Annotated in this window: 48 protein-coding genes and 4 pseudogenes (1 of these 52 cut by a window edge); 25 read left to right on the top strand and 27 right to left on the bottom strand. The window is 71.9% G+C overall.

Annotated elements, in window-relative coordinates; translation table 11 throughout:
- From ACF053_RS00685 to ACF053_RS00670, 4 genes are all read left to right on the top strand, one after another.
- A protein-coding gene (locus ACF053_RS00685; protein WP_391951759.1) for a hypothetical protein crosses the window boundary here: on the top strand, nt 1-1599 show its 3' portion. 300 nt of this gene lie to the left of the window's left edge; 1599 of the gene's 1899 nt are visible here — the last part of the coding sequence; the start codon falls outside the window, past its left edge; it ends in the stop codon at nt 1597-1599.
- Nucleotides 1600-1665: 66 nt separating this feature from the next.
- Complete coding sequence (locus ACF053_RS00680; protein ID WP_391951758.1) at nt 1666-2313, top strand: class I SAM-dependent methyltransferase; 648 nt, start codon at nt 1666-1668, stop codon at nt 2311-2313.
- A 59-nt stretch (nt 2314-2372) separates the two neighbouring features.
- Nucleotides 2373-2954, top strand: coding sequence for a nucleoside 2-deoxyribosyltransferase (locus tag ACF053_RS00675; protein WP_391951757.1), 582 nt, complete (start codon nt 2373-2375; stop codon nt 2952-2954).
- A 240-nt stretch (nt 2955-3194) separates the two neighbouring features.
- Nucleotides 3195-4058 (top strand): LLM class flavin-dependent oxidoreductase, encoded by an 864-nt coding sequence (locus tag ACF053_RS00670; RefSeq protein WP_391951756.1) that lies wholly within the window; start codon nt 3195-3197, stop codon nt 4056-4058.
- A 283-nt stretch (nt 4059-4341) separates the two neighbouring features.
- Here the strand turns inward: ACF053_RS00670 and ACF053_RS00665 are convergent, their stop codons facing one another.
- Both ACF053_RS00665 and ACF053_RS00660 read right to left on the bottom strand, forming a co-directional pair.
- Nucleotides 4342-6273 (bottom strand): rhamnogalacturonan lyase, encoded by a 1932-nt coding sequence (locus ACF053_RS00665; RefSeq protein WP_391951755.1) that lies wholly within the window; start codon nt 6271-6273, stop codon nt 4342-4344.
- 549 nt (nt 6274-6822) lie between these two features.
- Complete coding sequence (locus ACF053_RS00660; RefSeq protein ID WP_391951754.1) at nt 6823-7533, bottom strand: TetR/AcrR family transcriptional regulator; 711 nt, start codon at nt 7531-7533, stop codon at nt 6823-6825.
- A gap of 95 nt (nt 7534-7628) precedes the next feature.
- Between ACF053_RS00660 and ACF053_RS00655 the strand changes: the two are divergent.
- Nucleotides 7629-8560 (top strand): annotated as a pseudogene (locus ACF053_RS00655) (alpha/beta fold hydrolase).
- Nucleotides 8561-9004: 444 nt separating this feature from the next.
- Here the strand turns inward: ACF053_RS00655 and ACF053_RS00650 are convergent.
- Nucleotides 9005-9631: a TetR/AcrR family transcriptional regulator gene (locus tag ACF053_RS00650; RefSeq protein ID WP_391951753.1), complete on the bottom strand. Its 627-nt coding sequence runs from the start codon at nt 9629-9631 to the stop codon at nt 9005-9007.
- Nucleotides 9632-9731: 100 nt separating this feature from the next.
- Between ACF053_RS00650 and ACF053_RS00645 the strand changes: the two genes are divergently transcribed.
- Nucleotides 9732-10778 (top strand): aldo/keto reductase, encoded by a 1047-nt coding sequence (locus ACF053_RS00645; RefSeq protein WP_391951752.1) that lies wholly within the window; start codon nt 9732-9734, stop codon nt 10776-10778.
- Nucleotides 10779-11373: 595 nt separating this feature from the next.
- A complete protein-coding gene (locus ACF053_RS00640; RefSeq protein ID WP_391951751.1) occupies nt 11374-11937 on the top strand; it encodes a dihydrofolate reductase family protein in 564 nt (187 codons plus the stop codon).
- Between the two features lie 98 nt (nt 11938-12035).
- Here ACF053_RS00640 and ACF053_RS00635 read toward each other — a convergent pair whose 3' ends face one another.
- Nucleotides 12036-14525 (bottom strand): SCO7613 C-terminal domain-containing membrane protein, encoded by a 2490-nt coding sequence (locus ACF053_RS00635; protein WP_391951750.1) that lies wholly within the window; start codon nt 14523-14525, stop codon nt 12036-12038.
- A gap of 400 nt (nt 14526-14925) precedes the next feature.
- On the opposite strand from ACF053_RS00635, the gene ACF053_RS00630 reads away from it, so the two are divergent.
- The gene (locus ACF053_RS00630) at nt 14926-15567 is read left to right on the top strand and encodes an esterase/lipase family protein (protein ID WP_449336527.1); all 642 of its coding nucleotides are present in this window, start codon (nt 14926-14928) and stop codon (nt 15565-15567) included.
- A gap of 175 nt (nt 15568-15742) precedes the next feature.
- Here ACF053_RS00630 and ACF053_RS00625 read toward each other — a convergent pair whose 3' ends face one another.
- Nucleotides 15743-17122 (bottom strand): condensation domain-containing protein, encoded by a 1380-nt coding sequence (locus ACF053_RS00625; RefSeq protein ID WP_391951748.1) that lies wholly within the window; start codon nt 17120-17122, stop codon nt 15743-15745.
- Between the two features lie 420 nt (nt 17123-17542).
- Here ACF053_RS00625 and ACF053_RS00620 point away from each other — a divergent pair, with 420 nt between their 5' ends.
- Complete coding sequence (locus tag ACF053_RS00620) at nt 17543-18322, top strand: class I SAM-dependent methyltransferase (RefSeq protein WP_391951747.1); 780 nt, start codon at nt 17543-17545, stop codon at nt 18320-18322.
- Nucleotides 18323-18423: 101 nt separating this feature from the next.
- Nucleotides 18424-18653: pseudogene (locus ACF053_RS00615) on the top strand (hypothetical protein); the annotation flags it as partial.
- A 93-nt stretch (nt 18654-18746) separates the two neighbouring features.
- Here ACF053_RS00615 and ACF053_RS00610 read toward each other — a convergent pair.
- Both ACF053_RS00610 and ACF053_RS00605 read right to left on the bottom strand, forming a co-directional pair.
- Entirely contained in the window at nt 18747-19097 is a 351-nt protein-coding gene (locus ACF053_RS00610; RefSeq protein ID WP_391951746.1) for a hypothetical protein, read from the bottom strand.
- Nucleotides 19098-19413: 316 nt separating this feature from the next.
- Nucleotides 19414-21435, bottom strand: a complete 2022-nt coding sequence (locus tag ACF053_RS00605) for an ATP-binding cassette domain-containing protein (protein ID WP_391951745.1) — start codon at nt 21433-21435, stop codon at nt 19414-19416.
- 743 nt (nt 21436-22178) lie between these two features.
- On the opposite strand from ACF053_RS00605, the gene ACF053_RS00600 reads away from it, so the two are divergent.
- Nucleotides 22179-22502 (top strand): hypothetical protein, encoded by a 324-nt coding sequence (locus ACF053_RS00600; protein WP_391951744.1) that lies wholly within the window; start codon nt 22179-22181, stop codon nt 22500-22502.
- A 431-nt stretch (nt 22503-22933) separates the two neighbouring features.
- The gene (locus tag ACF053_RS00595) at nt 22934-23713 is read left to right on the top strand and encodes an SDR family NAD(P)-dependent oxidoreductase (protein WP_391951743.1); all 780 of its coding nucleotides are present in this window, start codon (nt 22934-22936) and stop codon (nt 23711-23713) included.
- A 120-nt stretch (nt 23714-23833) separates the two neighbouring features.
- Here the strand turns inward: ACF053_RS00595 and ACF053_RS00590 are convergent, their stop codons facing one another.
- On the bottom strand, nt 23834-24463 hold the full coding sequence (locus ACF053_RS00590; protein WP_391951742.1) for a class I SAM-dependent methyltransferase: 630 nt from the start codon (nt 24461-24463) through the stop codon (nt 23834-23836).
- A 55-nt stretch (nt 24464-24518) separates the two neighbouring features.
- Nucleotides 24519-27383, bottom strand: a complete 2865-nt coding sequence (locus ACF053_RS00585) for a beta-L-arabinofuranosidase domain-containing protein (RefSeq protein ID WP_391951741.1) — start codon at nt 27381-27383, stop codon at nt 24519-24521.
- A gap of 499 nt (nt 27384-27882) precedes the next feature.
- Here ACF053_RS00585 and ACF053_RS00580 point away from each other — a divergent pair, with 499 nt between their 5' ends.
- Complete coding sequence (locus ACF053_RS00580; RefSeq protein ID WP_391952604.1) at nt 27883-28806, top strand: arabinan endo-1,5-alpha-L-arabinosidase; 924 nt, start codon at nt 27883-27885, stop codon at nt 28804-28806.
- A gap of 252 nt (nt 28807-29058) precedes the next feature.
- Here ACF053_RS00580 and ACF053_RS00575 read toward each other — a convergent pair whose 3' ends face one another.
- A complete protein-coding gene (locus tag ACF053_RS00575; protein ID WP_391951740.1) occupies nt 29059-29274 on the bottom strand; it encodes a helix-turn-helix domain-containing protein in 216 nt (71 codons plus the stop codon).
- A 240-nt stretch (nt 29275-29514) separates the two neighbouring features.
- Here ACF053_RS00575 and ACF053_RS00570 point away from each other — a divergent pair, with 240 nt between their 5' ends.
- The 4 genes from ACF053_RS00570 to ACF053_RS00555 all read left to right on the top strand — a co-directional run bounded on the left by ACF053_RS00570 (nt 29515) and on the right by ACF053_RS00555 (nt 33855).
- Nucleotides 29515-30471, top strand: coding sequence for a quinone oxidoreductase family protein (locus tag ACF053_RS00570; protein ID WP_391951739.1), 957 nt, complete (start codon nt 29515-29517; stop codon nt 30469-30471).
- Nucleotides 30472-30662: 191 nt separating this feature from the next.
- Entirely contained in the window at nt 30663-31334 is a 672-nt protein-coding gene (locus tag ACF053_RS00565) for a hypothetical protein (RefSeq protein ID WP_391951738.1), read from the top strand.
- Between the two features lie 195 nt (nt 31335-31529).
- Nucleotides 31530-32381, top strand: coding sequence for an NmrA family NAD(P)-binding protein (locus ACF053_RS00560; protein WP_391951737.1), 852 nt, complete (start codon nt 31530-31532; stop codon nt 32379-32381).
- A 379-nt stretch (nt 32382-32760) separates the two neighbouring features.
- Complete coding sequence (locus ACF053_RS00555; RefSeq protein WP_391951736.1) at nt 32761-33855, top strand: carboxylate-amine ligase; 1095 nt, start codon at nt 32761-32763, stop codon at nt 33853-33855.
- A 112-nt stretch (nt 33856-33967) separates the two neighbouring features.
- Here ACF053_RS00555 and ACF053_RS00550 read toward each other — a convergent pair whose 3' ends face one another.
- The 9 genes from ACF053_RS00550 to ACF053_RS00510 form a co-directional block, all read right to left on the bottom strand.
- Nucleotides 33968-34897, bottom strand: coding sequence for a methyltransferase domain-containing protein (locus ACF053_RS00550; protein ID WP_391951735.1), 930 nt, complete (start codon nt 34895-34897; stop codon nt 33968-33970).
- 51 nt (nt 34898-34948) lie between these two features.
- Nucleotides 34949-35908, bottom strand: a complete 960-nt coding sequence (locus tag ACF053_RS00545; protein WP_391951734.1) for an ornithine carbamoyltransferase — start codon at nt 35906-35908, stop codon at nt 34949-34951.
- A gap of 28 nt (nt 35909-35936) precedes the next feature.
- Nucleotides 35937-36977: an ornithine cyclodeaminase gene (locus ACF053_RS00540; protein ID WP_391951733.1), complete on the bottom strand. Its 1041-nt coding sequence runs from the start codon at nt 36975-36977 to the stop codon at nt 35937-35939.
- Nucleotides 36978-37096: 119 nt separating this feature from the next.
- Nucleotides 37097-38023 carry a diiron oxygenase gene (locus ACF053_RS00535; protein WP_391951732.1) on the bottom strand — a complete coding sequence of 309 codons (927 nt, stop codon included), beginning with the start codon at nt 38021-38023 and terminating at the stop codon, nt 37097-37099.
- Nucleotides 38020-38994: a pyridoxal-phosphate dependent enzyme gene (locus tag ACF053_RS00530; RefSeq protein WP_391951731.1), complete on the bottom strand. Its 975-nt coding sequence runs from the start codon at nt 38992-38994 to the stop codon at nt 38020-38022. The genes ACF053_RS00535 and ACF053_RS00530 overlap by 4 nt, the downstream gene beginning before the upstream one ends.
- 597 nt (nt 38995-39591) lie before the next feature.
- A complete protein-coding gene (locus ACF053_RS00525) occupies nt 39592-40266 on the bottom strand; it encodes a pentapeptide repeat-containing protein (protein WP_391951730.1) in 675 nt (224 codons plus the stop codon).
- A gap of 380 nt (nt 40267-40646) precedes the next feature.
- Nucleotides 40647-40925: a GlsB/YeaQ/YmgE family stress response membrane protein gene (locus ACF053_RS00520; RefSeq protein ID WP_391951729.1), complete on the bottom strand. Its 279-nt coding sequence runs from the start codon at nt 40923-40925 to the stop codon at nt 40647-40649.
- An 895-nt stretch (nt 40926-41820) separates the two neighbouring features.
- Nucleotides 41821-42033, bottom strand: a complete 213-nt coding sequence (locus ACF053_RS00515) for a hypothetical protein (RefSeq protein WP_391951728.1) — start codon at nt 42031-42033, stop codon at nt 41821-41823.
- Nucleotides 42034-42750: 717 nt separating this feature from the next.
- Nucleotides 42751-43227, bottom strand: a complete 477-nt coding sequence (locus ACF053_RS00510) for a hypothetical protein (RefSeq protein ID WP_391951727.1) — start codon at nt 43225-43227, stop codon at nt 42751-42753.
- 273 nt (nt 43228-43500) lie between these two features.
- On the opposite strand from ACF053_RS00510, the gene ACF053_RS00505 reads away from it, so the two are divergent.
- From ACF053_RS00505 to ACF053_RS00495, 3 genes are all read left to right on the top strand, one after another.
- Nucleotides 43501-44313, top strand: a complete 813-nt coding sequence (locus ACF053_RS00505) for a phytanoyl-CoA dioxygenase family protein (protein ID WP_391951726.1) — start codon at nt 43501-43503, stop codon at nt 44311-44313.
- Between the two features lie 230 nt (nt 44314-44543).
- Entirely contained in the window at nt 44544-45737 is a 1194-nt protein-coding gene (locus ACF053_RS00500; protein ID WP_391951725.1) for a PP2C family protein-serine/threonine phosphatase, read from the top strand.
- Nucleotides 45738-45856: 119 nt separating this feature from the next.
- Nucleotides 45857-46141, top strand: a complete 285-nt coding sequence (locus ACF053_RS00495) for a DUF3027 domain-containing protein (RefSeq protein ID WP_391951724.1) — start codon at nt 45857-45859, stop codon at nt 46139-46141.
- 6 nt (nt 46142-46147) lie between these two features.
- Here ACF053_RS00495 and ACF053_RS00490 read toward each other — a convergent pair whose 3' ends face one another.
- On the bottom strand, nt 46148-47281 hold the full coding sequence (locus tag ACF053_RS00490) for an IS630 family transposase (RefSeq protein WP_391951723.1): 1134 nt from the start codon (nt 47279-47281) through the stop codon (nt 46148-46150).
- Between the two features lie 188 nt (nt 47282-47469).
- Nucleotides 47470-48039, bottom strand: coding sequence for a peptidylprolyl isomerase (locus ACF053_RS00485; protein ID WP_391951722.1), 570 nt, complete (start codon nt 48037-48039; stop codon nt 47470-47472).
- Between the two features lie 472 nt (nt 48040-48511).
- On the opposite strand from ACF053_RS00485, the gene ACF053_RS00480 reads away from it, so the two are divergent.
- On the top strand, nt 48512-49063 hold the full coding sequence (locus tag ACF053_RS00480) for an EF-hand domain-containing protein (RefSeq protein ID WP_391951721.1): 552 nt from the start codon (nt 48512-48514) through the stop codon (nt 49061-49063).
- A gap of 161 nt (nt 49064-49224) precedes the next feature.
- Here ACF053_RS00480 and ACF053_RS00475 read toward each other — a convergent pair whose 3' ends face one another.
- Entirely contained in the window at nt 49225-49707 is a 483-nt protein-coding gene (locus ACF053_RS00475; protein WP_391951720.1) for an EF-hand domain-containing protein, read from the bottom strand.
- Nucleotides 49708-50091: 384 nt separating this feature from the next.
- On the opposite strand from ACF053_RS00475, the gene ACF053_RS00470 reads away from it, so the two are divergent.
- Nucleotides 50092-50448 carry an HIT domain-containing protein gene (locus ACF053_RS00470; protein WP_391951719.1) on the top strand — a complete coding sequence of 119 codons (357 nt, stop codon included), beginning with the start codon at nt 50092-50094 and terminating at the stop codon, nt 50446-50448.
- Between the two features lie 156 nt (nt 50449-50604).
- Here the strand turns inward: ACF053_RS00470 and ACF053_RS00465 are convergent, their stop codons facing one another.
- Nucleotides 50605-50955, bottom strand: coding sequence for a hypothetical protein (locus tag ACF053_RS00465; RefSeq protein WP_391951718.1), 351 nt, complete (start codon nt 50953-50955; stop codon nt 50605-50607).
- A 51-nt stretch (nt 50956-51006) separates the two neighbouring features.
- A pseudogene (locus ACF053_RS00460) lies at nt 51007-51204 on the bottom strand (IS630 family transposase); the annotation flags it as partial.
- 139 nt (nt 51205-51343) lie between these two features.
- On the opposite strand from ACF053_RS00460, the gene ACF053_RS00455 reads away from it, so the two are divergent.
- On the top strand, nt 51344-52225 hold the full coding sequence (locus tag ACF053_RS00455; RefSeq protein ID WP_391951717.1) for an IS5 family transposase: 882 nt from the start codon (nt 51344-51346) through the stop codon (nt 52223-52225).
- Between the two features lie 35 nt (nt 52226-52260).
- Here ACF053_RS00455 and ACF053_RS00450 read toward each other — a convergent pair whose 3' ends face one another.
- Both ACF053_RS00450 and ACF053_RS00445 read right to left on the bottom strand, forming a co-directional pair.
- On the bottom strand, nt 52261-52779 hold the full coding sequence (locus ACF053_RS00450; RefSeq protein WP_391951716.1) for a hypothetical protein: 519 nt from the start codon (nt 52777-52779) through the stop codon (nt 52261-52263).
- Between the two features lie 52 nt (nt 52780-52831).
- Nucleotides 52832-53470, bottom strand: a complete 639-nt coding sequence (locus ACF053_RS00445; protein WP_391951715.1) for a hypothetical protein — start codon at nt 53468-53470, stop codon at nt 52832-52834.
- A 93-nt stretch (nt 53471-53563) separates the two neighbouring features.
- On the opposite strand from ACF053_RS00445, the pseudogene ACF053_RS00440 reads away from it, so the two are divergent.
- Nucleotides 53564-53891 (top strand): annotated as a pseudogene (locus ACF053_RS00440) (transposase family protein); the annotation flags it as partial.
- Here ACF053_RS00440 and ACF053_RS00435 read toward each other — a convergent pair.
- Nucleotides 53882-54478 carry a pyridoxamine 5'-phosphate oxidase family protein gene (locus tag ACF053_RS00435; protein WP_391951714.1) on the bottom strand — a complete coding sequence of 199 codons (597 nt, stop codon included), beginning with the start codon at nt 54476-54478 and terminating at the stop codon, nt 53882-53884. The pseudogene ACF053_RS00440 and the gene ACF053_RS00435 overlap by 10 nt on opposite strands.
- A gap of 365 nt (nt 54479-54843) precedes the next feature.
- Here ACF053_RS00435 and ACF053_RS00430 point away from each other — a divergent pair.
- On the top strand, nt 54844-56402 hold a 1559-nt coding region (locus ACF053_RS00430), incomplete at its 3' end, for a protein kinase domain-containing protein (protein ID WP_391951713.1).

Here is a 56402-nt window from a genome sequence, read left to right as displayed (position 1 = left end):
CGCACCTGGCTCACCGAGGAGGACATGGGCGATCCGCGCACCTTCCGCGACCGGCACCCCGGCACCGTGCTGCTGCTCGGGGCGTACGACCGGCTCACCCTGGACGCCGTGCGCGACCTCCTGCTGTCCACCTACCGGGGACCCGAGCACGCCCTGACCCTGCTCAGCGGGCGGGACGGCGACTCCGTCGCCTGGAACGTCGCCAAGCAGTACGCCACCGCCGCCCCGGAGGTCGACGCCGTCGGGCTGTTCACCGACACCGACCGGCCTCCCCGGCAGCCCGGTGTCCGGGTCTTCGACGACCGCGACTTCGACCGGCCGGCCGCCGACATCCAGGGCGAGATCCTCGACACCGCCTGGCGGCGCGTCGTCTTCCAGGGCCACGGCAAGGACGACAGCCTCAACCTGGGCGAGTACACCATCTGCGGCCTCAGCCGGGCGGCCCAGGCCAGGCCCGGCCTCCTCGGACCGCGCTGCTCCTACGGACTGCCCTGCTACAAGCCGGAGGACAAGCTGGTCCCGCTGAACCGGGTGGGCGCGGTGGAGGTGGTGCTCAGCGCCTGCAACAGCGGTCCGCTCGCCGACCTCGCGCTGTACGACCCCAAGTACCAGCTGCTGCTCAACGCCCTGGACGGCCCCGCCCGGCTGGTGGCGTCCGCGGTCTCCGTCCACGACTCCGACAGGCCCGAGAACACCGCCTGGATGCGGGCCGCCCTCGACGGCGCCGACACCGTGGACGTCCTCAACGCGAGCCTCGCCGGCTCGCACCCGTACCCGGCGTTCATGCGCTTCGGCCTCCCGGCCGCACCGGCACGGCCGCTGCCCGGCCCGGTCCCCTCCGACCACCGGCCCGACCCCCTGCTGCTCACGGTGGGGGAGCGGCTCAACGCCCTGCTCGGCTCCGAGCTGCTCACCGGGCGCCACCCGCTGCGCCCCCGGCTCACCAAGCTGGCCCGCAAGGTCGACCTGTGGGTGGCCCGCCCCACCCACCTCGCCGACCAGTCCGCCGAGGAGATCCACGGCTCGCTGACCGCGGACCTCCAGTCGCTCGACCACGCGATCGCCGAGCAGGTGGCGGCCGATCCCGAGAACGAGATCATGAACTATCCCGCGCACTTCGGCGATCGCAGCCGGCTCGACCCGCAGGTGCGCGACGTGACCTGCCACTGCGGGCGCCCCGCCCAGGAGTTCGCCCGGCGCGGACTGCTCCCGCAGATCCTCGACACGCTCTGCGTGGTCTGCATGCGGTGCGGTGACGTCACCTTCCGGGTGCCCGGCGCCCCCGTCCTGCTCGCCCACGCGGACGACGAGGCCGCACAGGGCGGTGAACTGGTCGTACGCGCCGAACTCACCGCGCCCCGGACGGGGCCCGTCCGACTGGGCCTGTTCGTGCCCACCTATCTGCGCGAGGACACCACGGTGGAACCCGCCACGGTGAAGGTACGGGCGAAGGCGGAGCAGCCCCAGGACGTGACGTTCCGGGTCGCCTTCCGGCCCGAGACGGCGCCGCAGGCCTACTACTTCACCGTCTTCGCCGTGCAGGACCTCGCCGTCTCCACGGCCCGGCGCCACTTCGGCGTCGTACCGGCCGGGGCGTGATCCGCGCCCCGCCCGGCCCGTCTCCCCTTGTCCACACACCACCGCACCACGCGAAGGAGTGCTGTCATGGAGAACGCCACGAAGTCCGAGGCCGGCGCCGGCCCCGGGACGAAGCCCGCCATCGAGCTCGTCGAGCAGGGCGGCGAGGTGACGCTGAGCATCGGCGGCGAACAGGCGATGCAGGCCTGGGAGCGCGACCTGATGTGGGCCAGCGCCGACATGCTCTGCGAGTACGGCCGGGACTTCTACGAGGTCGGTCTCGGCCTCGGGTTGTCGGCCCTCCGCATCGCCACCAACCCCGCCACCCGCAGCCACCGCGTCCTGGAGCTGTTCGACGAGGTGGAGGAGCTGTTCCGGGAACGCCACCCGGAGCTTCCCGACACGCTGAGCATCGAGCGCGGCGACTTCTTCCAGCGCATCTTCGAGCTCCCCTCGCAGAGCGTCGACGGCATCTTCTTCGACCCGGCGCTGGACATGGAGGTCTGGAAGGACGAGGCGCTGTGGCAGCGGACCATGCCCGAGGTGGTCCGGGTCCTGCGGCCCGGCGGGGCGTTCATCCCCTTCTTCAGCACGAAGCCCGAGCTGCGGTGGCAGTACCTGCCGCACTTCCGGGACATCCGGGTCGTGCGGCACCCGTACACGGCCTACGACACGACGGAGTACACCCACGGAACCAGTGGCGACGCCTACATCCAGTGCTTCGTGAAGAGCTGAACCGGATCCTCCCCGCAACCGACCGCCCCAGACAGCCGACGACGCCCCGGAGGCCCGCAATGACCGCCGAACCGACCACGACCCCCCTTCCGAGCGCAGCCGCTTCCCTCCCGGCCCCGACTCCACCGTCCACCGCGGCGGAGCCGCCGGACCTGGTCGGGGTGGACTCGCTGTTCCTGGCCGGACCGTTCATCCAGCTCCTGGACCCGCTCACCGGCCGGATGTCCTCGGACGCGCAGGCGCCCTTCACCGTGCTCATCGACCACTTCGAGGCGCAGGGCCTCGCCGTCCACAACGCCCACCGCAGGGAGGCGTGGGGCGCGGAGTTGATGCGCCCGGAGGTCTGTACGCGGATCGACCAGGACGAGATCCGCAAGGCGGACGTGTTCGTGGCGATGCCGGGCCACCCGGCGTCGCCGGGCACCCACATCGAGGTCGGGTGGGCCAGCGCGTTCGACAAGCCGATCGTGCTGCTGCTGGAGAAGGGCCGGGAGTACACCTTCCTGGTCCAGGGGCTGCACACCGTCGCCACGGTGGAATACGTGGAGTACACGGACATCGCCGAGGTCCTGCCCGCCGTGGACGCAGCACTGCGCCGGGCGGTGGCCCGGCACCGCGAAGCCGCGGGCCGGGTGGGCTGACCCACCGCCACCCGCGGGCTCGGGGCCCGCGGGTGGCACCACGGGCACGCCGCGGTCCCCGTGACCGACCGGGCGGCCTCCCGGCGGGCCGGGCCGGCTGAACGGCGGTCCGTCGTCGCGGCCCCCCTGCCCTGCCCCGGCCCCGGGCCCCGGGTGGCGGCCTGCCGTGGTGCCCTGTCGTGGAGCCGCCTGGCGGGGAAACCGATTGTCCCCGCGCGGCCGGCTGTGCATCCTGCTGGGATGCGCTTCTCCGTCAACATCCCCAACTTCGGTGACTTCGCCGACCCCCGTAACGTCGCGACGGCGGCGGCCGCCGCCGAACAGGCGGGCTGGGACGGCCTCTTCGTCTGGGACCACGTACTGCACCGGCGACACCAAGGGCGCCCCTTCGCGGACCCCTGGATGCTGTTGACCGCCGCCGCGCTGGCGACGTCGCGGATCCGACTGGGCACCCTGCTGACGCCGGTCCCCCGCTACCGTCCGCAGCAACTCGCCCGCCAGGTGGCCACCCTGGACCGTCTCAGCGGCGGCAGGGTGGTCTTCGCCGCCGGGCTGGGCGGTCCGATCGAGGACGAGTACCACAGCTTCGGGGACGCCGCCGAGCCACGCCTCCTGGCGGAGCGGCTGGACGAGGGACTGGAGTTGTTGAGCCGCTTCTGGTCGGGGGAGCCGGTGGACCACCACGGCCGGCACTACGAGGTCCGGGACGTGACGCTGCTGCCTGCCACCGTGCAGCGGCCCCGTCCGCCGGTGTGGATCGGCGGGTTCTGGCCGCGTCGCGCGCCCATGCGGCGGGCAGCGCGGTGGGACGGCGCGGTCCCGCTCTTCGAGACGGCCCGGCACGGCCACGTACCGGACGTGGCGGAGGTGAGGGATCTGGTCGGCCATGTGCGCCGGCACCGTACGGCAGGGGACGAGCGCCCCTTCGAGTTCGTGCTCGGCGGTGCCACGCCCCCGGACGCGGCCAGGGCGAAGGACGTGATCGGTCCGCTGCACGACGCCGGCGCCACCTGGTGGGACGAGCGGCAGGTCCAGACCGGTCCCGACCTGGACCGCCTGCCTCCCGTACTGCGCCGCATCGAGGCGGGACCGCCGGTGCTCTGATCAGCCGTGCGCAGGTGTGCCCGGCTCGCCGGTGGGGTCGTTCTTCCGCGCACGGCCGTCTCCGCGTCCGGGGAGCGCCGCCCCCCGCCCCGCCTCCACGCTGCGGTGGAGGGCCGTGGGGCCCTGGCTGCCGGAGCCGACGCGGGATCCGGCCGGATCGAGCACGGCGGGGGCGGGGGCCGGGTGCGCCGTCGCCTCGCCGGCGGTCGTCCTCGCCTCCACAGCCCCTCCGGCACCTGGCATCGCCCCCGCCTCATGAGGCGGGGGCCCGTCCGTGCCCGGCCTACTTCGTCCCGAGGTAGTAGCCGACCTGCGGCGGCTGGTTGTAGCCGGTGTTCTGCCAGGCCACGCCCGTGCGGTACACCGGGTCGTGCATCAGCGTCGGCAGCCGGTACTCCGTGGGGTGCGGGGTGCTGTAGAGCCGCAGCGCCGTGGAGTCGGCGTTCCGCCAGAGCATCTCCTCGCGCCAGTCGCCGAGCAGATCGGCGGAGAGCGCCGGGCTGCCCTTGGTCCAGTTGTTGGACTTGGCGTCCTGGTCGGACCAGATGCGGGTGAGCTCGCTGTCGCCGTCGTACTTCAGGACCTGGCCGTAGCCGGACTTCGCCGAGCCCGACCAGCGGTGATCGAGCAGTTCGCGGTTCGCGTCGCCGTCCCACCAGATCGCGGAGTTGTACGAGGGGCCACCGCCGAACGCCGGAACGCTGTCGCTGATCTTCGTGCCGGCCGCCGTGTAGAGCCCGCCGCCGCTGGACCAGCACTCGGCGCCCGCGTACTTCCTGGTCAGGTCCGCGCAGATGCCGCGGCCGACGTCCGTGCCGGTCTTCTTCCCCCACAGGACCCGGCCGGTCTTCGCGTCGTGCATCTCGAAGCCGTACGCGGAGTCCTTGTGCTCGTGCACGTTGAAGGCCTCCAGGCCGGGGCGCGCCGGGTCCAGGTCGCCGACGTGCACGGCGTCACCGTGACCCAGCTTCGTGGTCCACAGACCCGAGCCGTCGTCGTCGACGGCCATCGCGCCGTACACGATCTCGTCCCTGCCGTCACCGTCGATGTCGGCGACCGCGAGGTTGTGGTTGCCCTGCTGGTCGTAGCCCTTGCCGCGGTTCTTCGAGCTGTTGCTGTCGAACGTCCAGCGCCGGGTCAGGTCCGAGCCGTTCCAGTCGTACGCGGCGAGTGCGGTACGCGCGTAGATGCCGCGGGTGAACACCATGCTCGGCTTGGTGCCGTCGAGGTAGGCGGTGGCGGAGAGCAGCCTGCCCTCGCGGTTGCCCCACGTGTCGCCCCAGTCGGCGACGGAGCCGCGGGCGGGCTCGAAGGGCACGGAGTCCATCACCTTGCCGGTCGCGCCGTTGAAGACGGAGAGGTACTCGGCTCCGCTGAGGACCGCGCAGTTCTTCCCGAGGTGCGAAGCGTTCCGGTCGCCGATGACGGTGCCCGCCGCGTCCTTCGATCCGTCGGAGGTGCGGACGGCCATCTCGGCCTTGCCGTCGCGGTCGTAGTCGAACACCTGGAACGAGTCGTAGTGGGAGCCGCTGCGGACGTTGGTGCCGAGATCGACCCGCCAGAGCCGCTTGCCGCTCAGCTCGTAGGCGTCGTAGACCGTCGGCCCGGTGCAGGTGCCGGAGTTGGCGACGTCCGTGGCGTTGGAGGGCGCCCACTTGACGACCAGTTCGTACTGGCCGTCACCGTCCAGGTCGCCCGTCGAGGTGTCGTTGGCGGAGTAGGTGTAGGCGACGCCGTCGCGGGTGGTGCCGCCGGCGGGCTTCTGCAGGGGGATGTCGAGGCGCCCCGACCCCCACACGCCGGCCTTTCCGCCGGGCCGTTCCGTGCCGTTGACGACGGCGCGGATCTCGTACGTCGACGCAGCGCCGCCGCCGCTGTCCAGGTGGTTGGTCTTCCGGGTCTCCTCGATGAGCTTGCCGCCCCGGTAGAGCTTGAAGGAGACGCCCTCCGGGTCGTCGCCGAGCATCCGCCAGGTGACGAGCGTCCCGCCGTTCGCGGGGACCGCGACCAGGCCGCGGTCGAGGCGCTCCGCGACCCGGGCGGACGCCAGGGCCTGCGTCGCCTTGTTGGCGGGTGCGGGCAGCACGTCGGCGGCGTCCGCGAACCGGTCCAGGACCAGGGAACCGCCGGTGCCGACGAGGACGGCGGCGAGGGCCACCGCGAGCAGCCGGCCTCTGCGGCGGCGGCGGTGCGTTGCGGGAGGGGCAAGGGACATCGGAACCTCACAAGCAGGGGTAGTGACACCTGCTCGTCGCCGCAGCCGCCCAAAAGGTTGCCGGTTCAACAGTCAGGGTCGGACCGGAGGACCCCCGGCTTCAGCCGAGACCGGTCACCCACCCCGGACCGGCCCGGAGAGGGGGTTCGAACCTCCGGAAGACCCGCGCTCGGGCAGGGGCCCGGGCCAGCCGCCCCCGGACACCGCGGAGCCGGCCGCTCACCCTGCTCACCCCCGGCGTCCGGCCGGGGGCGCGGGTGGGCACGGTCGCCGCGACCGCCGCGGGCCGGAGCCGCTGGCGGCGGCCCGGCGTGCCGGGCGGCTGGCTGTGCAGGGGGCGTGGGCGGGCGCGCCGCCGTGGCCGAGACCCGCACACCCGAGGTGGCGACCGGGCGAGAAGGGCGACTCGCTGCCGCGCGGGTCACCGTCCGGACGGCGTGGACTCCGTGAACCTCCGTCATGACCCGTCGGGGCGATGGCGTACGGCCCGCGGCGAAGCCGTCCGGCGGTGGAGTCCGGAGCGCCGTCGCGTACGCGTGACCGAGCGCCTCAGTGGGCGACGAGCCCGGTGAGTACCCGCCGCATCGTCCGCTCGAACACGGCCTGCGGCTCGGCTTCCGCGTCCGCTTCGACGCGATCGGCCATGGCGGCCGCGAGGTGCGGGTGCTCTCCTCGGCCGGCCGACTGCCGCAGAAAGGCGGCCTGCGCCGTCCGACGGTTCGCCTGTCCGCGGCTCGACTGGATCTCCGAGCGGGCGAACTGGGCGACGAGGGCGTTCATCAGGGCGACGACCTCCATCTTGGCCGGGCCCGGCAGGGGCGTGGGCGCCATCGCCTTCAGCGCGTACTCCAGGTACTCCACCCCCCGCGGGCCCAGCCGGAGTGGTTCCGGCGGGACGTCGACCAGCCAGGGGTGCCGCAGGTGGACCGCCTTGGTGCGTGACGCGAGGGCGAGCAGGTCCTCGACGGGCTCGCCACCCAAGGGGACGTCCAGGTCGACCTCGCCCGCCACCGCGTCCGTCATGAGGTCGAGGAGGTCCTCGCGGCTGGAGACGTAGCGGTAGAGGGACGACTGGCCCGTGCCCAGCGCCGTCGCCACGCGACGCATGGACGCCGCTGCCAGGCCGCTCCGGTCCGCGAGTCCGACGGCGGCAGCGGTCAGTTCCGCACGGCTGTGCACGGCGGTGGGGCCGCGGGTGCCGCGTTCGGGGCGCTCCCAGACGGTCACGTGTTCCTCGGCCACGTCGTCCACCTCTCCCATCGGTTCCGCGGCTGCGTCGCACCGGACCTGGTCGTCCTCGTGGTGCCTCCCCTACACTAAATTGCGAACAGCGATCGCAGTTCAGGGAGGTCCCCATGTCCTCGTCATCGGTCGGCCCGTGGAGCCCGGTCCGCTGGGCCGGGAACGGCACGGTCAGGCTCGCGTACGACCGGTGGACCGAGCCGGATGACGGTGATCCGCTTCTGCTCGTCATGGGGCTGGGCGCGAACCGCCGCTGGTTCCCCGACGGGCTGTGCCGGATGCTGGCGGCACGCGGCTTCGCGGTCGCCCGGTACGACCAGCGCGACGGCGGCGAGTCGACGCACCTCCCGTCCATCGTCACCCGTGACCCCGTCTCCGCGCTCTTCGCTCGGCGCGGGGAGGCGTACACCGCCGAGGACATGGCGGACGACGCCGCCGCGGTCATGGACGCCCTGGGGTGGTCGTCGGCGCACCTGCTGGGGGTCTCCCTGGTGCCGTCGCCCAGCGCGTCGCGCTGCGGCACCCGGAGCGCGTTCGGACGCTCACGACCGTGGCTGCCGTCCCCGGGGACGCCTCGGGCCTGCGGGCCGTGCGGTACATCCGACTGCGGACCCTGGCGAAGTTCGCCGGTCTGAGGTTCCCTGACACCCCGGAAGGGAGCATCGCGGCCGGCGTCGCCGTCTCCCGTCTCCTCAGCTCGCCGAACCGACCCTTCGACGAGGCGGCGGCCCGGGAGGACGCCGTGCGCAACATCGACGGCGGCGTGCGCGACCGGCAGACGCAGAGCCGTCAGATCGGCGCCCGGTGGCACGGCGGGAAGATCGACGCCATATCGCGGCCCACCCTCGTCCTCCACGGGGCGGACGACCCCCTCGTCAAGCCCGCGGCTGGCGGGGCCATCGCCTCCCGGATCCCCGGCGCGCGCCTGGTCCTCCTGTCCGGGGTCGGCCACGAGATCCCCGCGAGCGCGTGGGAAACGGTCACCAGCGAGGTCCGCGGACTGGCCGACGGCGCTCGTGGCGAAGTGGGGCCGGCGTCGGGCTGACGGACGGAGGCAGGAAGGCCGGCGACTCCGATCCGCCACCGTCCGGCGCCGTCGGTCGGGGTGGCTCGGTGGCCCGCCGCGCAACGGCGACAAGGCTCGCGGGCCCGCCGCCAGGGCCGGCCGGCCCCCTCGGGTGAAGAGGGGGGCCGGCCGGCCCCCTCTTCACCCGGCCGGGGGGTGCACGCGCGGGGGTCGGGGTGCCGAAGACCCCGGCCCGGGCCGGTCGTCCCCGCCCCCTCGGCGCGGTCGGCGGATTCGCGACCCCCCCCGGCAGCCGTCTCGATGGCCGAGGCTCCACGCGGCGCAGCCCGTAGTCCTTCGACGTCGCGGCCGACCCCGGAGGTGTGCCTCCCCCCCCCCACCTCCGGCACCTCGGCCCCTTCCTCCGGGCCGTCCGCCATCCGTGCGGGCCGGCACCTGACCCTCCGGGGCGTGCGTCGTGGGCTATGCGGGCTCCGCTCCGTCCCGCACGTACGCGCCGGCGCGCGCCGCGGTGGCGGCGGCTTCGGCGGCACGGTCCGCAGCGGCTTCGTCGAGTCGGCCACCGCTGATCAGCAGCCGGTAGTAGAGGGGGGCGGAGACGGCGCGGACCACCTCGTGGGCGTCGGTGCCCTCCGGTGCCTCGCCCCGGTCGACGGCCTGTCGGACGCACGGGGCCCACTCCCTGACGCGGATGTCGTAGAAGCGGTGCAGGGCCGCGGCCGTCTTCGCGTCGCTGGTGGCGGCGGCGATCAGCGCCGTGAACAGCGGTCCTTGCCGCGCGTCCGTCAGGGTCCGCTGCACCAGCCGGGCGTTGGCCTTGAGGTCGCCGAGCAGCGAGCCGCTCTCGGTACGCGGCGCGGACTGCTCGGCCATGTCGGACAGGAGGTCCGCCACGAGCCCCGCCGCCGTTCCCCAGCGGCGGTACACGGTCGTCTTGCCCACGCCGGCACGGCGGGCGACGTCGGCCAGGTCCAATCCGCTGAAGCCCTGTTCGGTCAGGGCGTCTTCCGCCGCCCGCAGCACCGCTTCCCGTACGCGGGCCGTGCGGCCTCCGGGTCGTACGCGGCCCGGCTCGGCTTCGTCAGGCATAACGGCACTCCAGTTCCATTAATCGTTGGATCCTGCTACCTTGGAGACGGTTAAAGAAACTTTAGACCCGTTAACTCGTCCCTCGGTGGAAGGGGTCCCCATGGAACACAGGCGGTTGGGCGCATCCGGGCTCATGGTGCCGGCGCTGAGCTTCGGAGCCGGCACCTTCGGCGGGCGAGGTCCGCTCTTCAGCGAGTGGGGCACGACCGACTCGCAGGAGGCGCGCCGTCTGGTGGACATCTGCCTGGACGCCGGAATCACCATGTTCGACACCGCCGACGTCTACTCCGCCGGTGCTTCCGAGGAGGTCCTCGGGAAGGCGGTCAAGGGCCGACGGGAGCAGGTGATCCTCTCGACCAAGACCGGCCTGCCCCTGGGGGACAGGCCGGGCGACGCGGGCTCCTCCCGCAGCTGCCTCATCACCGCGTGCGAGGCCGCCCTGCGCAGGCTGGGCACCGACTACCTCGACCTGTTCCAGCTCCACGCCTTCGACGCCGGAACACCCGTCGAAGAGGTGCTGGCCACCCTCGACACCCTCGTACAGGCGGGAAAGGTGCGGTACGTCGGCGTCTCGAACTTCTCCGGCTGGCAGGTGATGAAGTCCCTCGCGGCCGCGGAGAAGCACGGCCGTCCCCGCTATGTGTCCCACCAGGTGTACTACTCGCTCATCGGCCGCGACTACGAGTGGGAGCTCATGCCGCTCGCCCGCGACCAGGGCCTGGGCGCGATCGTGTGGAGCCCGCTCGGCTGGGGCCGCCTCACCGGGAAGATCCGCCGCGGCGCACCGCTCCCACCCGGAAGCCGACTGCACCGCACCGCCGACTACGGTCCGCCCGTCGCCGACGACCACCTCTACCGGGTGGTCGACGCGCTGGAAGAGGTCGCAGAGGAGACGGGCAAGGCCGTGCCGCAGATCGCCATCAACTGGCTTCTCCAGCGGCCGACCGTGTCCTCGGTCATCATCGGCGCCCGCGACGAGCAGCAGCTGCGCCAGAACCTCGGTGCCGTCGGCTGGTCCCTCGCCCCCGAACACCTGGCGAAACTCGAGGCGGCGAGCCATCGGACGGCGCCGTACCCGTACTACCCCTACGAGCGGCAGGAAGGATTCGCCCGCCTGAACCCGCCGGTGTTCGCCACGCCCCGCTGAGGGTCCCTCCTCGGCAGTGCCCGACCGGCCGGGCGCACCGAGCCGTGCCGGACGGACCTCCCCAGCCGCCTCGCGGAACGTGGCGGTCCGACCGCCGGCGTCCACGGCTGCAGCGCCCCGGGCAGGGGACGGAATCGGCGGCCCCGGCCGCGGCGGGCAGCCGGGGACGCGCAGGCAGTCTGGGACGCGGCGGGGGCAACGGCGGCCCCGGCCGCGTTCGCCGCGCGGGCCGCCCGCACGGCGGCACGGCCTCGACGGCTGTGCAGCGACGGAGCGGCGGCCCGCCGGGCCGGCCGACACCGCGGTACCACCCGGCGGCGGGCTACTGCCCGGCACCGGGACACCGCCCGCCGCAGCACCTGGTCTGTGGGCGGAGCCGCTCACCATGCCGCGGACGCGCACGCGCCCACGCGCGCGGTCGCACCGGGTGCGCGGCGACTCCACCTTGCCGGACGCATCAGCACGCCACCGGGGAACACCGGGGCGGCCGGGCCCAGGAGGAACCGCCTCGGCCCAGGGGACCCCCGCGAGCCGCGACGAGTCGGAGGTGCCCGGCGGTCGTAGGGTCGAACCCCGTCCCCGAGGAGGGCTTCCGATGCGCAGCGTGACCTATTCGATGGGCGTCTCACTCGACGGTTACATCGTCGGGCCGGACGGCGAGTTCGACTGGACGGCGCCCGACGAGGAGGTCTTCCGCTTCTGGATCGACGAGATCCGGGAGGTCGGCGTCCACCTGCTGGGACGAAGGCTGTACGAGACGATGCTGTACTGGGAGACCGCCGACCAGGACCCATCGCTCGACGACTCCATGCTCGAGTGGGCCGCGCTCTGGAACCCGCTCCCGAAGGTGGTGTTCTCCACCACGCTCGCGGAGGTACAGGGCAATGCCCGCCTTGCCTCCGGCGACCTGGCGGGGGAGATCGAGCGGTTGCGCGCGGAGCCCGGCGGGGGCGACATCGCGATCGGCGGCGCGACGCTCGCCGCCGAGGCGGCCGCTTCGGGTCTGATCGACGAGTACCGGGTCGTGGTCCACCCGGTGCTGGTCGGCGGTGGCACTCCGTTCTTTCCCCGACACGAGCACCGGGTGGATCTCGAACTCGTCGAGACGCGCGCCTTCGGCTCGGGAGTCGTCCTCCTCCGCTACCGCGTGGCGCGCTAGCGGGCACCGATCCGGAGCGCGTGCCGTCGTCCGCGCCGCCTCCCCGGCCCGTCCGCCCGGGGGCGGGAGACCATGAGCCGGCCGCGCGGACGCTCCGCCTACCGGAACCGCCCGAACACCTCACGCACTCGCCGCGCGTCGCGCAGCCGCTGCTCGTAGGTGGCGCCCAGGGCGAGCAGCAGCAGTCCGGCGAGCGCGGGAGCCACCCACCGGGGGAGGACACCGACGACCTGGGCGATGTACGGGGCGAGTTCGTGCAGCGCCACCAGGGCGAGCACGCTCCCGCCGAGGACCAGCGGTGCCTGGAGCCGGTGCCGGGCGCCCACCAGGGTCACGGCCAGCGCCGCCGTGCCGAGCACCAGGGGGCGCAGCCAGTGCCGGTCCTCCCACGCGGCGAGCAGGCTCGGCAGCAGGGTGACCGTCAGTCCGGCACCGTACGCCGCCCAGGACGACAGCGCCGGGTCACGGCGACGGCGCAGGAACCCGACGACGAGCGCGGCCGCGGTCACCGGCAGGGTGTACGCCTCCGCTGTGGTGACCTCCCAGGCCGCCAGGCGCACCCAAGCGGCCAGCAGGAACAGCACGGCGGCCACGTATCCACCCGATCGCCGTTCCGCGCGCAGCGCGGTTCCCGCCGCGATGACCGCACCGAGCGAGAGCACCAGGGCCAGCGTCGGCGGATCGGTCACGGCGAGGACGACAGCGAGCACCATCGCGACCGTCCCGGTGACCTCGACGGGAACGGCAGCGGACGTGCCGCCGAGACGTGCCGCGATCACCGCCCCGGCGCCGGGCACGACGAGGACCAGCAGGGCGGTGTGCTGCGGCTGCCAGCCGGCGGACGCGCCGATCGCGCACGCCAGGGCCGTGGCGTACCCGAGCGAGGCGGGCGCCGCGAACGGGCCGAGTCCCCGGCGCACACCCGCCGCGCCGAACAGGGCCGTGAGCGCCACGAGCACACCGATCGTCGCGGGTTCGGAGGCCAGCGACAGGAGCGCGAGGTGGAGCGAGGTGATCAGGGCCAGCACCACGGCCGTGAGGTGCGACGGTGAGGGGCCGGCCGCCTCGACGGAGGCGCGGCGGGCCCACTCCGCGCAGCCCAGCGCGGCCACGATCACGACCCCCTGCGTCACCAGCCCCGCCGGGTGGGGGAGGTCGAGCACCGCGGGGAGCACGAACGCCGTCGCCCACCCCAGGACGAGGGCGCCCGTCGTGGCCACCGGGCGCCAGGTCGCTCCGCGCCCGGTCAGGGCCTGTACACCAGCCACCACGAGGAGAACGAGCGGCACGGTGGCCGCGTACGGAGGCCAGGGCACCTCGGCGAACACGGCGGCCCGCGTGCCCCCGGGCGCGTCGGACCAGATCCGGCCCACCCAGGCCGCCGGACCGATGAGGGTGCCGGCCACCAGGGGAACCGCCCACAGCACCGCGAGGCCCTGGACGGTCAGCGAAGCCCACGCCAGTCCTCGGCGCACGGGCTCGGGCAGGCGCGTCGGTGGGACCGTCGTCAAGGCGAGCGCGCCGGCCAGACATCCCGGCACCGTCCACTCCCCGGGTACCGAGGCCCGCAGCACCCCGCCCACCCCCGCGACCAGGCACAGACCGCCGGCCAGGGCCGAGCCGATGGCGATCTCCCGCTCCGGGACGAACCGGGCCGCGACCAGGGCGATCGTCGCGGCGAGGGCCAGCAGGGCCGCCGCCCGTGCGGCGGAGCCCGGGCCCGAGGCGCTCCAGCAGAGCCACCCGGCGGCGAGAACACCCGAGGCACCCATGCCGCACGCGCCGACGACGGCGAGGATCCGCACCGACAGGCGTGTCGTCCGCAGTGCGACAGCGGTGTCGGCGGCGGCGGTCACCAGCAGCACGGCCGTCAGCGTGTGCGGGCCCGCGCCGGTGGCCAGCGCCCAGAGTAGCGGGGGGAGTTGCGCGGTCGCCGCGGCGAGAGGAGCGGGGAGCCGGAGCACGAGGCGGGCCCCTCCTCCCGCGGCGCCCTTGCGCGCCGCGGCCTCCCGGGCGGGCGACGCCAGCGCGCTCACCCCCACGCCGTATGCGACCCACGTCCCGGCCAGGACCGCCGACGCGGCGGCCGCGTACCGCAGACCGTCCGTGCCGGTGAGCAGGGCCTCGTGCAGCGCGTAGGCGTCGAGAACGGTCAGCGCCATCCCGAGGCCCGCCACCGCCTCGGCGGTCGAGCCGAGTCCGCGCCGCAGCAGTGTCACGGGCACGCCCAGCGCCGCCACCGTCACCGCGCCGAGCACCAGCGCCCGCCCGGCGATCCCCATCTGTCCCCAGCTGACCAGGGTGAAGGCGATCGCGGCGATCGTCAGCAGGATCCCGCCGAGGAGCAGCAGCACGTTCTGCACCTTCGGTGCCGGGGTCTCCGGCCGGCGGGCGGCGCTACCGGCACCGGCGGGCCACACCGAGGGTGTGGCCCCGCGGTCCCGGGCGGGCTGCCGGGCGGAAGCCGCACTCAGCGTGTGGACCAGCCACTCGCGGCGCCGCAGCAGGACGGCACGGCGGGCGTCGAGGTGCCACAGCTCGGCGTCGAGGAGTCGTAGCTCCTCGGCCGGGGGTGGAAGCGTCGTCATGCCTCGGAGTGTCTCCCCGTCACCCGCGTCGGACATGAGTGTGCGTACTCAGCTTCTCGCTGACGCGCCCCATGGGTACGCCCGGCCTTCCACGTCCCTCCAGCCGGAGTCGTTCCGCCGCACCCCGAGCCGCGCGGCGGCCCGATCACGCCTCAGGAGGTGTCGGCCGCGACGAGACCTGCCCGGGCGGGGGCGCGACGGTGCCCCTCCCGGACGACGTACCGCGTGAGGGCCCGAGCGACCCCTCCATGTGCCGAGCCGACACGTCTCTGCGGTGAAACCCCGCCACCGGACGGGTGAGCGTACGGGTGCGGCTCCGTCGCTCCGGCCGTCGGCACGGTAGGAACCGCGCGTGACCAGGAACCTGTCGCGGAGTGTGTTCACGCTCCTCCTCGCGCTCATGCCCCTCCTTCCCAGCCCCGCGTCCGCATCGGCGGTCGGCGGCCGACAGCAGGCCGCCGGCCCCCACCCGATCGTCTTCGTCCACGGGTGGAACTCCGACGGCTCCACCTGGCGGACCATGGCCGACCGCTTCCGCGCGGACGGCTGGCCGGCCGGCCGCCTCCACCCGTGGACCTACGACGCCACACAGTCCAACACCACCACCGCCGGACAACTGGCCGACGAGATCGCGCGCGTCCTGCGCACCACGGGCGCCACCAAGGTGGACGTGGTCACCCACTCCATGGGCGCCCTGTCCTCCCGCTACTACCTGAAGAACCTCGGCGGCGCTTCCCAGGTCGACGCGTGGGCCTCCCTGGCCGGACCCAACCACGGCACGGAAACCGCACGCTGGTGCGGCGGCGCCCCCTGCGTCGAGATGCGCCCGGGATCCGCCTTCCTCACCCGCCTCAACTCCGGTGACGAGACCCCCGGCTCCGCCCGCTACGCCACCTGGGGCTCCCCCTGCGACAGCGTCATCAACCCCGCGAGCAGCGTCGCCCTCAACGGAGCCGTCAACACCACCACCGCCTGCCTCGACCACAGCGGGCTGCGCACCGACCGCACGGTCTACGCCCAGGTCAAGGCGCACCTCCGGTAGCCCCGCGCCCTCCGGCAGGCCCGACCCCCAGGGCAGGGCCTGCCGCCCCTCCCTCGCCCCCGGCAGCCGCCTCCCGCCCCCGGTCACCCCCGGCGGTCGGTCGCAGCGGAGGGGGATGGCGAGCTGACGCCTACGGCCCGCCCGGCGGGGGGAGCGGCCCGTCGAGAACCACAGGTCACTGGGAGACCGTGGCGACGGTGCGGGTGAGGGTGCGCAGCAGCGCCTCGTGGGTGACGCGGGCCTGCGGGGTGTCGACGTGGATGCTGTTGACGTGGAGACCGTCCTCGGCCCGGTGGAACCAGTGGAGGATGCCGTTGCACCCGGACACCCACACGTGCATGCGGGCCCGCTGCCCGGCGTGGTGCGCGGCGCCGGGCATGCGCCGGAAGTCGATGTAGGAGTAGAAGTTCACCGCGTGCGGCCAGTAGTGCAGCCTGGCGTACTCGGCCGGGGCCAGCAGGCGCCAGGCCTGTACGAAGTGCACCCCGGCCTGGGCGCGCATACGTGCGAAGGCGGTCCCGGCGGCGGTCAGGGTGTCGGCGAACCCCTCGACCCTCCCCACGGCGAACTCGATGGGGAGGGTGTTGACAAACCACCCCATGGACTGCTCGTAGACGCCCCTGCCGCGCTCGTTGACCGGTACGAGACCCCGGTACACCGCAGGTCCTCCCTCCTCCCGCACCGCGGTGGCCAGCGCGGCGAGCAGCCCCGTCGACAGCCGCCCACCGCGGGCCCTGCACGCCGCCTCGAACGCCTCGACGCCCTGCGCGTCCAGGAGCCGCTCGGTGGTGGTGACCGGCGCGTACAGGCGGTCGGGCACGGTGCCGAGATCGAGGGGGAAGCGGGGGAACAGGCCGCCGTTGCGCTCGGTGAAGTCCCGCCAGTACTCCAGTCGCGGGTCGTCGGCGTGCAGGTCCTGGTTCCCGCGGCGCTGGCTCCGGCTGAACTCCAGGTAACTGCCCGCCTCCACCGGCGTGAGGGCCCCGCCGGCCGTGAGCGCCCGGTAGGCACCGGTGATGTCGTCGAGGGCGATGGCCGTGGACAACCCGTCGGTGACCAGGTGGTCACACGAGAACCACACCGTGGCCGAGTCGTCCCGGACCACCGCGCCCATGGCGATCAGCGGCCAGGAGAGGGTCTCGACCTCCTGGAACGCCTGGTGCAGGTGGGCGCCGACCTGCGCCGACGTCTCCAGGTGGTCCGCCTCGACGTGCTTGAGGGCGACCTCGCCGGGGGAGAGGACCTCGCAGGACAGGTCCCCGTCGAGCGGCTCGTAGAACGCGCGGAGCACCTCGTGGCGGCGGATCAGATGCAGCAGGGCGTCTCCGATGGCGTCCAGGTCCACCGGCTCGGTGATCTCGAACGTCGCGGCGACATAGGAGCGGACCGGCTCGTTCACGTTCCGCGCGTGCTGGGCGACGGTGAAGTGCTTCGCCTGGTTGTAGCCCGCCATCCGCCGCACGGCCGGCGACCCCTCACCGGACACCGGCACCAGATGCCACCGGTGCGCCTTCCCGGGCCGGATCTCCGTGTCCTCGACCGAGACCTGCAGCATGCCGTCCTCCCGCCATCCACCACCGAACGCCCCCTGTCAACGCCGCCGCACGGTGAACGGAAACGGGTGCGCTGCGAGGCGCTCCGCGCCGACGCCGGGGAGACGGCGCCGTCCGGCGGGGCGGTGGAGGCGTTCGCCCTCGTAGCGGACAGCCGGGGCGTCCCTCAGCCGTAGGACCGTGTCGCGCGCCCGGTCCGGCACCCGGGTGGGTTCGTGGCGACCCGGCGCGCAGCGGACGCGCTCGATGCGCAGGCCGGGTGGAAGGCGCCGTCGCGCGGGGGCTGCCCGCACGACGGGGCCACCGGCTTCCTCCCACTGCACCAGCACCGACGTCGACGGCCCGAAGACACGGGCTCGCGGCGCCGACGGACGTGGCGCAGGCCGGTAGCAGCGCGGCATGGTCACCGTTAGGGTGACCGCGTGGAAGAGGACGAACGGCTGTCGCACCGCTCGTCGTTCGGCACGGCGGCGGCCGCCTACGCCGAACACCGCCCGGACTACGCGCGGACCGCGGTGCGCTGGGCGCTCGAACCGGCGCCCGGCCCGCGGGTGCTCGACCTCGGCGCCGGAACCGGCAAGCTGACCGCCACGCTGATCGCGCTGGGTGCCGACGTCACCGCGGTCGAGCCCGACCCGGCGATGCTCACCGAGCTGCGCCGCGCACTGCCCGCTGCCCGCGCCCTGCCGGGCAGCGCCGAGGCGATACCGCTGCCGGACGCATCGGTCGATGCCGTGCTGGCCGGCAACGCCCTGCACTGGTTCGACATGGCCGTCGCAGGACCCGAGATCGCCCGGGTTCTCGCACCCGGCGGCATCCTGGCCGGCCTGTGGAACGTCATGGACGACCGGATCGACTGGGTTGCCGGACTCGCGCGGGTCGGCGGCTGCGCGGCCATCGGCCCGCGTGACACGCCCACCGGCTGGCGCGCCGAGACGGCGGACGCACACCTTCCCGAGACCGGCGTGGCCGCGCGCTTCGGCTCGCCGGAGCGCGCCGAGTTCCCGCACGGGCAGCGCCGCACCGCCGACTCCCTCGTCGCGACCATCGCGACGCGCGCCGGGATGCTGGTCATGCCGGAACGGGAACGCGAGGCCACGCTCGGCCGGATCCGCGCGTACCTCGCGAGCCGACCGGAGACCGCCGACGGCGAGTTCACCCTCCCGATGCTGACCGCCGTACTGCGCGTGCGGCGACTGTGAGAGCCGTTCGACTCACCGCGGCCGCCCCGCCGCCTCACCGCGCTTCCGTCTCGGCGGCCCTCGCGCCGCCGGAGGTGCCTTCTGTTCACCCGACCAGCTTTCGCGGAGACGGCGTGCACTGGAAGACCGGCCCCCCTGAACTACGCCAACGGCCGTCCTTTCGCCTGGGTCGACGACGAACAGCGAGCTGGACCAGGCGTACGTGACTCCCCACCATCGCGGGGCCGGGCTTCTGCCCCACGTCGACCCGCGCGTCGGTCTGCACGAGGACGACTTCCGCGCGCTCGCTGACTTCGCTCGGTCCATCAGCACTTCACCAGCCAACGGCTGAGCACGCGCCAGGCCCTTCGGGCAGCCCCGCCCGAACCCGCGATCACCACGGGACAGGCCTTGGGCGCCGGGTTCCGGCGACGTCGCCGAGCGGTCAGCCGCCGTGGAGGCCCCACTCGTCGAGACCGCTGTAGACGTGGGCCTCCAGGCAGCGCGGAGCGTCAAGTCCGTCGGCCTCGCCACGGTAGGGGGCGACGAGCGAGTCCTTGCCCCGCCACCAGGTGTCGGTCAGGCGTTGCACTTCGGGTACCGGCTCGTACCCGCCGAGGTCCAGCGACTCGGCTGCCTTGCCCCTGATCCCGGTGACGGCGGTGGCCCAGCGTCCGGCATGGGCGGCGAGCGCCAAGGATTCCACCCAGCCGTCCGTGCTGGCGTGCAGGGGTGTCCAGCGGTGGGCATCGATCCCGAATGCGCCGTCGGGGCCCATGGCGAAGCGGTAGGCCATGGACACCCGGCGGGCCCCGGCCGGGAACCACCAGCCCTCCGCGGCCGAGCCCTCGGGACGGTCCGCGTCCAGAGTGCGCGGACCCCCCTCGTGGAACGTACGTGGCCGGCGGCAGGGCGAGGCCGCCCCAGCGGTCCTGGAATTCCGCGGCTCGATCCATCTCCGCAGCGGGGATCCCGTGTCCGATCCTGCGTCACGGCGCCGCCGGACGTCGCGGCACCTGCCGGGCGCGGCTCGACCGAGGCGCGGACGGTGCCGACGTGGCCCGGAAGCTGGAGTGCGACCAGGGAGGTCCGTGGCTCCAGCACGCACGGTGTCATGACAGCGTCCGCCCCTCACCCACGGCGTCGGTCGGCTTGCTCGGCGCCGCCTCCGCCGGGGTGTGCTGCGTGGGCAGCGAAGGGTCGAGGAACTGGCGGGCCTGCAGTTCGTACATCTCCCGGAACACACCGACGCCGGTGCTCGGGTCCATGAGGTCGGTGAAGGTGCCGTGCTCGACGACCCGGCCCTCGTCCAGGACGTAGATGAGGTCCGCGGCCCGGACGCTGTGGAGGCGGTGGGTGATCAGGATCGTGGTCTGACCGGAACCGGCCAGCTGGTGGATCTGGTCGAAGACCCGCTGCTCGGCGGCGGGATCGAGCGCGCTGGTGGGCTCGTCCACGATCAGGACGGCACCGTCGCGGCGCCGGGCGCGAGCAAGGCCGAGCTTCTGCCACTGGCCGCCGGAGATCTCCTGGCCGCCCTTGTACCCCCGGGTGAGCAGGCTGTCCAGGCCCCGGGGGAGGCCCTCCACGACCTCGTCGGCGCCCGCGTAGGCCGCCGCCGCCTCGATGCTCCGGTCGTCCATCGCGGCGCTGCTGCGGCCGATGCCGATGTTCACCCGGGCGGTGAAGGGCCAGCGGAAGAAGTCCTGCGCGACCATCGCGACGCGCTCGAAGACCTGTGCCCGGTCGGCCTCCGCGGTGCTCACCCCGCCCCACAGCACCCGGCCGGAGTCCGGGAGCCGGGCCCCGCTCAGCAGCCGCACCACGGTCGACTTGCCCGAGCCGTTCCTCCCGACCAGGGCCACCGTCCTGCCCCGGGGGATGGCCAGGTCGACCTCGAACAGGGACGGCTTGTCGGCACCCGGGTAGGTGAAGGTCACCTTCTCGAACCTGATCTCCTCCGCGTCCGCAGGCACGTCCAGCCCGCCGGTGGGGATGGCGCGCCGGGCGGCTTCCTCGCACAGCTTCTCCAGGTCCGCGACGAACAGGGCTTCCTCCTGGACGTCGGTGACGCGCAGGACGAGGTCGGTGATGCTCGCCGCCCCGGTACGGATCGCCAGTACCGCCGTGCCGGCGACGGCGAGGCCCATCTGCCCGTGCCACAACAGCAGCCCGAGGGCGCCGTAGGTGGCGACGGTCGCGGCGCCGCGCGCAGAGTCCGCGATCACATTGGTGCGGGCGCCGGTCCACGCGAGCCTGGTCTGCTCCCGCTCGCTGGTCTCGGCCATCTGCCGGAAGTGCCGCAGCAGGAACGGTGCCGCGTCGTGGACGCGGATCTCCGCCGCGGCCTGCTGGTTGATCAGGAGCTGGCTGATCAGCTTGGCCGCCCGTACGTGCTGGACGAAGCGGTGCCAGCTGATGTACCGGTGCCGGGCCATGGTCAGCGAACCCCACGCGCTCGGCAGGGCCATGAGCGCCAGGAGCGGCAGCAGGACCGGGTGCAGGACGGTGAGCACGCCGGCCGCGGCGATCAACGAGATGGCGGAGGTGACCACGGCGATGCAGTAGCCGACCATCCGTCGGGCCGAGTCCGCGCCCCACTGGGCGGAGTCCATGAGCTTGTGGAAGGCGTCGTCCTCGATCGCCTCCAGCTCCACCCGCGCCACCAGGCCGAGGTACCGCTCGGTCGCCACACGCTGTGCCTTCGGTTCGAGGATGCCCGTGGCGGCGGCCGAGGCCGACCCGCACGCCGATCCGACGACCGCGAGGACCGCGACCAGCAGGAGGGACGGCAGCGCCGCACGCAACCGGCTCGTGATGTCCCCGGAGGCGAGGAGCTCGACGAGGAGGGCGTTGACCGCGATCAGGGACACGGCCTGTGTGATGCCGCGGACGACCTCGCTCACGGCGACCGCCGTGAACGCCCGCGGGTCGGCCTCGCGTGCCAGCCGGACAGCCACCGCCACCTGCTTCGGCAACGAACCGGCCATCGAGCGCAATCCCAGCTTCAGCCAGGCACCGTCGTGGGCGCCCCACCCGTGGTCGTAGGTGAGCTCACCCCCGAACAGCAGCTGCTCGGATGCCGACGGACCTTCCGCGGCGGCCGCCAGCGGATCACTCGCGCCGCTCGTCATGCCCCCCACCTCCTGTCCGGAAGCACTGCGGCGAGGGTGCCGACGACGCTCCGGGGCCTCGCCGTGGCCGCCGCGGGCCGGGCGGGCACAGGCTGAGGAGCGGCAGGAAGAGGAGCCTGCAGAGGGGGTGGTGGGTACATGGTGGCCTCCGGAAGGGGGGCGGGCGGTGAGCGGTTGCCCAGCTCAACGACGCTGCTCCGCGTGTCGAACACACGTCTTTCGGTCGTGGCGGACACCCCGTTGCAAGGCGAATGCGCGTTCGTGCCGGATACACCGACCCTTGCCGGACCGGGTCGGGGCTCAGACGGAGAGTGGCCGAAACGCCGACGATCGGCGCAGGACGGGGCGCGCATGACCGCCCCGTGGTTCGCAGCGGCGACCACCTGCGCGGGGCCCTTGCTCCTCTGGGGTCGGAGGGGAAGCGGTCGGGTGGCCAGGGCTCAACCGCGCCGTGCTGCGGGACAAGGGCGACGAGCGCCTTCTCCCGTACGGCATGAATGCCTGCATGCGGGCTGAAGCGGTGGTCCGTTGGCCGGTCGCGGCGCGACTTGGCGGCACACGGGCGGATGGGTGGCACTGCGCGTCCTGCCGGGGCCCCGCCGACTGCGCTGGCCGCCGGGGCGCGCGGAGGGGCACCTGTCCCGCCTCCGGCAGCCGCCGTGCGGCGATCCGCCGGGGAGCGCCGGACGGTGTGCGGCGGTGCTGGGGAAGACTCCTTCCGTGCCGATGAGAGGAGGTGCACGGTGGACGCACGGGATGTGCTCGACTCCGCCGCCGGCGGATGGTGGTACCCGGTCGTGGTCATCGCGCTGGTGATCGCCGGCGCTGTGTGGAAGGCGGTGTTCCGCTTCGACCCCGATCGGCCGGGAGAGACCGTTCTTCCGCCGTGGCTGCTCACCAGCGGCGCCGTCATGGCCGCGCTGCCCTTCGTCGTCAGGTATCTCGCGGACGGCGAGACGGGCGGGGGCACCTTCGGTCTGAGTGTGGTCGTGGTGCTGGCGGCGATGAGCCTCGCCACCACGCTCAGGCAGCAGGCTGCGGCGTCCCGTCGCCCGCCGCGGCCTTGAGGGGCCTCGACGTGCCCCCGTGCCCGCACGGTTGCGTCGGCACGGCCACCGGCGGGACGGTGACGTTCGGTTGCGACGGCGCCTCGACCGCCCTCGGTACGGTGGCCCTCCGCCTTCGCCCCCCGACGGCGCGGCCGTGGGCCACGGCGGCTTCCGCTGCCGGATGACGGGGGCCGGGCGGCCCGGGGTCGGTGGGTGTCTCGTCGGTCAGTCGGGCTCGTGGCTCGCGGCGCCTGGCCGCGGCCGCAGGGTTGACCGATCGTGTCCTGTCGGGCAGGGCCCGGCTCCGGCAGGGTGGGAGCGTCCGCGAAGCGATCGACGGGAGCCGGTCACGGCATGACGCACGCGGCACGGCATGGCGTCCGCGCGACGGCATGGCGCCCGCGGCACGGCATCCCTGGTCATCCTGCGTCACGAGGGAAGAGGCGATCATGGGGGAGCTGGACGGCAAGACCGCGCTGGTGACGGGCGGTTCGCGTGGGATCGGGCGCGCGGTGGCCCTGCGGCTCGCCGCCGGGGGAGCGCTGGTCGCGGTCCACTACGGCGGCAACGAAGAGGCTGCCGCGCGGACCGTGGCGCGGATCGTCGAAGCCGGCGGCCGGGCGTTCGCGGTGCAGGCCCGGTTCGGCGAGAGCGGCGCGGTGGACCGGCTGTTCGCGCAGCTCACCGCCGAACTGGCCGACCACGGCGCGGACGGCCTGGACATCCTGGTCAACAACGCCGGCATCCACTCGGCCGGTTCGATCGCACACCTCACCGAGCAGGAGTTCGCGCGGCTGCTGGCGGTCAACGTGAGCACGCCGGTCTTCGTCATCCAACGGGCACTGCCGATGCTGCGTGACGGCGGACGGATCGTCAACATGGGTTCGGCGGCCACCCGGATCGCGGAACCCGGCCAGATCGGGTACACCGTCACCAAGGCGGCGCTGGCGGCTCTCGGACCGTCGCTCGCCAACGAGCTGGGCCGGCGCGGGATCACCGTCAACACGGTCGAACCCGGGGTGGTGCTGACCGACATGATCGCCCCCTACGCCGCGGTGCCCGAGGCGGTGGCCGGGCTCGAGTCGATCACCGCGCTCGGACGGATCGGCGAGCCGGAGGACGTCGCCGACGTGGTGGGCTTCCTGGCGGGCCCGCAGGGGCGCTGGGTGACCGGCCAGACCATCGACGTCTCCGGCGGTACCTACCTCGGACCGATCACGGCCGGGTGATCAGCCCGGGGTACGTACGGGCCGACGTACGCACGGGGGTGTCGCCGTCGGCCGCGCCCCTCGGTGAAGCCCGGCGTGCACCCTCCCGCACCGGCCGTCCACCGTCCGCGGGAGCACGCTTCAGGAGCGGCGGGCCATCAGGTGGGTGTCGAGGAAGCCGCGTTCGGAGGCCGGGTCGTGGAGCAACCGGGCGAACGTGACGAGCCCGGCCCCGGCGAGCAGCTCGGCGAACCGGTCCGCCGGCCAGCTGTAGGCGGGCGCCACCTTGTGGTCGAAGCGGACCGGATCCGGTCCTCCGGTCCCGAAGAACGAGACCAGGAGCAGGCCGCCCGGTGCCAGGACACGCGCCTGCTCGGCGAGCAGCGCGGGCAGTTCCCCGGGCGGGGTGTGGATCATCGAGTAGTGGGCCAGCACACCGCCGAGCGCGCCGTCCTCGACCGGCAGGGCCTCCATCCGCGCCTCGTCGAACCGCAGCGCCGGATGGGCCCGCCGGGCGTGGTCCACCATGCCGGGGGAGAGGTCGAGCCCGAAGGCGTCCAGCCCCAGGTCGTGCAGCATGGCCGTCAGGTGGCCGGGACCGCACCCGACGTCGGCCGCCCGCGGGTTCCCCGTCCCGCGCACCAACTCCGCGAAGGTGCCGATCATGGCCCGCGCGAAGGGCTGCGTCTCCAGCCGATCAGCGAACATCGACGCGTACAGCTCGACGATCCCGTCGTAGGCGGCCCTGGTCTCGTCCTGGTGTCCCACCACGGGTAGAAGCTAACACCCGCGTCCTTTCGCGGCCGCCCCGGCCCCGTGCCGTGCGTCACCCGGCCACGTAGGAAGCCCTCTCGGCCGTCGTCACCACCCTCCGGCCGTCGGCCGGGCCGAGCAGCCCCGCCGTCACCCAGGCGCCGACCGTCGTCCGCACGTGCCCCACCAGGGCCGACTTGGTCGCGAAGGGAGCGGCGGCCCAGATCTCGTCGACGAGTGTGGTGCCGTCGGCCTTGGCCGGGTTGGCGACGCCGGACTCGCTGCCCCCGAAGGCGATCCGCGGCTCGACGCGCCGGAAGTAGGCGTGGGACGGGTCCTCCGTCCCCTCGAAGAAGGGCGCGAACTCGACGCCGTCGAGAATGTGGTGGAGCGGCTTGCCGTCCACGGGTGTGAAGCTGGGTGCCAGGTCGGAGAGCGCCGTGTTGCGGTGGAGCGCGAGACGGAGGAAGTCCGTCCTGGAGTCGCGGGCCACCAGGTTGACCGGGCCGTGGAACAGGGTCTGGACGGTCGGGTCGTCCGGTGCCTTCTCCACGCGCAGCGAGAAGGGGACGGACACCCGCACGGTGTCGCCGTCGCGCCAGGCGCGGGAGACCGTGAAGTAGCTACCGGGAACGGGTGTCCCCTTCGCCGCCCTGCCGTTGACGGTCACGCGGAACCCGCTCCGGGCCCAGGCGGGCACCCGCAGCAGCAGGTCGAACGTGGCGGGCCGGCGGCCCCGTACGGTGATCGTGGAACCCTGTTCCCTCGGGTAGTCCGTCGTCTGGGTGACGGTGACGCCCTTCTCCGCCCAGGTGAGTGTCGTCGGGCTGTAGAGGTTGACGTACAGCGCGCCGCCGTCGGGCCGTGCGAAGTACACCGAGTCCTGGTACTTGGTGTGGCTCTCCATTCCGGTGCCCTCGCAGCACGTCGTCCCTGCCTTGGGCGTGTAGTCGCGCACGTGCCCGGGCCGCAGTCCGACGAAGTAGGTGACGAGCGGCTTCTCCGCGTCCGGCCGGTCCTGCTTGGAGCCGAGGACCTGGTTGAGCAGGGCCCGCTCGTAGTAGTCCATGTACGCCGGGTCCTGCTCGTGGAGGAACAGCGACCGGCTCAGTTTGAGCATGTTGTACGCACAGCAGGTCTCGGCGTTGGTGTCGCCGAGCGTCGCGGCGATGAGCCCGCGGCCCTTCCAGAACTCCGCGGTGCTCGTTCCGCCGATGCCGTACGTCCGCGTCGGGACGACCATGCCCCAGAAGTTCTTCGCCGCGGCCAGGTACCGCTCCTCGCCGGTCTCGTCGTACAGCCGGACCGCCCCGGTGAGGACGGGGATGTGCTGGTTGGCGTGCAGGCCGTCCAGGACGTCCTCGTCCGCCGCGCAGGCGTCGATGAGCCGGTCGAGGTCGAACATCCGGGCCAGCGCCAGGTGCCGGGGCTCGCCGGTGACCGCGTACAGATCGCAGATCGCCTCGACGATGCCGCCGAACTCCCCGCTGGAGAAGATGTTCCACATGCGCTGCCGGGTGGCGGCGGGCAGCCTGGACAGCCGCGAGTACATCCAGTCGCACAGGCCGTCCGCGAGGTCGAGCGCCCGGGCGTCCCCCGTGTGGAGGTGCGCGTCGAGCAGCCCGCGCAGGATCTTGTGGGCGGTGTAGTACGGCGCCCACACCACGGTGTAGTCACCGGCGGTCATGGACTCCAGGGTGATGAACTGGGTCTCCGGGTACGCCGCGAGGAAACCGGGATGGCTGGGCCCTCCCCAGGTGCGGCGCAGGGTGGCGTGCCGGCCGTGGCCCGACGCGTCCGCGAAGGTGGAACCGCTCGTCTCGTCGAAGCGGTACGAGGCCAGGTCGCCGGTGCCCGCGGAGGACCGGTCGGCCGGTACGTCCCGCAGTTCGGCGACCTCGGCGGCCGACAGGGCCCGTGACCAGATGTCGACCTGGTCGAACGCGCCGGCGAACACGGGGTCGGCGGGGTGGTGCGACCGGCCGAGCCAGTGGTGGGCGAGGGTGCCGAGCGCCGTCGGGTCGAGGGTCATCGCGGTGTTCCGGCCGACGGCGGCGCCGTCGACGTAGAGCGTCGCGGTGCTGCCGGTGAGCGTGACCGCGAGGTGGCTCCACCGGTCCAGCGGCAGCGGCGCGGTGCCGTCGACGCCCTGCTCGCCCGCGGGGCCGCTGGTGGTGAGGGCGAAGCGGGGGCGGCCGTTCGCGTTGCGGACGGCCAGGTAGAGGTAGCGGGTGGTGTCGTTGCCGAACTCGAAGACGCGGGCCCAGTCGGCGTCGTGCGTGGGCTTCACCCACGCGGAGAGGGTCAGGGACGGGGAGGCCCCGAGGAGACCGCCGGGCAGCTCGACGTACTGGTGGGAGCCCCGGACGTTCTCGGCTGCCGTACCGAACCTGCCCGGGACGCTCAGCACGGCCGGGTCGTGGCGCAGTGCCTCGCGGACCTCGGCCAGGGCTCCGACCATGGTGCGGATCCGGTCGGCGTAGACCGCCTCGCCGGTGCCGGCGTACGCCTGCGAGAGCATGGTGAGGAAGTGGCCCGTGTAGTGGCCGCGGAGGTTTCCGTTCGCCTCGCCGTCGAGACCTTCCCACCCGCCGGGAGCGACCGCACCGCGGGTGGAGAGCCCGGCGTTGGCGCGGAAGACCTGCAGCAGCCGGTCGACGTCGTACCCACGGCCGTGGTCGAGGATCAGATCGCGCTTGGCCGCGAGGACACCGCTTCCGTTCAGCGTCACGTTCGTGAGGGGGAAGGGCCTGACCGTCCACGCGGACGGAGCGGGCAGCGCGGCACCGGCGCCACCGCCGCCGGTGCCGAACGAGGGGCGGGGGCCCGTGCCGGACGCGGCGGACGCCGGACTCCCGGGCAGGGACGGCACGAGTGGTGCGGCCGCGGCGAGCGTGGCGCTCCGGAGGAAACCGCGTCTGTCGAGGGGCGGAGTCATGAGCTCCCCCTTCTGTTCGGCAGATCGAACGTCGTCTGGCGTGTCGATCGGACCGTAGGGGCAGGACGCGGGTGCGTCAACATCCCTGCCGGGACTGCCGGTTCGGGTGCGGCTGTCGCGGCGGCTTCGTGAACCCAGGGGGCCGGTTGCCCGAACAGGCTCATCCGGTCGCCGGTGTGGGGTGCCGGCGGGGGTGTCGCGGGCGCGCCGTGTTCGTAAGCGCCGCGACGCATCCGGACGCCCCCCCGCTCCCCGTCGGCAGCGCCGTGGACGGGAGCGTTGTCCGGGGGTCGGGCGCGGCACGACAGGAACGTCACCTCCGTCACGGGAGGGCTGTGCGAAGCGTTGACGTGCAAGCGCTTTCCTCCTACCGTCCGTTCGAACTGGCGTCCTCTATTCGACATGTCGAACGGATGTCGCTGTTCATCCCCACGAGAAGGAGAAGCGCGTGAGCCGCACTCTGCGCAGATCTTCGTTCTTCGCCCTGCCCGCCGCCGTCATGCTGGCCCTGGTGCCGTCGAGCGCGTCCGCCTACCCCGGTCCCGGGCGGGTCACCGGTGACGTCGTCGTCCACGACCCGACCATGTTCCGCGCGCCCGACGGGCGCTACCTGCTCCACTCCACCCACGGCTACCTGGAGTTCCGCACCTCCACCGACCGCGTCGCCTTCAGCCGCAACGGCAGCGCCTTCACCTCGCCGCCCGGTTGGTGGTCGCGCTACTCGACCGCGAACGATCCGTGGGCTCCCGACCTCTCCCATCACGGCGGCCGGTACCTGATGTACTACTCCGTCTCCAGCTTCCGCTCGAACGTCTCGGCCATCGGCCTCGCCACCTCCACGACCGGCCTGCCGGGCAGTTGGAAGGACCAGGGCATCGTCCACTCCTCGACGGCCGCCAGCGACTACAACGCCATCGACCCCGACCTGTTCGTCGACGACGACGGCAAGTGGTGGTTGGCGTTCGGCTCCCACTGGAGCGGGATCAAGATGATCCGCCTCGACCCGGGGACCGGCAAGCAGTACGCGGGGGACACCACCCGCCACTCGATCGCCTCGCGCTCCGCCGCGCCGAGGGCGGTGGAGGGTCCGACCGTGGTCAAGCGGAACGGGTACTACTACCTCTTCGCCTCGTACGACACCTGCTGCAGCGGTACCACCTCCACGTACAAGATCAAGGTCGGCCGGGCCACCAAGCCCACCGGGCCCTACTACGACCGCAACGGCGTCGCGATGACCAACGACGGCGGCACCGTGGTCATGGCGTCACAGGGTTCCGTGATCGGCCCGGGCGGGCAGGACGTCATGCCCGACGTCGACGGGGACGTGCTCGTCTATCACTACTACGACGGCAGGGACAACGGTGCCCCCAAGCTCGGCCTCAACCTGCTGAACTGGAGCGGCGGCTGGCCCACCGCCTACTGAGCGGGCTCGGCGGCGAGGGGGTGACGACCGGGGCGCGCCGACCCGTGCGCCCCGGACCGGCGGACCCACGTCGCCGGTTCGCGTGCAACCGTCCGCGTCGCGACGCGACGCGGGGAGAGCGGGCCGGTCCGCACGCCCCCGCCGCCCGGTGTCCCGCTGCGCCGCGCCCGGCAGGACGGGACCTGTCGGTTCCCCGCGGCGCCCCGCCGGTGCGCGGCACGCCGCGCACCGGCGGGGCGCCCGGCGTGGTGCTCAGGCCGCGGCCTTCTCGCGCGTGGCGGCGCCTCGGGCGCGGAAGGTGGCGCCGGCCTCTCCCAGGAGGCGGTGCACGGCTCCGTAGGAGCGGCCGGTCTCCTCGGCCAGTTCGCGGATGGAGGCACCCGCGTCGTACTTCTCCTTCAGGTCGGCGGCGACCTCGTCACGGTCGGGGCCGGCCGGCAGCCGACGGGCAGGGCTCTTCCTCGTCATGGTGTGTCTCCCCTTTCCGGAAAGGACCATCGGGCAACGCTGCAGGGCGGCCTACCCCGGCTCACGGGGTGCACACCGGTAAGCGGACGGCCGCACTCCGGTGTGCCGGGTCCCGGTGGGCCGGACGGTGTGCCGCAGTTCACATACTGAGCAGTTGGTAATGTCTCTTGGCTGGTGAGAGCGTGGCGGCGTGGGCTCCGCGGAGCACCCGCGGGGCATGCCGGGAAGTGAGGAGCGACTGTGCGGGCGATACACGTCACCGAATTCGGCGGGCCGGAAGTGCTGCGGCTGGTGGAGGTCCCCGACCCCCTTCCGGAGCCCGGCCGTCTGCTGATCGACGTCTCGGCGGCCGGCGTCAACTACGCGGACACGCACGCGGTCGAGGACTCGTACCTGTCCCGTTCCACCCTCCCCATGATCCCGGGCGGAGAGGTGGTCGGCCGCACCGAGGACGGCAGGAGGGTCGTCGCCCTCGCGGACGGCAACGGCGGTTACGCCGAGAAGGCGGTGGTCCGGGAGGACCTGGCCATCGACGTTCCCGGGTCGGTGAGCGACGCGCAGGCCCTGGCCCTGATCGTGCAGGGCCTCACCGCCTGGCACCTGCTCCGTACGAGCGGGCGCATCGCCCCGGGCGAGTCGGTCGTCGTGCACGCCGCCGCCGGGGGCACCGGCTCACTCGCCGTCCAGCTCGCGAAGGCGTTCGGGGCCGGACGGGTCATCGCCACCGCCTCCACCCAGGAGAAGCGCGACCTCGCCCTCGCCCTGGGCGCGGACGTCGCGGTCGACGCCGACGCGGAGGGCCTGAAGGACCGGCTGGTGGAGGCCAACGAGGGCCGGAAGGTCGACGTCGTCCTGGAGATGACCGGCGGCCGGGTCTTCGAGGAGTCCCTCGCCGCCCTCGCGCCGTTCGGCCGGCTCGTCACCTACGGCCTGGCCGGCCGGCAGGCCCCGGAGCCCGTCCACGCCGCCCAGCTGATGGGCCGCTCCCGTGCGGTCGTCGGCTTCTGGCTGATGCACGCGATCGGCCGCCCCGGCATGTTCCGCGAGCCGTTGTCCGAGCTGCTGGAGATGGTCGCGGACGGACGTCTCACGCCCCAGGTCGGTGGCGTCTACCCACTCGCGGAGGCGGCCCGCGCCCACGAAGACCTCCGCGCCCGCAGGACGGTCGGCAAACTGGTGCTCGACACCTCCCGCTGAACCTGTCCTTCCGGCCGCCCGGGGCCGTACGCCGACTCGCCCACCGGGGCCCGTCACCCGGCCTCCGCGCCGTCCACCCGGCCGACCGCCGGGGTGTGAGGGATGCGGAGGCCGGCCGCCCCACGCCGTCCGGGTCCGGGTGAGGCGGGGTCGGTTGCCGGACGATCAGCGCCTGTCCGTACGGTGCCTCCATGGAAGATCAGCGTCAGCGTGATGAGGCCGGTGTGCGGCTGGGCCGCGAGGAGGCCGCCGCAACCGATTCCGGCATGGTCGAGCGGGCCGCACCGGAGACGGCCGTCTTTGCGTGCGCCGCCTGTGGCGCTGCGCTGACGGGGCCGCTGAAGCGTCTGTCGGCCGTGCCCGAGGCGCCCTGCCACGCCTGGTGGGAGACGGAGGAGAGGGGGCCGTCGCCGGCCACCGTGCCGTCGGGCTGCTACGCGATCGAGACGGAACCGTACGGCCCGCCTCTCGCCGTTGCCGAGGCGCCCGGCCCGGTGATGCCGCGCCGGGGGACCCTCCACGACACCGACGGGCGGCCACTGGTCTCCCAGGGGCCGCGAGGCAACATCGTCATCAACCCGGATGACTCCCGCGGGCTGACGACACGGCACGCCTCCGCCGCGTGCTGCGGGGCGACTCCCGACGGGGGACTGAACCAGGTCTGCGCCTGCGGAACGCTGGTCGCGACCCTCTGCTCCGACTGCTGCCTGCCGTACGAGCTGCACCTCTCACCCGACCACGTCCGGGCCCTGCCGTACCGCTCACCCGCATCCGATCCGGCCTGGCGCGCGGGAGCGGCGTCACTTCCCGAGGCCGGCGCGGGCGTGCCCCCGGGCGCCGGACGCGCCGCCTGGAGGGGGTGACCCTCCGTCACCTGCCCCTTCGACCTCCCCCGGCAGCCCGCCGCGACACCGCCCCGCGGCCTCGACGGCGACGGTCCCCTCACAGTCACCCGTGCACCGGTACCTGACGGCCGCTCCGGCCGGGCGGCCCTTGACCTGAACCTTGCTTGAGGAAGCAGAGTCGTGTCATCGAACGGCGAGACGAGGAGATCTCCGATGACACAGCCCAGGATCCTGGTGACCGGCGCGACGGGACGGGTCGGCGGCGCGGTGGTGACCCGACTGCACGCGGCGGGCGTGCCCGTGCGGGCGCTGGTGCGAGGAGAGGCGGACTTCCCGGTGGGCGTGCAGGCGGTACGCGGCGACCTCGGTGATCCCCCGTCGCTGGACACGGCTCTGGAGGGCGTCGACTCGGTCTTCCTGGTGTGGCCGTTCCTGAGTGCCGAGGGTGCGTCGGACGTGATCGACGCGATCGGGAAGCGCGCCCGACGGGTGGTGTACCTGTCCTCCGCCGGGGTCGGGAGCGAGGAGGGGGAGCCGGGCGAAGCGATCACCATGTTCCACACGGAGCTGGAGCGGCTGGTCGAGGCATCGGGCCTGGAGTGGACGGTGCTGCGGCCCACCGGGTTCGCGAGCAACACGCTGGGCTGGGCGCAGGAGGTCCGTACGACCGGCGTGGTGCGGGCGCCGCTGGCGGGGTTGGCCCGCCCGCTGATCCACGAGTCGGACATCGCCGCGGTCGCCGCCCAGGCGCTGACGACCGACGCCCTGCTCGATGCCCGCCCCCTGCTCACCGGTCGCGAACTGATCACCCAGGAACGGCAGGCGGAGCTGATCGGCGAGGCGATCGGGCGGCCCGTGCGGTTCGAGGAGGTCACACTGGACGAGGCCGTCGAGCAGATGAAGGCCGCGGGCTACCCGGCGGAGCTGGTGGAGGCCGTGCTGCCGGCCCAGGCGCAGATGCTCCACAAGCCGGAGCCGGTCAACGACGAGGTGGAGCGCATCACGGGCATCCCCGCCCGGTCCTTCCGGGAGTGGGCGGTGGACCACGCGGCGGACTTCCGCTGAGAGGGAGGACGTCCCCGCGCGGTGACGGACGAGGCCGTCTCCCGGCCGGGCGCGCCGCCACTCGGGCGTCTCGCGAGGCGGCACCGCCGCCGCCGCCGCGCCGGCCGTGGCCGGCAGGCGCCCATCCGCCGGCCCGGGACCGGGCGCATGCCGGGCAGGGGGCGGAAGGCGGTCGGTCACGCGGTCGCGGTGTCGTCCGGGGGATCCTGGACGCGCTGGGAATGCCTCAGTGCCCAGCGGGCAGGAATGGGCTCGATGACAACGGGCGCGGGAGGCCAGACGTGAGGCGGAGACCTCTTCCGGGTCAGGACGGTCGGCATCCTGGAGGTGAGTGGTGCCCGGCGGCTCGACCGCGACCGACTCCTCTGCGGAGCGCCGGATGACCACGTTCGGTGTCGAGGAGGAGTACCTGCTGGTCGAGGCGGACAGCCTCTCCCCGGTGCCGCGCAACAGCCAGGTGCTGTCGGACGCCCGGGCGCTCCTGGGCAGCGGTCCGGGAGACCTGTCGCCCGAACTGTTGCGGGCGCAGATCGAGATCGGCACCCCGGTGTGCAGGGAACTCGACGAGGTGGCCGAGCACCTGGGGCGGATGCGCCGTCTGGTCGGCGAAGCGGCGGCGGCCGCCGGTTGCCGGGTGGCGGCGACCGGAGCGGGGCCGTGCCGCGGGCCGGACCCGGTCCTGGTGACGGAGGGGCCGCCGTACGACGAGCTGGCCGGTGACACGCCGCCACTGATCCACGAACACATGATCAACGGCATGCACGTCCACGTGGGCGTCGAGGACCGCGAGCTGGGCGTCGGGGTGCTCAACCGGTTGCGCCCGTGGCTGCCGGCGCTGACGGCCATGGCCGCCAACTCGCCGCTGTGGGACGGGCGGGACACCGGGTTCTCCAGTTGGCGCACCATCGCGTACGGGCGGTGGCCCGTCAGTGGTCCGCCGCCGGTGTTCTCCGACGCCCGGGACTACCGGGCGCGGACGGCGGGATTGATCGAGGCCGGGATGATCCGCGGCCGCGGTCAGCTGTACTGGCAGGCGAGGCTCTCCGACCGCTACCCGACCGTCGAGATCCGTGCCATGGACACACAGGTGGGCGCGGAGGAGGCGGTGATGTTCGCCGGCCTGGTCAGGGCGTTGGCGACGACCCTCGTGGGCCAGGTGCGACAGGGCTCGGCTCTCGTGCCGGTACCCCAGGAGCTGCTGTCGGCGGCCGTGTGGCACGGGGCACGCGACGGCATGGCGGGAACCCTGCTCGATCCGGTGCGTCTGCGGCCCGCACCGGCCGCGGACGTCGTCACGACACTTCTGGAGTACGTCGCTCCGGCGCTGAAGGATGCCGGGGACCTGGACCGGGTGGCCGGGGCGGTCACCCGGCTGCTCTCCGACGGGACGGGCGCCGCGAGGCAGCGGGCAGCCTGGGAGCAGGGCGGTCCTCCGGCGCTGGGCTCCCTGCTCACGGCCGGCACCCGCTTCTGACGGCCGGCACCCGCTCCCGACGGCCGGTACCCGCTTCCGGCCGCCGGGGCACGCCGGGCGCCGGATCGGCGCCCGCGCCGAGCGGGACCGATCCGCCGGGACCGGGGGGCTCTCACCAGTGGTTGCGGTGGTCCGCCGGGGGCAGGTCCACCACCCGCACCGACCCCGGCCAGAGGTCCGCTCCCGCGCCGTCGAGGGTCTCCAGCCGGGTCGTGGCCGAGCCTGCCGCCGTACGCAGCAGGTCCATCAGCCCCGTGCCCGTGAGTTCGTCCGGGGCACCGGTGGTCCGCGCCCGGCCGGACCCGGTCCAGTGGCAGGCCAGTCCGGTGATGAAGTAGGCGGGGCGCTCGTCCGCACGGCGCCACAGCACGGCCTCTCCCCGTTCTTCGAGCGTCGTCGTGCGCTCCATGTGCCGCACGGTGAAGTCCCCGAGCTCGAGGGGGCACAGCGTGACGGTCCTGATGCGGTACCCCGCGTCGCGCAGCAGGTTCACGGCCGTGGCGGGACTGGAGTAGCTGCCGATGGTCAGTCCCAGGTCGCAGCGGAGCGCGCGGGCGTGCGCGATGATCGCGGGTACCCACCGGAGGCCGTCGGGGCCCGCGGTGATGGACCGCTTGTCCTCGGCGTCCTCGGCCATCGGCACGTACGGGGGGTTGCTGGTCACGACCAGCGGCCGGGGCGGGGGCTGCGGCGCGGTGGCCAGTAGCCCCCGGGAGTCCGGCAGCGAGAAGTCGGCCCGGGCGAAGGTGACGCGGGCGCCGGGCCGCTCGACCGCGTGGTGCTTGTTCGCCCATGCGACGCTGTCGGCGCTCGCGTCGATGCCGTGGACGTGTCCGGCCCCGGAGCGGGACATCGCCGCGGCCGCCGCGCCGCTGCCCGACCCCAGGTCGAGGACTCCGCAGCCGGGCGTGACCAGGTCGTGTCCGACCCAGGCCCCGGTCTCGGTGTCGGCGGGTTCGAAGAAGATCCCGTCTGACGGGGGTGGAACGAGGTCGGCGTCGGTGAGGTGGGTGTAGCCGCTGACGCGCGTCAGGTCCGGCATGAGTGCCTTCCGAATGCGGTGGGTTTTCCTGGTGGGCGGGCGGGTGGCCGCTCAGGCGGTGCGGCCGATCGCCCATTCGAGAACGGCCATGGCGCTGGGGAGTTTCATGGCAGCCTGCGTCCAGGCCAGTGAACGGGGGCCGTCGAGGACGCTGCCGGACACTTCGTCGCCCCGGTGGGCCGGCAGGTCGTGCAGGAACGACGCCTGCGGGAAGCGGCGCATCAGCACGTCGTCGACGTGGAAGGGCCGGAACGTCTCGCGCCAGTCCGGGTCGGGTTTGCTGGTGCCGGTGGTCTGCCAGCGCGTGGTGTAGACGAAGTCGACGTCGGGCGGGGCCAGCGCCGGGTCGTCGACCTGCTCGACGACCGCCCCGACGGCGGCGGCCCGCTCCGCCGCGACCCTCAGTTCGCGCTCCGGCACTTCGTAGCCGCGGGGCGTGGCGCACCACAGGTGTGCGCCCGGCACCGTGGCCAGTCCGTGGGCCAGGGCCACGGCGGAGTTGTTGCCCTCTCCCACGTAGAGCACCTTGACGCCGCTGAGGTCACCGCGCGCGAGCATGACGGTCGCCAGGTCACAGAGTCCTTGGGTGGGGTGCTCCTGCGCGCTCATGGCGTTGACGACCGGGATGCCACCGTGGCGGGAGAGGTCCTTCATCTCCTCCACGGGGGCGGCCGTGCGGGCGGCGATCAGGTCGAGCATGGATCCCAGGACACGGCCCGTGTCGTGCACCGACTCCCCGGTGTTCAGCTGGAGGTCGTGCGGACCGTAGGCGATCGGTGTCCCGCCCAGGCGGATCGCGCCCACCGTGAAGGCCGTCCGTGTCCTGGTGGAGGTCTTGGTGAACAGCACCCCCACCGCACTGCCCTCCAGGGGCCGCTCGTGCGCACGCCGGTCGTGGAACAGTTCCACGGAGCGGGCCGTCAGGGACGCCACCTCCGCGTCCGTGAGCTCGGACAGGGAGAACAGCCCGCGCTCCGGGCGGGGGCGGGGCGGTGCGTGGTGGTCCTTCATGTGTGTTCACTCCCGTCGGGACGACTACTCAGAAGAGCGACAACCTCTGCCCCCGGCCCTCGGCCTCCGCGACCCGTCGCACCTGGGCCAGCAGGCCCACGTCGAGCACGGACATGCCGAAGGGGTTGCTGACCACATGGCCCGTCGAAGGCCGTACCGCCGGCACGGCACCCGCGAGGACCTGGCCCAGCGTGCCCTCCAGGGCCCGTCCCGCACCGGATGACGGGCTGGACGAGGGGGGCAGGACGGCCCCCTCGCCCATCAGGCGGCCCAGGACACGGCGTGGGTTCTCCGCCACGAGTGAGACATCGTCGACGTAGACGGCCTGCGCGGTGGAGAAGACATCGGGCAGGAGGTCGTCGAGGGAGACGTGCGCCACGAACGTGCCGGACGCCAGCCAGTGCGCCGGGACGTACCCCTTGTCGGTCGTCGTGGTCGTCAGCAGCACCGGCGCGGCGCGCACCGCCTCCTCGGTGTCCTCGTGCACCCGCACTCGTAGTCGCGGGTGGTGCTCGTGTGTCCACCCGGCCAGGTCCCGGGCCCGGGTGCGGTCCAGGTCGTGGAGGTGCACCTGGGTGACGCCGGGGAAGGCCGCCGCCAGGAGGTCCAGGTGTGCCCGCGCCAGGGTTCCGCATCCGATCACCGTCAGGGCGTCCCACTCCGCCGGCCCCAGGTGACGCAGGCTCACCATGGTGTAGGCCGCGGTGCGCGCCGCGCTCAGCCAGCCGGCCTCCGCCAGCACGGTGGGGCGCGCGGTCTCCGGGTCGAACAGCATGCTGATCCCGGCCGCCCGTTCCCGTCCGTGCGCCGGATTGCTGGTCGCCGCGTTGATGAGTTTCACCCCGTACGCCGCGAGGTGGCCGTCCTGGGCGTCGATCGATCCCAGCATGGCGAGCGACCGGCAGTACGCGCCCTCGCTGTTGGTCCACGGCAGGTAGCCCTCCGAGGGCAGGGTGGTGCGGCCTTCGGCGTGCCGCCGCAGGACCTCCTCCGTCACTGCGCACAGGTCCACCCGCGCGGCACACTCCCGTACGGCATGCCGGTCGAGAAACAGGAGCTCTTCCCTCATCGTCATCTCCTCACAGCACTCACAGGAGCCTTCGGTCTCCCGGGCCGCCACGGACCCACGCCGCCGTACCCCGGCGCGGACACGCGCCGGACGGTGGTCGCCGTACGCGGCCGGAACCCTCAGTCCACAAGTCGTGCGGCGGCGAAGGCATCCCTGGCGCCCGGCACGTCGAGGACCCCGTTGTCCTCGAAGAGCCGCAGCGTGTGCCTGGCCGTCTCCCGGATGCCGGCGTCCACACGGTCGTCCGGGTAGCTGTCGTGCAGCACCTCCTGCGCCTGGGCGGGCGTGAGGCCCGCGGCCACGAGCGACCGGCACAGCGGTTCGAGGTAGGGGAGCAGGCTGCGACGGACGAGTTCCGGCAGGCACCGGGCGGCGCGCACGCGCACCGAGGCGTCCTGCTGGAGCCACAGCTCGCCGAAGAAGTGCGAGAAGAACACGTGGTGCCTGCCCTCGTCCTTGGCGTGGTCGCGCACGATGTCGCGGACGAGGCTCAGCACGCGACCGTCCCGGGGGATGTCGTTCAGCAGCGCGGTGATCAGGGTCTCGAAGACGACGACCTGCAGCAGCTGGGCCAGGCCCGGCTCCCCCGGCATCAGCTGTTCGCCTGCCGCGTCGAGTCGCCGCAGGAACGGCCGGAAGTCGTAGGGCAACGGCGCGGTACCGCTGGCCGCGGCGATCTGGTCCACCGCGTCCAGACTGTAGAGGGAGTGGTACGCCTCGTCGCAGTAGATCCGGTAGGCCTGCAGGCGTACGGACCGTGCCGTGTCCACGCCGCAGCGTCCCCCGGCGATCCGCTCGGTCGCACGGTTGACCACGCGCGTCTCGAAGTGGGACGTGAACTCCAGGTACTGGAAGAGGTGACGCGCCACGAGCGCGTCCTTGCGGTGCCGCGGCAGCGCACCGACCAGCGGGTGGTCCCAGTACGGCACCAGATGGGGCGGGAAGAGGAGCCGCCCGCTGTGCAACTCCTCCCGCAGGAGGCGCCGCGGCCCCGCCCGCACACCGGCCGACTCGTACCAGTCGTCTCCCAGTCCCGGCACGCTCATCGATTCCGCACCTCCACACCGGTCGGCGGACAGCTCACTTCCAGGACCTCCGCCCCCTCGCACGGATCCGTCCCCGTCAGGGCCTGCCGCCTGCGCCAGCGCGGATCGTAGATCGTGCCCTGGTACCGGTCCGCGCCGTCGGGACACAGACAGGCGACCGTCTCGCGCGCCGGCGCGGCGCGGAACAGCCGCATGGCCGCGGCTATGGCCGCCCCGGAGCTGGCGCCCACGCCCAACCCGGTGGCCGCCTCCAGCCAGAGACAGGCGTGGACGGCGTCCGCCGCGGAGACCCGCACGGTGGGCCGGTGACCGTGCGGCAGGAACTCCGACGGCCGGCTCGCCCCGATGCCGGGCAGGACACGTTCGCTGACCGCGCCACCCAGCGCCGCGGACCCCACCACGTCCATGGCGACGAGCTCCCAGTCCGGCCGTACCGAGCGGGCGAAATCGCGGAATCCGGCGAGTGTCCCGCCCGTGGACACCGCCACGACCACGCTCATCGCGCGCCGCGACGTCTGTTCCCAGAGCTCGGGAGCCGTCGTCTCCCGGTGCACCCGCGGACTGGCGGGATTGCGGTACTGGTCGGGCCAGACCAGCCGAGGCTCGGCGAGCACCCGCTGCTCGACGTACGACAGCCGGCTCAGCAGGTAGCCGCCCGCTCCGTCCGGCTCGTCGATCATCACCACATCGGCGCCGTGAGCCCGGATGGCCTCGACGAGCACAGCGCTGCTGCGGAGGTCCATGACCGCGGTGAAGGGCACGTGGTGCGACGCGGCGACAGCGGCCAGCGCCACCCCGAGGTTGCCGGACGTCGACTCGATCAGCCCCACCTCCGGGGTCACCCGGTCGGCGACGTCCGCCCACAGCGCCTGCGCCGTCCGGCCCTTCACCGAGCCGTGTTCGCCCCAGGATTCCAGCTTCAGCAGCAGCGTCCGCGGCTGCCCGTCGACGAGCAGCCCCACCGTCGCCACCGGGGTGACCGTCGGAGCGACCGGCGGTCGGAGCCCTCGCTCCTGCTCCCGCCGCACTCAGCTGCCCCCGACGGGGCGGAAACACCCCGCAGACGGAGAGGGAGACGGGGGAGGGGCCGGTGCGAGGAACGCCGGGACGCTCGACTCCGCTGTGACTACGGATCGTTCACTGATCGTAGGCATGGAGTCATCGTTCGCCAGGGACACGGAAAGCACAAGAGTGCCGTGGGCCCGCTGACCCGTACCCCACACCTGACTCACCACGACGCCCGGCGGCTGCCCCGGCGGAACCGCGGCGGTGACCTCCCGGTCAGGACGGGCGGCGTGTCACCGGCCGGGCCGCGCCCCCGGGCGAGCCCTCGTGCCTGCTCCAGCCGGAGGGCGGGCAGTGTCTGAAGCCTTTCCGCGGTGCGCTTCCCGTGTGGCGGGCGGGTGGGGACACGCGCCTGGGAGCGGCGCGACACCACGAGTCAGAAATCGGTGGTGGACGACGAGGGAGTCGTCGATGGCATCCCCGCCTCGTCGGAGGTGGCGGGACGAACCCACGGCTCACGAGGGCGGCCTCTCGGGGCGTCATCTGACCGGCTTCCCGTCCTTCTATTTGTCGCAGACGGGTGCCTGCTGTCCACCCAGGAATGCATCTCCTTCCGGGCTTTCCGGCACCGGGACGTATCGCTCGGCGTCGGCCTTGTACATTGTGGCCGCGTGGACCTTCTTCCTTTCGACGCCGGCCGGCCAGCATGTGTGTTTGTCGACGCGTGCATCCTTGAAGGTGGTTTCGGGGGCGTTGACGACTGCACCGGTGAGATTCGCACTCTCCAATTCTGCCCGGGTGAGGTCGGCTCCTCTCAGGCTTGCATCCTGCAGATTGGCCCCGATCAGCTCTGCACCCTGCATCTTGGCGTTGTCGAAGATGGCCCCTCGCAGGTCGGCGTCCCTGAACCTGACGCCCCTCAAGTCGGCTCCGGTGAAGTCGGCGTCATGCAGCACCTTGCCGCTGAAGTTGATGCCTTTCACGTCCCGGTCGCCCGGCGTGAATCCGGGTATGACTGCTGCGATTTCGATGTTTGCGCGCCAGGCTGCGTACTTCTGGGCCTCCCCTAGTGTCTGCTCCAGAAACAGGGCGGAAATCCCTACGGCGATTCCCGTGACCAAGCCGCCGCCGATGCCGGCCAACACTTCGATCCTGGGTTCGCGTTCCGGCTCGCTGAGGGCCATTCTCCAGGCGAAGATCGCTCCGACTGCACCGAGTATCCCGAGGAGGATCAGCATCCCCAACAGGGCCCATGACCACGCTCCTGTCCCATGCATGGGTACCATCCCCCATACGTGGCAGTTCCCTCGATTCCTCTTTACGCCTGACGTCGTTTGATCGCAAACGCTAAGATCCCGCATTGCTGAGCTCGACCTCGACGTCGTGCCGTTTCTCAGGTGGGTCTGATAAACGGGCCGGTCTCTGTGGGGCGGCCGTTGGTGAGGTCACCGTGGTACGGGAATGCGCCGTGGGCCGGCCGGACGCGCTGGATGAGCCGGCCCCCGGCCCGGGACCGGCCGTGGGTGCGGGACGGGGACCTTGTACGCGCTGACGGCTCCCGCCCCGTGGTGGGGGAGGGAGCCGTCCGGGTTCGTGGGGAACGTGAGCCTTAAGCGGCTCATGCGTGACGGTGCGTGTGCCGGTTGCCGGCGACGAGGCGGTAGACGAGGAGCAGGATGACGGAGCCGATGATCGCGGCGATCCAGGTGGAGAGGTCGAAGAACCCGTCGATGGAGTCGACGCCGAAGATGACCTTGCCGAGCCAGCCGCCCAGCAGGCCGCCGGCGATGCCGATGAGCATGGTGATGATGATGCCGCCGGGGTCGCGGCCCGGCATCAGGGCCTTGGCGATGGCGCCGGCGAGGAGGCCGATGATGATCCACGCGATGATGCCCATGGTGTTGTCTCCGTCTCTCGGTATAAAGACTGTGTTAGCTCACGTCTGCACCGTCTGGGCTCGAACAAACATCCTTCCGGCCGTCGGTCGCGGCCACCGGCGTGGGATCCGCGCCGCCGGGAGTCTCCCCTGCCGGCATCGGCGTGCTTCGGCGGCCGCCTGCCGCCGTGGTGCCGTGCCTGGTCGCCGCCCAGCGTGGCGTCCGCCCGGGGCCGTGCGGGGTCCGTCCTCCCCGGAGCGCCGGATCGCGCGCAGCCGTGGGTACCGCCGCTGTGTGGAGACCGTCCGTCGCGCGGCCAGGGGGCCAGCGGGGCGCGGCCACCCTTCGGGGGAGCCTTCGGGGCCGCCGCGCCGGGCGGCAGCCCCCGCCCGGGACCCGCGCGCCAGTCGCCACCCCCGGTGTCGGGGGACCGGTTCCTTCGCCGCGACCGCGCGGCGTTCTCCACCCCGGGCTTGCACCATGCACCCGTTCGGCCACGTTCTCGGCGCGTGTCCCAGACGACCCTCGCCGCACCGGCTCGACGAAGACCAGGGCCCGGACGACGGCGTTGCCTGCGAGGCGCTGCCGCGAAGAGGTACGGCCCTCCCCGTCCCCCACACCTGCGCCGGCCACCCCGACCGTGACCCCCACTCGCGGAGCCCGCGGCGGAACGGGCGGTACGGCGGGCCCCGGCGACCTCGAAACCGGCGTGGGCATCGCCCTCACGACCGGCGCCGCCGGCGGCACCGCCCACATCACCCTGCGACGACGGCGTCAGGCTTGAGCGGACCGTCGCCCATGCGACGCGCTGTCCCCACGGGCTGCCGCCCACGACCGGCACGAGCACCCCGAAACGAGGTCACGCCCTCCGCTGGCCAGCGCCGTCAAGGGGGCGGAGCTTCACCGAGCAGTCCCTCACCGAGACACGCTCCCGTCCGCGGCGTCGAGGTCCAGCAAGGCGGCCAGCCAGTGTCGGCCCAGGCCGTCCGCAGTGTCCAGCGCGTCGTCGGACACGACGGTCAGGCGCGCGGTGTCGTGGTAGCCCGTGAGGGCGGTGTAGCCGAGCTGACTTCCGACGAGCCTGGCGAACATGGCGCTGTGGACGGCGCGGGCGCCCTGATGTACCAAGGCGGGGGCCGAAGTTCATGTTGGAGCAGTCCATGGCAACAGGGCAGGGAGTGGTCAGACGCGCCCCGAGGCGGGCTCCCAACCACGGCGGCGTGGCGGCCAGGAGGAGGCGGGCGGCATCCCGGTGCCCCGTCTCACGGAGCCGTGCGGTCTGCGCCGTCACCCGCGTCAGTGCCTGCAGGGGCGAGGTGGCCTCACAGGACAGTACGACCAGTGTGCTGACCACGGCGTTGAGGGGAGCACCGGCGCCTTCGGCGGTGCGGACCGACAGCGGCATGGAAACGGACATCACAGGGTGGCTGCGTCCGGTCCCCTCCCGATGCAGGCGCCCCACGGCGAGGGCCAGCGCTGCCAGGTAGACGTCGTTGACCGTGGCCCCGTGGCGTCGGCCGATCGTGCGGAGGGTCCGCAACGGGACATCGGTGTACGTCAGGTGGGGGCCCCGGTGGCATGGGCGGTGAAGGCGGGCGCCGGCGGCGGCGGACGCCAGGTAAGCACGGCGGGAGAGGCGCCCGACAGGCGTATCGAGCCCCGCCCCGACTGGATCGAGCCCCGCCCCGACTGGGACGTCCGGCGCCTGGAGTCCTGTGCCGTGTCACCGGTCGCCGGCGTCGAGCTGCGCCGTCCGCTGCCTTGCTGCCGTGTCGCCGCTGCGCCGACCCGTGTGCGCGGCTCCATCCCCGGACCAGGCCGCGACCACGGGGAGGACCACTGTTCTCACCTGGGAGGTCGCGTCCTGAACGCACTTCGGGCGACACCCACGGTGCCGAGGCGGGCCAGCAGTCGCGCCTCCTGCGCTGCTGTGACAGCGATCCACAGAGCCGTCCCGGTGTCGCCGGCGCTGAAGATCTCGCGGCCCTGCCGCCATGCCTCGGCGTGAATGGTGAAGGGTGCCAGCGCCAGGAGCACCTCGAACTGCGTGTCGTCACGGACATCGACGTCGATCCCCATCGGATCGTCCTTCTTCGACCGGGTGCCCGCGACCACCTCGCTTCGGGCCATCGACAGCAGCCGCTCGTAGGCGGGTACCGCCTCCAAGGGCCAGGCCGTGTCGCTGTAGGCGTCGATGTGGGCGGTCTCGATGTCATCCCGCAGGACACGAAGCGCCTCACGGTGAGCGAGCACCACGTCTGCCGCCTCCAGACCGGCTCGAAGGAACAGCTCTCGACGTCGCCCGTCGGCATCCGTGATCATGCGGCCCACACTCTCACGGGCTGGCCGTCACCCCATCCGGCACCCGGGCGCCGTCATGACACCTCCACCGGGGCGTGGGGGCCGACACGTGCCCGGCCGCAGTGGGCACCGGTCCCCGGCCGCACTGCCTTGTGCCACCCCGCTTGTCGGTGCCGCCCGGCCCCGGGCCCGGCGTCCGGCCCTCCGCTACCACCAAACCCCTGGTGACCACCCGACAAAGACGGTGCAGGGGATGTCGGGTGAGGGGGACCGGTGGCGCCGCACGATGGGGGCATGGACGAGACGACCTTGGTGTCCCGCTTCCTCCAGGACGGCTTCGTGAAGTTGGAGGGCGCCGTCGCGCCGCGCGTGGCCGCGGACTGCGCGCGGCTGCTGTGGCGGGAGACGGGCTGCGACCCGGACGATCCGGCGACCTGGACGCAGCCCGTGCACTGGGTGGCCGGCATGGCGCAGGGACCGTTCGCCGCCGCCCCCAACTCCCCGTCCCTGCACCACGCGTACGACCTGCTCGTCGGTGCGGGACGCTGGGAGCCCCGCTACTCGCTGGGCACGTTCCCGCTGCGCTTCCCGCACGAGGAGGAGCCGGACGACGCGGGGTGGCACATCGAGGGCAGCTATCTGCCGGAGGGCGAGAGCTGGTACTTCACCAATCTGCGCTCCCGGGGCCGGGCGCTGCTGATGTTGTTCCTGTTCAGCGAGGTCGGTGAGGAGGACGCCCCGACCCGGATCCGGGTCGGTTCACACCTCGACGTGCCGAAGGTGCTGGAGGAGTACGGGGAGGAGGGGGCCAGCGGGCTGGTCCTCGCGCCCGATCTGGTGGCGGCGTCCGACCACCGGCCACTCGCCCTGGCCACCGGGTCCCCGGGCGATGTCTTCCTGTGCCATCCGTTCCTGGTGCACGCGGCGCAACCACACCATGGTGTGCGGCCGCGCTTCATGGCCCAGCCGCCGCTGATGCCGGCCGCGCCGTACGAACCGGAGCGGGCCGACGGCGCCTACTCGCCCGTGGAGATCGCGATCCGTCGCGGTCTGGGACGGGACACCCCCGGTCCGGACGGGTACGGCACCGACCGCGGCGCCGGGTAGGACACGTCCGCCCTGCTGCTTCCTCCGTGTCGCTCGGCTGCCGACGCACTGGCCGTCCGGTCGCCCGCCCGCACTGGCCGTCCGGTCGCCCGCCGGTGCCGCCCACCGGAGTCCGGACGCGGGATGTACCCGCAACGCCCTCGCTCACTGCCTTGACCAGGCAAGACCGAAAGATCAGGTGATGTCGCGGAGACTCGGGGAAGGAGTTCGGCAGCCGATAGGAGGTTGTCGTGGAGGGTGGAGATCTGGAACTGGGCGAGTTGCTGGCCGCTGCGGAAGCGGCCCCGCCCGGTGAGTCCATCGACGTGGTGGCACACGACCTGGGGAAGCGGTTCGGCGCCGAGCGCGTGTCCTTCCTGTTCGTCGACCTCATCGGTCAACGGCTGGTACGCCTCGCCGCGGCCGGTGACGAAGACGCCGACCCCGGCGCGCCGATCGACCTGCACAGCAGCGTCTACGACGCCGTCCTGCGCAGCCAGCGCCAACACGTGGAACCGGACGACCAGGGCGGGCGGCGCGTCATCACGCCGGTCACCAACCGTGGGGACTGCATCGGGGTTCTGGAGCTGACCCTGCCGTCCGCCGACGACACCGTGCTGCGGCAGGTCCGCGAGGCGGCGCACGCGCTGGCCTACATCATCGTCACGGACCGACGCTTCACCGATCTGTACCACCTGGGGCGACGCACCACCGAGACCAGCCTGGCCGCGGAGATCCAGCACCAACTGCTGCCCTCGGCCCCCTGCTGCGAGGCAGCCCAGTTCACCCTCGCCGCCGGGCTGATCCCGGCCGACGACATCGGTGGCGACACCTACGACTACACCCTCGACCGCGACACCCTGCACCTGTCCATCACCGACGCCATGGGCCACGACACGAACTCGGCCCTGCTTGCCACCTTGCTGGTCAGCGCCCTGCGCCGGGCCCGCCGCAGCGGCTGCGACGCCCTCAAGCAAGCCGACCACGCCCACCAGGCCATGCTGAACCACAGCCGCGGCCTGGCCACCGGGCAGTTGCTGTGCGTCGACCTCGAAACGGGCCTCTGTGAACTGGTCAACGCCGGCCACCCCCGGCCGCTGCGGCTGCGTGACAACGCCGTGGAGGAGCTCCAGCTCGCTGTCAATCTGCCCTTCGGTGTGAAGGCGCCCATTCCCTACCGTCTGCAGGAGCTGCAACTGCTGCCCGGGGACCGCCTGGTCCTCCTCACCGACGGCATGCAGGAGCGCGGTGCCGCCGCCGTCGACCTGGCATCGGTCGTCCACGACACCCGTACGCTGCATCCGAGAGAAGCCGTCCGGAGCCTGACCGCCGCGGTGCTCGACGCCTGTCACGGCAATCTCAGGGACGACGCCACGGTCCTGATACTGGACTGGCACGGCAAGCGCAGCCGACCGGACGACACCGCACCGGGCGCGCGGCGCTGAGCCACGGCGGCCCTCACCTGACTAGTGCCGCATCAGACAATGTTCGCCCCGTCGTTGATGAAATGATCACCTGGCTGTCGGTGGGTTGACGGTCTCAAATCAGACGGGGAGGCGCCGGGATGGCCTTTGGTGGGCCTTGGGCTGGTGATGATCAAGAGCACGACGATGAGTGCCATGCGCGGTGGGGCGCGTCGTTGCATCGCTCCACCGCTCAGCCCGACTACCTGGACGAGTGGTGCGACGCCCAATGCGGAGGGTGCCGCTTCTGGATTGGGCTGAGCGGGCAGCTCGGCCAGGCCTACGGGGCCTGCACCAATCCCGCCTCGCCGTTCGACGGGCGGGTGCGGTTCGAGCATGACGGTTGTGCGCGGTTCACCGGCCGCGAGGACGGCTCGTTCGGGTAGCCGGCCTCAGGCGACATTGGCCCGGGCGACGACCTTGCGTAGGCGCTCGTCGGCGGCGTGCTTATTCCGCCAAATGATGTAGCGGCGGATCATGCTGCCCTGTTCCTTGTGACTGGCGTGGTCCGTGCCGTCGAGAGTGAAGTAGCGCAGGGCGGTGAACTGGGCCTCGATCCGGTTCAGCCAGGAACTGTTGGTCGGGGCGTAGGCAATCTCCACGGTGTTCGCCGCCGCCCACGTCCCGACCCGCTGGCACCGCTTCGTCGTCAGGTGTGGCGAGTAGTTGTCGACCACGATCGCGATGCGCACGTCCATCGGGTGCAATGATCGCAGGTAGCGGCAGAACTCCAGGAACTTCGAGCGGTTCTTGGTCTTCTTGATGTGGCCGTAGAGCTGGTCCTTGGCGAGGTCGTAGGCAGCGAACAAGTGCCGGACCCCGTGCGGGCGGGTGTAGGTCGCCCGCCGACGGGGCCGGGGCTCGCGGCCGGGATCCTTGTGCCGTCCACCGCGCTCGGCCCACTGCCGACCGGGGTGGGGCTGGAGGTTGAGCGGCCCGAACTCATCCATGCAGAAGACGACTTCGGGCTCGCCCTCCTCGGGTATCACCTCGCCGTCGGCGATTGCGTAGAGGTGTTCGACCCTCGCCTTCTTGGCCGCGTACTCCGGATCGCGGGAGGTCTTCCAGGTCTTCACGCGTTGAAACGAGACGCCCTCCTCGCGGAGCAGGACCCGAAGGCCCTCGTGGCTGATGTCGTCGACCACCCCCTCGGCGACCAGGAAGTCGGCCAACTTGGCCAGGCTCCAGGTCGAGAACGGCAAGCCGTGCTCGGCCGGCCTGGACTTGGCGCTCTTCTTGATCTCCCGACGCTCAGGCAGCGTGAACGTCTTCGGCCGGCCGCCGCGGTACTTCGGATAGAGAGAGTCGAAGCCGTCGGCGTTGAAGTTATGGATCACGTCCCGGACCCGGTCCGCGCTGGTGAACGTCACCTCGGCGATCTTTGCCACCGGCATGTGCTGGGCGGACAGCAGCACCATCTGAGCTCGCCGCCAGGTCACCACCGACCCTGTGCCCCGGCGAACGATCCGCAGTAACCGCTGCCCCTCATCGTCACCGATCTCCCGTACCCCCACGCGTCCAGCCACGTGATCATTCTGACCGCCCGAGGCTGCCGGGCGAAGCAGCCGAACAACACGTCACACCGGGGCGAACGTTGTCTGATGCGGCACTGGGTGGCATTTTGGATCACGAGCAGCGATCTGACAGGTGCCGATACCCGTTGAGGCGCGCCGGATACAGGGCTTCACTCAGGGGCGTCCCCCGTCGGTTCGGCCTACTGACGGAAGACATCGACTCGCTGCAGAACGACGTCCGAGTCGGGGCGGTCCCGCGTCGTGGGCACGTTGGCGATCGTCTTGACGATGTCCTGACCGGTGACGACCTGGCCGAAGACGGTGTGCTTGTTATCCAGGTGGGGTGTCGCTTCCTCGGTGATGAACCACTGAGAGCCGTTGGTGCCGGGACCGGAGTTGGCCATGGACACCACGCCGGGGCCGCTGTGGCGCAGCTCCGGGTGGAATTCGTCGGAGAACTTGTAGCCAGGGCCGCCTTGGCCCCACCGGTCGGCCTGGTCGGGGTAGCGGCTGAGAGGGTCTCCAGCCTGGATCATGAAGCTGGGGATGACCCGGTGGAAGCGGGTGCCGTCGTACAGCGGCGTGCCTCGCATCGACGCCCCCGACCTGGGGTCCTTCCAGCCGATGGCGCCTGTTGCCAGGCCAGCGAAGTTCTTGACCGTGTTGGGCGCGCGGTCTTCTTCGAGGCGAACCACGATGTCGCCGAGCGAGGTGACCACGCGGGCATGGAGCTGGCCGGAGCCAGGTGCGGAAACAGGGGGAAAATCCACGGGCGGTGATCCTTCCGGGTTCGTGGCGACAGCACAGCCGCGATGTGCTTCCCCTCGCGACTCGGGTCGCCGGCGATGGTCAGGTCGACTGAGACCTAGTCCCTGCGATTGTCTCGCTGTGTACCACCGAGTACCGCTTGGGCGCGGCGGAGACCGAGCAGGTGTGGCTCCCATTCACCCAGGCGGGCTCAAGCACCCGACGTACCGGAGGGAACGGACAGCAGATGTTCACGACTCCGAGCAGCGTGGGCCGGGGCGCTGTTCGAATGCCGCCGGCCTGCGACAATCAGCGCAAGAACGCCATGTGATACCCGATCCGCCCGAGGTCACACCGGTCAAGAAGACAGTTCGCATCATCGGGCGATCTTGCTCCCGACATGGCCCTTTCATGGGATTTGGGAATGATTTGACGCCTAGCCTCGGGGTGGGCGCGTCGACGCGCCCGCCCCGTCACTCCCGCGAAAGGACGAGCATGGCTACCGTCGCCACTGACCCGATCACCATGAAGCTGGACCAGATGTTCGCCGCCACGGACACCGACAGCGACGGCTATGTCGACTGGAGCGACTACCAGCGCCTCGTCGACCGCTACCTGAGCACCTACAAGATCGACAAGAGCGACCGTCGGGCGCAGGCGCTGCTGATCTCGTACCAGATGCAGTGGGCCGAGCTGCTGCGTCACGCGGACGGCGCCGACCGTCTCTCCAAGGAGCAGTTCCAGACCGCCAGCCGCGCGGCGAGTGTGGACACCAGCCGCTTCAACATGGTCGAGGGCGTCCCGCACGCCATCTTCGACATCATGGACAGCGACGGCGACAACACCATCAGCAAGGCCGAGTTCAAGAAGTACCTGGACGTCTGGGGCATCACCGACCCCGGCGCCATGGACACCTTCCATGAGCTGGACCTCGACGGCGACGGAGAGATCAGCCGACAGGAGTTCATCCGCGCGGTCAGGGAGTTCTTCTACTCCCAGGACCTGGAAGCCCCGGGCAGCCTGTTCTTCGGGCACCTGTCCGCCTGAGGCGCAGGGTCTCCCACCCGTACAACGGGCCCTGCGGGGATCGCGTCGGCTCGGATGACTGCCTGATCCTCACCCGGCGGTGGTCCTCCGGGGCGTTGCACCTGGAAGCGGTCCGGGTCCGGAACCATGGATGGTGGTTCCGGACCCGGACCGCTTTCGACTCAGGAGGCGGCGTACGTCTCCTCGACGTGCCGGCTGTACTCATCGACGGCGATGTAGCCGTCCCCGTCATCGTCGACTTCCTGGAACGCGGTCAGAGCGTCGATCTGGGAGAGGCCGAAGCCGGTCTTCCAGGCCATCCACTCGCTCATGCTCACCCTGCCGTCGCCGTCCTTGTCGAACAGGCCCAGGAGAGCGAGCTCGTACGGGATGATGACGTTGTCGATGAACCTCGGGTCCTCCGCAGCGGCGGTGAACTCCTCGAGAGTGACAGCCCCCTCGGCGCCGGCGCCGGCGGCCAGTGCCTCCCACATGCGGTTGGCGAGGGCGGTGGTCTGCCGCCACCGAGGACTGCCCGGAGCAGCGTCCGCACTGACGCACGCGCGATGAGCCACCGTGTCGAAGTCGACTCGCTCGATCACGCCGTTCCCGTCCGTGTCCATCTCCTTGAACAGTGCCTGGAAGCGCTCATCTCGCGTACCCATGGTCTCACCTGGCCTTTCTATCGAAGGGATACCAGTGATCCACTGTGCTGGTTCACTGCCCAAGTGGCCCTCGAACCAGGTCATGATCCCCCGAAAGGGGCACCAGACTGCCACCTCTACGGGGGATCGCTCTTACTCGGCGCGAGAAGGGCAGGACCGTGGCCGGCGGGGCGATATCCAAGATCATCGAGTAGGGGCCGGGCCGTTCGTCCTGAGGCCGCCGCCCGGTGAGCCAGGGCCGCGAGCCTCGCGTTCCGGAGTTCGGCTCCGGGTGCCGGAAGCGCTTCACCCGAAGAGGTGAGGAGGGCGCGGCACCGGCTCGATTGCCGCGGTCAGCTGAGTAGCGTGGCGCCGTTGTTGATCACTCGACGCAAGGAGGCCGGTATGGCTGGAGAGCGACAGGACGGCTGTTTCGTCTGCAAGGTTGCCGCGAAGGAGATCCCGTCTCAGATCATTTCCGAAACCGGGACGACCTTGGCATTCAAGGAAGCCGGTGCTCAAGCTCCGGTGCATATCGTCGTGACGCCCAAGGGGCATTACGCCACCGCCGCCGAGCTCGCGAGTGCCCCCGATACCCTCGCAGAGCTCATGCGTGAGACCGGGAAAATCGCCGAGGCCACAGGCGTGGCTAAGAGTGGGTACCGCACACTGTTCAACACCGGCGAGGACGCTGGACAGAAGTTCTCCCACGCGTATGCCGTCATCGTCGGTGGACGCCCTCTGAGCGGGATGCTGGGGTAGCCAGCCGGACGCCTCTGGGACGCGGCCTCGTGGACGCCGCCGCACCGTGCACTGGCCGGACTTGGTCGTCATCGAGCCCACCCCAAGGTCCCTCATCGCCGTCGAGGTCGAGCTCACCTCGAAGGCCCCGGCCGCGATCCGCACGATTCTGTCGGCCTACCAGCACATGCAGCGCTGCGTCCTCCACCTGGCGACCGAGCAGGTCGCCCGCCAGCTGCACGACTGCCCCGTCCTGGACGGCGCGCGTGGGTTGACGGCGTCGCCCAGGATGTCGGCCTGCTCCCCCGAGGTGACGCCGCGCCCGGGCACCGACAGGCTTCTCAGCGTCCGGCCGTTCACCGACGTCGACCCGTCGGTGGCCCACCGGGCGGCCCAGCTCTCCCGGGCGCGGGCCTCGGTGAGCGGCGGCCGCGCCGGTTGGACGGCGTGCTCCTGGTCCTTGTCGTGCTCGCCCACGAGTCCGTCGTCCTCCTGGCCGACAGGCGGGTCCAGGGCGTGCGGAAGCATGGGCGCGGGCTCCGCCGCACAGGCTCACAGGCTCATAGTTCACCTCATCTTGTGGACCACATCCCGGCCCCGGTCCACGCTGGTGAACGCCACTTCGGCGATCTTCGTCACCGGCATCCCCTGCGCAGACAGCAGCACCATCTGGGCTCGCCGCCAAGTCACCACCGACCCGGTGCCCCTGCGGATGATCCGCAGTAACCGCCTGCCCTCGTAGTCGTCAATATCCCGGACCTGCACGCGTTCAGCCACATGATCATTCTGGACGTCTGGCCCGCCCGGCGCAGCAACCAGGAGACGCCTCAGGACGAGGCAAACGTTGCTTGATACGGCACTAGGGCCTGTCCGATGGGTCAGGTAACTCGCCAGTCGGCCGGTCGTTCTGTCCGGTGTGGGGCGGGGTGATCTTTCTCATGACGAGTGCGCTCGACTCGAACCGCATCCACCCAAGAGTCTTGGGCGGGGTGGACGCCGGCAGTGTCACCGGCACGTGATCAACGGGATTCTGTTCCGGCAGCGCACCGGCCTGCCGTGGCGAGGTCTTCCAACCCGCTTCGGGAAGTGGCAGACGGTCCGTGACCGCCATCGCGGGTGGTCCGCGGATGGTACCTGGGAGCATGCTTTGCGGACGGTTCAGGCGGACGCCGACGTCGAGCGGCGGATCGACTGGAGTGTGGTGAGCGTGGATTCGACGGTCTGTCGCGCCCATCAGCATGCGGCCGGGGCTCATCACCGCGTGCCCCGTGTGCTGGGGCGCCGGCGCCGTCCGGCCGAGCATCGCGTTGATGAGGCGCTCGGTCGATCACGCGGTGGTGTCACGACGAAGATCCATCTGGCAAGTGATGGCGGCTGCCGCCCATTGGCTGTGCTGATCACTCCCGGACACTGGGGTGACGCACCGCAGTTGACCAAGGTTTGGGATCGTGTTCGAGTCCCTCGTCCAGCTGGCGGTCACCCGCGGACGCGACCGGACCACGTGTGTGGCGATAAGGCATACAGCTCTCGCCGGAACCGTCGCTACCTGCGGCGACGCCAGACCAAGCACACCATCCCTGAGCCGAAGAATCAGAAGGCCAACCGTCAACGGCGCGGTAGCCGCGGTGGGCGGCCGACCGGATTCGACAGCAACACCTACAAAAGGAGGAACGAAGTCGAGCGTCGCTTCAATGCGCTCAAGGGTTCCAGAACCGTGGCGACCCGATACGACAAGAGGGCCTACGTCTTCCACGGCACGGTCACTCTTGCGGCGATTCGGTTGTGGCTCCGCTACTGATGGCAGCCACCGCAGCGGATGCCCTGGTTGTGGCCTCAGTCGTCGGCGGCCACGATGAGTGTGATCCTCCCAGCCGAGCGGTCGATGAGCACGAACTCGTGGAAGTAGTCGTGCACGCGTCCCCAGTCATGAATCGCTTCATCACCGAGCTCGCCGAGGTAGTAGATGTCATCAGCTGCGGCCAGGCGGGCGAACACCTCCCGCTGCAGATCTGCCTCCAGCTCGGTGGGCACACTCCAGAGCGGATCCAACCAGCCCTGCAGGATCTGCACGGCCTTCTCCTCGCCGATCGGCTCGTAGAGGGCGGGGGTGATCAGCCGCAGCCAATAGGGACCGTGCCGGGGCCCGTCCGGCAGCACTCCACCACCTGCATAGTCGTCCCGGAACTGCTCGTGCCCAATCAGGGCCGTGAGCAGCCCTCTATCGTCCACGGACTCCGCAGAGAAGCGGAGCTGCTTGATGTCGACCCACCGAAACCCGTGCTCCTGCGGATCCCGGGTGTAGTGTCGAAAGTTGATGAGGGCGCTTTCCTCGTGAGCGAGCATGTCGTGCATGGCGCCAGCCTGGAAGGCAGGAAAGAGACCCTGCCGACCCACCGGAGAGGCCCTAGGCATTCTGACAGCCGTAGCGCGCCCTGTGCCAGGCCACCTGCTCGGCACTCATCGATGACGAGACGGCATACACATCACCGATACGTGCACCGCCACGCCGACGTTCCCCCCTCTCAGGAGACCGGCACACCATGACGGACACCTGGGAGGCAGGTTGCCAGTGCAGGGTGTGGGCCGGAGCGTTGGAATCCGGGACGTCCTCCATGTGTACGCCACGCTTGGCCAGCAGCCGCTCCAGTTTGTCGAATTGAAGGTGACGGTCGAAGCGGCCGTACCGCGCACGAATCACCCTGTTGACAGTGCTGCCGCCCCAAGAAAGACGATGCACCTGCAGGGTGAAGTGGTGGCCCACCCACGGATGGTCCCGTGATTCCCGGCCCCAGAAGAACTCGACCATTCCGTAGTCGCGCCACATGCTCTGGTCGTCAAGGGAGTTCTCGGCAAAGCCGGAGCCCAGGATTGCGGTGACCTGGTCAGGACTGTCCGTCGGCTTGGCACCAAGGACCGTTCCGGACGCGATCACGTCCATGTAGAACGCGAGGGAATGCGGTGTCAACTGGTCTTTCCTTGAGGAGCCGAGGAGGCCGACAGAGGCCGTCTCAGCATAGGTGACCACTACGCCATGAAGATCCATCGGACAGGCCCTAACCCAGGGTGGTCACCGCGCCGGCTTCCTGACCCACAGCCGGAGGGCGAGGAGCCGGCTCAGAAGTCACTGAGCTCTTTCGTGCTGTGGATCTCACCCGCCCTGCCCGGCCGCACGCACGACCTGACCACCGCCCGCGCCCACCGCATCATCCGGATCTGCGAACGCCAGGGCGTCCCCGTCCTCGCCGACCGTGCCTACATCGGGGCCGGCCCCTGGGTAACCACACCGATCAGACGGCTCCCGAACCGGGACCTCACCACGACCCAGCAGACGATCAACCGGGCCTTGTCAGCGGCGCGAGCACCGGTCGAACGAAGCGTCGCGCGACTCAAGTCCTGGCACATCTTCCGCAAAGCCCGCTGCAGCCCCAACCGCAGCCGTCCTCACCCTGGAGCGTCAACGCTGAAAATGCTCACTGGGCGGCAGCGGGAGGGGTAGCCCGGGCAGGCCGTCGATGCTCTGCGCTATGTGGTCCTTCTTGGCGAAGTACGCGCTCAGCGAGGCGTCGTCCTCGCGCGAGAAGCGCTTGCCGTGCAGATCGCGATCTTCGTCGTACGACATGAAGGGGACTCCGTATCCGCAGGAGTCACGGATGAGTTCGGCCGTCACCACGATGATGGCGCGCAGTCCGTGCAGGGTCGGGTCGATGCCCGGGAAGTGCGCGAGCAGGTCCTTGAAGCGCGGGTCGTCACGGAAGACGGGCTCGCCGCGGCCGTGCACCCGAACGATGTTGGGCGGCCCCTGGAAGGCGCACCACATCACGGTGATCCGGCCGTTCTCCCGCAGGTGCGCGATGGTCTCGGCCGTGCTGCCGGCGAAGTCGAGGTAGGCCACCCGCTCCTCGTCGAGCACCGCGAAGGAGCCCTTGAGGCCCTTGGGGGAGAGGTTGACCGTACCGTCGCCAGCCAACGGGGCGGTCGCGGTGAAGAACATCGGCTGCTGCTCGATGAAGGTGCGCAGCCGGCCATCGATGCGTTCGTAAGTCTTTCCCATGCCTAAGGATTATGTAAGGAAATTATTCGCCTGTCTAACGAAACTGGCCGACTCGGTCACGGACCTGGCGTCCTCGTCGCCCCGACACGGCGTGTGAGCCCCCGGAGTTGACGAAGCGCACGCCGACGCGGTCAGCGTCCGACGCCCCCGTGCTCGGGCGTCTGGATCCGCGCGGCGGCCCGCTGCCCCGCTCGAGCACGTGTGGCTCGAACGGCAGGCGCGACCGCTCGCTCCTTCCGGCGCAGGCCGCTTCGGCCGCCTGTCGCGGTCCGACCGCGATCGGACCGCCGCTTGAGACGCCCCGCTGGCATTCGATGTACCGCCCCTGCCTGGCATGTTCACGCGAACCTGTAGGTTGGGGCCCCGTGATCAACAGTAAGGGGTACACGGTCGTCGCCGAGCGGTACGTGCTGACCGAACGACTGGGCAGCGGCGGGATGGGAACCGTGTGGAGCGCCTGGGACCATCTGCTGCAGCGCGCGGTCGCCGTGAAGGAACTGCACATCGTGTCCCATGGCGAGGAACGGCGGGCACGGATGCGCCGGGTGCTGACGGAGGCGCGCGCCATCGCACGGGTCTCCCATCCGCATGTGATCGACATCTACGACCTGGTCGAGTACGACGACCGGCTGTGGATCGTGATGGAACTCGTCTCCGGTGGCTCACTCGCCGATCACCTGAAGGCAAGCGGCCCCCTGCCGACCGCCGATGTCGCCCGACTCGGGCTCCAACTGCTCTCCGCTCTCGATGCCGTGCACGCCACGGGAGCGCTGCACCGTGACGTGAAGCCGGCCAACGTGCTGCTACGGGCCGACGGCGGCGCCGTGCTCACCGACTTCGGGATCGCCGCTCTCGCCGACGAAGCGCACACCGCGACCGGCGGAGTCGTCGGCTCGGTCGAGTTCATGGCCCCCGAGAGAATGCGGGGGCTGCCAGCGGATCCCTCCAGCGACCTCTTCTCCCTCGGTGCGACACTGTGCTCGCTGGCAACAGGCACACCACCCTTCGCCCGCCCGGAGCCGACCGCGGTCATGCATGCCGTCGTCTACGAGCCGCCCGAGATCGCGCCGAGCGCGGGCGCCCTGCGCGGCATCATCGAAGAGCTGCTCGCCAAGGAACCCGCGCGGCGACCGACCCCCGCCGTGATCACTCGCGCATTGACATCAGCCATCGCCCAGGAGGGCCAGCCCCTGCAGCGCACTCGGCGCCATGCCCCGATCACCGCGCGGCGCCGCCGTGACCGATCTGCCCGACCTGCCCGACCATGGAAGACCGTCGTCCTGGCGGGAGTGCTGCTGCTGGGCGGAGCCGGTGCGGGCCTGTACTGGTGGGGCGACAGCTCGGGCGCGCCGGCAGCCGGCACCACCACCGCGGCGAAGGCCATCCCGCATCGGATCGATGCGGTGATGGCGGTACCGGGAGCGGGGGACCGGTTCTGGGTGTTCTCGGGTGACCGGTACGTCGAGGTGGAGGTCGGGGAGAGTCCGGCGGCGGCGCGTCGGATCGGGGGGCCGGGTTCCCTGGCGAGTTGGAAGAAGTCCTTCGGTGGCCTGCCCGCCTTCACCAGCCGGATCGACGCCGTCATGCCCGTGCCCCGGCATGACGACCGGTACTGGGTGTTCTCCGGCGACCGGTACATCCAGATCGAGGTCGCCGCTGACAGCTCCGCCAGAGGGCGACTGCGACAACCCGCACCCCTCACCGACTGGGCCAATAGCTTCGGTGGCCTTACCGGCTTCGGCGAACGTGTCGATGCGGTGATGGCGGTACCGGGAGCGGGGGACCGGTTCTGGGTGTTCTCGGGTGACCGGTACGTCGAGGTGGAGGCCGGGGAGAGTCCGGCGGCGGCGCGTCGGATCGGGGGGCCGGGTTCCCTGGCGAGTTGGAAGAAGTCCTTCGGTGGCCTGCCCGCCTTCACCAGCCG

Source organism: Streptomyces kanasensis (assembly GCF_043077165.1).
GTDB classification, from domain to species: domain Bacteria; phylum Actinomycetota; class Actinomycetes; order Streptomycetales; family Streptomycetaceae; genus Streptomyces; species Streptomyces changanensis.
This window is presented reverse-complemented; position numbering and strand designations above follow the sequence as displayed.

What these genes read in the sequence shown, in the direction of transcription:
- ACF053_RS00680 (WP_391951758.1), top strand. Translation starts at nt 1,666, where the DNA reads ATGGAGAACGCCACGAAGTCCGAGGCCGGCGCCGGCCCCGGGACGAAG.
- ACF053_RS00675 (WP_391951757.1), top strand. Translation starts at nt 2,373, where the DNA reads ATGACCGCCGAACCGACCACGACCCCCCTTCCGAGCGCAGCCGCTTCC.
- ACF053_RS00670 (WP_391951756.1), top strand. Translation starts at nt 3,195, where the DNA reads ATGCGCTTCTCCGTCAACATCCCCAACTTCGGTGACTTCGCCGACCCC.
- ACF053_RS00665 (WP_391951755.1), bottom strand. Translation starts at nt 6,273, where the DNA reads ATGTCCCTTGCCCCTCCCGCAACGCACCGCCGCCGCCGCAGAGGCCGG.
- ACF053_RS00660 (WP_391951754.1), bottom strand. Translation starts at nt 7,533, where the DNA reads ATGGGAGAGGTGGACGACGTGGCCGAGGAACACGTGACCGTCTGGGAG.
- ACF053_RS00650 (WP_391951753.1), bottom strand. Translation starts at nt 9,631, where the DNA reads ATGCCTGACGAAGCCGAGCCGGGCCGCGTACGACCCGGAGGCCGCACG.
- ACF053_RS00645 (WP_391951752.1), top strand. Translation starts at nt 9,732, where the DNA reads ATGGAACACAGGCGGTTGGGCGCATCCGGGCTCATGGTGCCGGCGCTG.
- ACF053_RS00640 (WP_391951751.1), top strand. Translation starts at nt 11,374, where the DNA reads ATGCGCAGCGTGACCTATTCGATGGGCGTCTCACTCGACGGTTACATC.
- ACF053_RS00635 (WP_391951750.1), bottom strand. Translation starts at nt 14,525, where the DNA reads ATGACGACGCTTCCACCCCCGGCCGAGGAGCTACGACTCCTCGACGCC.
- ACF053_RS00630 (WP_449336527.1), top strand. Translation starts at nt 14,926, where the DNA reads ATGCCCCTCCTTCCCAGCCCCGCGTCCGCATCGGCGGTCGGCGGCCGA.
- ACF053_RS00625 (WP_391951748.1), bottom strand. Translation starts at nt 17,122, where the DNA reads ATGCTGCAGGTCTCGGTCGAGGACACGGAGATCCGGCCCGGGAAGGCG.
- ACF053_RS00610 (WP_391951746.1), bottom strand. Translation starts at nt 19,097, where the DNA reads ATGGCCTACCGCTTCGCCATGGGCCCCGACGGCGCATTCGGGATCGAT.
- ACF053_RS00605 (WP_391951745.1), bottom strand. Translation starts at nt 21,435, where the DNA reads ATGACGAGCGGCGCGAGTGATCCGCTGGCGGCCGCCGCGGAAGGTCCG.
- ACF053_RS00595 (WP_391951743.1), top strand. Translation starts at nt 22,934, where the DNA reads ATGGGGGAGCTGGACGGCAAGACCGCGCTGGTGACGGGCGGTTCGCGT.
- ACF053_RS00585 (WP_391951741.1), bottom strand. Translation starts at nt 27,383, where the DNA reads ATGACTCCGCCCCTCGACAGACGCGGTTTCCTCCGGAGCGCCACGCTC.
- ACF053_RS00580 (WP_391952604.1), top strand. Translation starts at nt 27,883, where the DNA reads ATGCTGGCCCTGGTGCCGTCGAGCGCGTCCGCCTACCCCGGTCCCGGG.
- ACF053_RS00575 (WP_391951740.1), bottom strand. Translation starts at nt 29,274, where the DNA reads ATGACGAGGAAGAGCCCTGCCCGTCGGCTGCCGGCCGGCCCCGACCGT.
- ACF053_RS00565 (WP_391951738.1), top strand. Translation starts at nt 30,663, where the DNA reads ATGGAAGATCAGCGTCAGCGTGATGAGGCCGGTGTGCGGCTGGGCCGC.
- ACF053_RS00560 (WP_391951737.1), top strand. Translation starts at nt 31,530, where the DNA reads ATGACACAGCCCAGGATCCTGGTGACCGGCGCGACGGGACGGGTCGGC.
- ACF053_RS00555 (WP_391951736.1), top strand. Translation starts at nt 32,761, where the DNA reads ATGACCACGTTCGGTGTCGAGGAGGAGTACCTGCTGGTCGAGGCGGAC.
- ACF053_RS00550 (WP_391951735.1), bottom strand. Translation starts at nt 34,897, where the DNA reads ATGCCGGACCTGACGCGCGTCAGCGGCTACACCCACCTCACCGACGCC.
- ACF053_RS00545 (WP_391951734.1), bottom strand. Translation starts at nt 35,908, where the DNA reads ATGAAGGACCACCACGCACCGCCCCGCCCCCGCCCGGAGCGCGGGCTG.
- ACF053_RS00540 (WP_391951733.1), bottom strand. Translation starts at nt 36,977, where the DNA reads ATGAGGGAAGAGCTCCTGTTTCTCGACCGGCATGCCGTACGGGAGTGT.
- ACF053_RS00535 (WP_391951732.1), bottom strand. Translation starts at nt 38,023, where the DNA reads ATGAGCGTGCCGGGACTGGGAGACGACTGGTACGAGTCGGCCGGTGTG.
- ACF053_RS00525 (WP_391951730.1), bottom strand. Translation starts at nt 40,266, where the DNA reads ATGCTGATCCTCCTCGGGATACTCGGTGCAGTCGGAGCGATCTTCGCC.
- ACF053_RS00520 (WP_391951729.1), bottom strand. Translation starts at nt 40,925, where the DNA reads ATGGGCATCATCGCGTGGATCATCATCGGCCTCCTCGCCGGCGCCATC.
- ACF053_RS00510 (WP_391951727.1), bottom strand. Translation starts at nt 43,227, where the DNA reads ATGATCACGGATGCCGACGGGCGACGTCGAGAGCTGTTCCTTCGAGCC.
- ACF053_RS00505 (WP_391951726.1), top strand. Translation starts at nt 43,501, where the DNA reads ATGGACGAGACGACCTTGGTGTCCCGCTTCCTCCAGGACGGCTTCGTG.
- ACF053_RS00495 (WP_391951724.1), top strand. Translation starts at nt 45,857, where the DNA reads ATGGCCTTTGGTGGGCCTTGGGCTGGTGATGATCAAGAGCACGACGAT.
- ACF053_RS00480 (WP_391951721.1), top strand. Translation starts at nt 48,512, where the DNA reads ATGGCTACCGTCGCCACTGACCCGATCACCATGAAGCTGGACCAGATG.
- ACF053_RS00475 (WP_391951720.1), bottom strand. Translation starts at nt 49,707, where the DNA reads ATGGGTACGCGAGATGAGCGCTTCCAGGCACTGTTCAAGGAGATGGAC.
- ACF053_RS00470 (WP_391951719.1), top strand. Translation starts at nt 50,092, where the DNA reads ATGGCTGGAGAGCGACAGGACGGCTGTTTCGTCTGCAAGGTTGCCGCG.
- ACF053_RS00465 (WP_391951718.1), bottom strand. Translation starts at nt 50,955, where the DNA reads ATGCTTCCGCACGCCCTGGACCCGCCTGTCGGCCAGGAGGACGACGGA.
- ACF053_RS00450 (WP_391951716.1), bottom strand. Translation starts at nt 52,779, where the DNA reads ATGCACGACATGCTCGCTCACGAGGAAAGCGCCCTCATCAACTTTCGA.
- ACF053_RS00445 (WP_391951715.1), bottom strand. Translation starts at nt 53,470, where the DNA reads ATGGATCTTCATGGCGTAGTGGTCACCTATGCTGAGACGGCCTCTGTC.
- ACF053_RS00435 (WP_391951714.1), bottom strand. Translation starts at nt 54,478, where the DNA reads ATGGGAAAGACTTACGAACGCATCGATGGCCGGCTGCGCACCTTCATC.